Consider the following 55,362-nt stretch of genomic DNA (forward strand, 5'->3'; position numbering starts at 1 on the left):
CATTGCTCGAGCCATGATTGCTAAACCAAAAGTCATTTTGCTCGATGAACCCTCTGAGGGCATCATGCCAGTCTTAGTAGAAGAAATGTTTGAGCTCTTTGCAAAACTGAAGCAGCAAGGCTTAACGATTCTATTGGTTGAGCAAAATGTCCAGCAAGCTTTGAGGATCTCTGACCGCGCTTATATCTTGGATCAGGGAGAAATTGTGTTTCAGGACACTGCTCAGAATCTTCTCAACAACGACGAGATCCAGCAGAAGTATTGCGCTGTTTAGTTCGCTGCTTAGTTCGCTTTTGAGTTAGCCACTTGGTTGATGATTAAATCAAGTGCAACCAATGGCCTAACTGGTGCCAAAAGCTCTCAGGCACCAAGGACAACAACCAAGTTAATATTAAGTAGCGCAGCATCTTGCCGAAAAACATATACATCAGGCACGATTTCCAAGGCAGTCTTAACCACCCTGCTGCAACACACAAGGGGTCACCAAAACCGGGTAACCAAGAAAGCAGCAGCATCTTTGGTCCCCACTCTCCAAGCCAAGCTTTTAGACGACTATCTGTAGTTTCAGCAATGGATTTAATGCGACTGCGAGCGAGCAATCCCAGCCACCAATCCAGCATGCCTCCCAAGGTATTGCCAACCGTAGCCACCAGTATTGCCACCCAATACAAATGGGGATTGAGAGAGATGTAACCAAAGAGAATGGGCTCAGAGCCAACAGGAAGTAGGGTTGCTGAAACAAAGGCGCTAATAAACACTGCTGGAAGACCCACCGAGGGCATGCCAAACCATCCAAAAAAATGCGTGAGTGCGTGCTCCATGAAAAGCATACCCCTTTGAGTAACTTTGTTGGGATTGATTTAATCCCATCTAGGCTATTTTGCCCTGTTTTGTGGATTCTCCATGATTTTCAAATCTTGCTTAAACTAATGCCTTTACAGCAAAAGCAGCACCCATCTTATAAAACGAGAGATTCATGAATCACCCCATTCCCAAGCCTGATCAATATCAAGATATGCGCGAAGCCTTACGCGACCTCTGTAATCGCTTTGATTCGGCTTACTGGCAAAAGATTGATCACGAACGTGGCTATCCAGAGGCATTTGTAACAGCGATGACTGAAGCAGGTTGGTTAGCCGCACTGATTCCAGAAGAATATGGTGGTTCCGGATTGGGCTTGGCAGAAGCCTCTGTCATCATGGAAGAAATTAATTTTTCTGGTGGCAACTCTGGTTCATGCCATGGTCAGATGTACAACATGGGTACGCTACTTCGCCATGGTAGTGAAGCTCAGAAAAAAATGTATCTACCGAAGATTGCCAGTGGTGAGTTGCGCTTACAAAGCATGGCGGTGACTGAACCAACAACAGGTACCGATACCACTAAGCTCAAAACAACTGCAGTCAAAAAAGGTGATAAGTATGTCGTGAATGGTCAGAAGGTTTGGATTTCTCGTATCCAGCACTCAGACCTCATGATTCTCTTGGCGCGCACCACCCCTATTAATGAAGTACAACGTAAATCTGAAGGGATGTCGATTTTTATCGTTAATCTCAAAGATGCTATTGGTAAGGGCATGGAAGTCAGACCTATCGCCAATATGGTGAACCATGAAACCAACGAAGTCTTTTTCGATAACCTAGAAATTCCTGCAGAAAATCTCATCGGTACTGAAGGTCAAGGTTTTAAATACATATTAGATGGCCTCAATGCAGAACGTGTGCTCATTGCTGCTGAATGTATTGGTGATGCCTACTGGTTTATCGATCGTGCACGTCGCTATGCCAATGATCGCGTAGTATTCGATCGCCCGATCGGCAAAAACCAAGGTATTCAATTTCCGATTGCTGATAGCTATATCGAAACAGAAGCAGCCAACTTAATGCGCTTTAAGGCTTGCGAACTCTTTGACAGTCATCAGCCCTGTGGTCCTGAAGCTAATATGTCAAAGTACCTCGCTGCCAAAGCCTCTTGGGAAGCGGCCAACGTTTGCCTCCAAACCCATGGTGGTTTTGGTTTTGCAAATGAATACGATGTAGAGCGTAAATTTAGAGAAACTCGTCTTTATCAAGTAGCCCCGATTTCAACAAACTTGATCTACTCTTATATTGCTGAGCACGTTCTTGGCCTACCAAGATCTTTCTGATTCTGCTAATAGGCCTTTGATATGAGCGTTCGCCCCTTAGACGGAATTACTGTTGTTGCGCTAGAGCATGTGATTGCGGCACCATTCTGCACGCGTCAGCTAGCCGATTTAGGAGCGCGCATCATTAAGATTGAACGCCCTGGTGATGGCGACTTTGCCAGAGGGTATGACACACAAGTCGAGGGACTGTCATCTCACTTTGTATGGGTCAATCGCTCAAAGGAGAGTTTGACGCTCGATCTCAAACAAGAATCAGCAATTGCCGTATTGAAGAATTTATTAAAGACTGCTGATGTCTTCATTCAAAATTTGGCACCTGGTGCAGCAGCCCGCATGGGACTGACTGCAGAAGCCTTGCAAAAAGATAACCCCGGTTTGATTTTGTGCGCCATCTCTGGCTACGGTAACGATGGTCCTTATCGCGATAAAAAAGCCTACGACCTCTTAATTCAGAGTGAGGCTGGCTTTCTATCGATTACTGGTACGCCTGAGACGCCGAGCAAAGCCGGTAACTCCATCGCAGATATTGCTGCCGGCATGTATGCCTACACCAATATTTTGGCCGCGCTATTGCAACGAAGTAAGACTGGTAAAGGTACTGTCATTGATATCTCGATGCTAGAAGCTTTAAGCGAATGGATGAGCTTCCCAATGTATTACGCCTACAAGGGGGCTAATCCACCCTCTAGAAATGGCGCATCGCATGCCACAATTTATCCATACGGCCCCTTTAAAGCGGGCGATGGCAAGACCGTCATGCTGGGTCTTCAAAATGAACGCGAGTGGGCGAAGTTCTGCGAGACCGTACTCGAAAATCCTGCGCTTGCCAAAGATGAGCGCTTCGATAAAAACTTCAAACGTAATGAAAAGCGCGCTGAATTACTAGAAATCATTAACGCCTGTTTTAGCAAACTCAGCTCTGAACAGTTAATTGCTCGCTTAGAGCAGGCGCAGATTGCGAATGCCCATCTAAATGATATGGAAGGCTTGTGGAAGCACGAGCAATTAAAGGCACGCCATCGTTGGACAGAAGTAAACACCCCCAATGGTCAAATCCCCGCACTGCTGCCACCGGGCTTAAATGACAGCTACGAATATCGAATGGACCCCGTGCCATCGGTAGGGCAACATACTGACGCCATCCTCAAAGAGCTGGGTATAGCGGAATCTGAAATCGCTAATATGCGTGCAAGCGGAGCAATTTAAAGTAGCGGCGATGTGAGGTGGGCGGCATTCTCGAGATAGTGATGCCAACGTGGTCGCTTCGCCCAAGTCGTCATGTCTATGAAATCCGATTCGTTTAAATAAGACTGCACTAGTTGGTTCAGCTTGGCGCAGAAATCTTTGTCATAGGCAATCAAGCTAATCTCGAAGTTCAAACGCAAACTGCGTTGGTCAAAATTCACTGATCCAAAGACAGCAATTCTGCTATCCACTAATAAGCTCTTGGTATGTAGCAATCCCCCGCGAAACTCTGCAATCCGCACCCCCGATCGCAATAAATCAGCGTAGTAGCTTTTACTACTCCAGGCAACCAAGGTCGAGTCATTCAACTTGGGAACAATCAGGGTCACTTTCACACCTCGTCTTGCAGAGGCCATGAGGGCCTGCAAGAGACCATCGTCTGGACCAAAGTAAGGAGTCGTAATGGTTAATTCTTCACGGGCATCAATAATGGCCGAGAGCAACACTTGATACAAAATATCATCCCGATATACGGGGCCTGATGCAAGCTCTTGCGCAATGGCAGCCCCCTCAAACGGCGCTGCGGGAGGATTTCTATCATTGAAGTGCGTAATCTTAGGGTTATCAACGCTCCAGTCAAATGAGAAAGTCAGTTCAAACTGTGCTGCTACTGGACCTTCCACTCGAACCATGGCATCAACCCACTCACCCACCCCTGAGTCTTGCTTAAAAGTGCGTGGATCCACCATATTCATACTACCTGTCCACACGATGGAGCCATCAACGACAAATATTTTTCGGTGTAATCTCAGATCTGCCCGTCGAAACTGAAAGCGCCCCACCTGAATTGGTAATGCTTCCGTTACTTGAATACCAGTATTGCGAAAACGCGCTGGCCATTTAGATTTAAACCAAGCAGAGCTACCTAAAGAATCTAATAGCACTTTACATGACACGCCACGTTTGGCAGCAGCGATTAAAGCCTCTCCAACACGGTCTGCATCTCCACCTAAAGCCCAAATATAAAACTCGAGGTGAAGACTTTTCTTAGCTGCATTAATCTCGTCAATAAAGCATTGCAAAATTTCGAGAGAGTTTGTATGCAGCTCAAGCTTGTTACCAGCCACAACCGGAGAGCCATTCTTAGCCTCTGCTAAAAGGCTTAAAGCTCTGTCCTCTAAAGGCATCCCCAGCCTATCCTTGGCGTATTGCTGACGCATGTTCTCAGTGATCTTTTCATATTCACGATTCATGCGAGTAATTTTTCGCGTTAATTTTCGACCTACCGGACGCTCACCAATCAGGACATATAAACCGATTCCTAACACTGGAAAAGTCATCACAATAAAGATCCAGGCAAAGGCAACGCCAACTGGCCTTCTCACCGCAATAATGACGCCAATAAAATAAGTGACCAAGAAAAAATGGGCGAAGAGTAGCCAATTCAAGTTCAGCTCAAATGTATGTTTTAAAAATAAGCTTAGTAGGTCATTCATATCAGTTCCAGTTCTGCTGCAATGCCCAAATGATCAGACAATTTCATCCATTCATGCAAAATTTCTGCTGAATGGATCTTGAGTCCACGAACATAAATGCGATCCATGGGTAATAAGGGCTTCACGCTAGGAAAGGTCTTTGCTGGTGTGCCCGTTAAGACTTCAAACACCTCTTCAAACCCTGCAAGCCGCATAGGGGCACTCACACGGTTACGCCAGTCATTAAAGTCGCCAGCAACAATCGTTGGCGCGTCATTCGTCAATTCTCCAATATAACGAATAATCTCTTCTAATTGACGTTCCCTACCCCGTTCAAATAAAGCGAGGTGCACACAAAAACAATGGATCTCTGAGCTTCCATTACCCAACTGAATCACGCTATGCAATAGTCCACGCCTCTCAAAACGATAGGCAGAGATATCGTAATTTTTACCCTTATGCAAAGGGTGTTTTGACAATATCGCGTTACCGTGATGACCATCTGGATATTCCACATTTTTACCGTAGTGCCAGTCATGCCAAAAATCTTCAGAGAGGAAATGGGTTAACTCAGTAAGAGGCCATTGACCAAATCGCCGAATTCTACCGCGATGCTCTTGCTGCAGCTCTTGAAGAAACAATAAATCCGGATGATGACTTCGCATCTTTTGACGCAACTGATAAATAGTGGAATGGCGATGCAGAGGTGATATACCTTTATGCACATTCATACTCATCACCGTAAAACGACTAACTTTAATTTTGGTCATTCACTCTGCCCTGCTGCGCGCTGGCGACGTACGCGAGCTAAATAGATCTCACCTTCCACCAGCTCTTGGCACTGCATACATTTATTACAAATAGATGCTTGGTCCCTCAACTCATCAATCGAGTCGATAGGATGGGTGTCTAGGTATTCGCGCAGGTCAATATCCAAGACCTCGTTGCAGAGGCAGACTACTTCAGCCATAAGTCACAAATTAGGGGTATGAGTCTCATTAAACTCATTTTGCCATTGCCTTGATAGAATCGACCGCATGTTGAACGCTTTTTCAGATGCCTTTGCACTTCTTGCCCACCTAGACGGTGGAGTGCTAGGGATCGTCCTGGTCTCCCTACAGGTCAGTTTGACTGCCCTCTTCTTTGGGGTTCTGTTTGGACTTCCAATCGGCGCCCTTTTAGCGACCGAAGAATTTACTGGCAAGAAAACCGTGATCGTGACCCTCAATACCCTCATGGGTGTACCCACGGTCATTATTGGGGTGATTGTTTACCTGCTTCTCTCTCGTACAGGGCCTTTAGGGACGTGGGGATGGCTTTTCACACCCAAGGGCATGATTGTGGCCCAAACACTGCTAACAACACCCTTAATTGCAGCCTTAAGCAGGCAAATTCTGGAAGATTCCTGGAAGATTCATCGGGATTCATTTATGAGCTTACGTCTGCCACTACTATCTCGCTATCAGTGGCTCATCTGGGACTGCCGCTTTTCGCTGACCATTGCCGTGCTAGCTGGTCTTGCCAGAGCAATTTCCGAGGTAGGGGCAGTCATGATTGTGGGCGGCAATATTCAAAACTCGACTCGAACCATGACTACTGCAATTGCACTAGAAACCAGTAAAGGCGACTTACCATTGGCACTTGCTTTAGGCATCGTGTTGCTGGGAATCGTATTGATTGCAAACCTATTTACTTTTATTGTTCGTCAAATGGTGGAGCGTCGCTATGGCTGATTTGACAGAGCAATTTGAAAAGTACATTGAACTGAAAGACATTACTGTCCTTAGTAATGGTCGAACCATTCTCAACATACCTCATGCCATCATTCCGGCCGATCGGATTACAGCATGCATAGGGCCAAACGGGGCTGGTAAAACTACGCTCTTAAAACTACTCGATGGCCTAATCAAGCCTGATACCGGAACAATGAACTATTCCTTTAGAAATAAGACCGCATTGGTTTTACATCACACACCCATGATTAAAGCCTCAGCTAGAACCAATATCAGCCTGGTGAGAGATGCAGATTCTGCAATCACTTTGAGTGAGATTGATCAAGTGATTGAGCGGGTGGGGCTCAAGAATTTAAGTGCTAGCCCAGCACACAAGTTATCGGCTGGCGAAAGACAGAAACTGTGCCTTGGTAGAGCTATTTTGCAAAAACCGAATTTGGTGTTGCTAGATGAACCCACTGCAAACCTCGATCCTAGCGCCACCGAGCAAGTTGAAGACATCATTCGAGAATTTAATCAACAAGGATCTGATGTGATTTTTTCCTCGCACCAACTCGCACAAGTACAAAGGCTTGCGCAGTACATCCTCTTTATTGATCAAGGCGAGATAAAAGAAAAGGGACCCGTAGGCCCCTTCTTTTCAAATCCTCAAACATCAGCAGCGAAGCGTTACTTACATCAAGAATTGCTAGCTGATTAGAGGCTAATCAATTACTTTGCTGCAGGTGCGGCGGGCGCAGGTGCAGCTGCTGCAGCAACTGGCGCCACAAACGGTGGCGGCGCTACACAAGCTGCAGGTGCAGCAGTTCCAGATACTTTATAGCGTTCAGCCACTCGATTTTGAGCTTGGCAGAGTTGAAATGCCCCTACTCTATCGCCGTAAGCAGTTTTAGCTTTCGCCAAAGTGGCAGCTTCTTGTGCCTCAGGAGTTAATGGTGGCAATGTTGCCATCACTGATGCACTAGTTAGCGCGCAGAATATTAAAGCAATGATCTTTTTCATGGCTTTGTCCTTATTTATTAACCTTGTTGTACCAAAGCTCATGATGCTCCTTAGCCCAAGTAGCATCAACGTAGCCAGACATCATGCCGTCTGAGGAGCCTTGCATACCAATTGAACCAATATAAATATGACCCATGGCCATCGTAGTCATCAGAACTGCCGCACCGCCGTGAATAATGTTGGCAATCTGCATCGTGCCGCGAATGTATTCAACTTGCATAAATGGCACGATCATGTCTAGCACAAGACCAGATGCAGAGATCACTAAGCCCAAGAAAGTCATACCAAACCAGAACCAAATTTTCTCGCCAAAGTTAAAGAAACCTGCGGGCGGATGCTTTCCACCAAGCATTCCGCCAAATGACATGAGCCAGTTAAGATCACCTTCGCCAGGAATATTTCTGGTAGCAAACAACAGGAAGAAAATAATGATGCTCAGTGTAAACAGCGGGCCAGAATAATTATGGATATTCTTGCAAACCATCAAGAATGACCCAAATGCAGCGCCACCCATTAAAGGCATTGCGAAATACTTTCCGTACAAAATCAACATGCCAGTGAAAGCAAGTCCAACAAAGCTAATCGCCATCACCCAGTGAGTGAAGCGCTCGAAGCCATTAAAACGCTTGATTTTTTGCCCGGATAACGGCGCATGCAATTTGATTGGGCCTTTGATAATAAAGACAGCTGCAATGCCAAAGAAAGCAATCGCCAATAGCCAGCCACCGAAGACGGTAATCACTCCATTGCGAATCACGCGCCACTGCTCACCAGAGCGCTGAATCAGGACACTAGCTTCTTTGTCTGGAATGCTGACATAGTTATATGGGTCGCTATTCGCAGAAGTAAAGATGGATGGGTTAGCTGGCTGAGCTTGCGCTTGCGTACCATTAGCCAAGCTATTCGGATTTGCTGGCACAGACGCAGGTGGAACATCCACCCCGCTAGGCGAAGGCAAGGGTGCCATTGGCCCACGCTCAGCAAAGCTCATGCCGCTCGCCAGAGTGAGTGACAAACCTGCAGCCATCGCCAAAGTGCGTAGAACTTTAGAAAATGATCGTTTCATACACATATCCTTAAACGTTTTCGTTTTATTTATTGTTATTTAGTTGATCACTTAACGCGACTGTATTCGTTTTGACCTTGGTTACGCTTGTCAATCGACTCAGTCCAACTGGCTTGATTTTTTGGGGTCCAGTTTTTGGTCATGAAGCCATTGTCCGCACCCATGTATGGTGCAACATCAGGTCGCTTAGCAGCTTTTGCTGCAATTTCTGGCGGCTCAGAGCAAGCTGCTAACAGCGTTGCTGCTGCAAAACACAAACCGAGAGTTTTGAAATTAAATTTCATTATTTCGCTCCTGGAATTTTTGCAGCAGGCGTTGGAGTTGGCGCTGGTGTGTCTGGACCACCATAAGCAGTAGTCCAACCAAAAGCCTTAGAGCCAGCGTACTTGCCATTCTTCTCACGAGTAGCAACACGATTATTGAAGATGCCAGAAATAATATCGCTATCACCACCAATCAAAGCCTTGGTAGAGCACATTTCAGCGCAGAGAGGTAACTTACCTTCTGCCAAGCGATTACGGCCATATTTCTCAAATTCAGCAACGCTGCCATTCGCTTCTGGACCGCCACTACAGAATGTGCACTTATCCATCTTGCTACGAGTACCGAAAGCACCTTGACTCAAAAATTGTGGGGCGCCAAACGGGCATGCAAAAGAGCAGTAACCGCAACCGATACAAATATCTTTGTCATGAAGCACAACACCTTCATCGGTACGGTAGAAGCAATCGACTGGACACACTGCCATACAAGGAGCATCAGTACAGTGCATACAGGCCACTGAAATTGATTTTTCTTGGCCGATAATGCCATCGTTTACCGTAACTACACGGCGGCGATTTACACCCCAAGGTACTTCGTTGTCGTTCTTACAAGCAGTGACACAACCGTTGCATTCGATGCATCGTTCTGTGTCGCAGATAAATTTCATTCTTGCCATTGTGTTCTCCTGACTTTATTTTTTAACTTAGGCAAATTTTTCGATTTGGCACATGGTGGTTTTAGTTTCTTGCATCATCGTCACCTGGTCATAACCATATGTAGTCGCAGTATTAACCGCCTCGCCTAGCACGATTGGAGCAGCGCCCTCTGGATAATATTTACGCAAGTCTGCGCCCTGCCACCACCCACCAAAGTGGAATGGTACAAAAGCAGTTCCTTGGTCAACGCGCTCAGTAACTAATGCACGTACTTTGATCTTGGCGCCAGTTGGCGACTTGACCCAAACATAATCCCAGTTCTTAATGCCGCGATCTGCTGCAGCCTTAGGATTAATCTCCACAAAGTTTTCTTGCTGGAGTTCTGCCAACCATGGGTTAGAACGGGTCTCATCACCACCACCTTCGTATTCAACCAAGCGACCAGAAGTCAGAATGATTGGGAACTTCTCATATAACTTCTCGTTCAAGTTTTGATCTTGAACAGTCTTATAGAGAGTTGGTAAGCGCCAGAAATTCTTCTTGTCTGCAGAAGTTGGATACTTGCGCATCATCGGTGCGTTGGTACTGTAAAGCGCTTCACGGTGAATTGGAACTGGGTCTGGGAAGTTCCAAACAACTGCCCGCGCTTTGGCATTTCCAAATGGATGGCAACCGTTCTTCATCACAACGCGTTGGATACCACCAGACAAATCGGTCTTCCAGTTTTTACCTTCAGCGAGTTTTTTCTCATCTTCGGTTAACTGATCCCACCAACCTAATTTCTTCACAAAGACGTGGTCAAACTCTGGGTAGCCAGTAGTAATAGCAGCACCCTTGGAATGAGACCCATCCCCGGCTAACAAACTCACTCCTTCACGCTCAACACCGAAGTTCGCGCGGAAGTTACCACCACCCTCCATCACACTCTTGCTGGTGTCATAGAGGTTTGGTGAACCTGGATGTTTAATTGCGGCTGTGCCGTAGCAAGGCCAAGGCAAGCCATAGTAGTCGCCTGTTGTGTCGTACCCAGTCACTGGATCAACTCCACCACGAGACTTCAAGGTCTTCGGATCAAATGTTGCAACCATTCTCATGTGTGCTTTGAGACGCTCAGGCGTTTGACCGGTGTAACCAATCGTCCAGACAGAACGATTAATTTCGCGCAGGATATCTTCAATCTGCGGCTCCTTCCATTGCTTACCAGCAAATTTAGTGCTGAGCATCTTGTAGTTCTTGGATAGCTCTTGACCAAAACCTAAGCGATCAGCAAAAGCTTGCATGATCACATGGTCAGGAACAGATTCAAACAATGGATCGATCACTTTCTCACGCCACTGCAATGAGCGGTTTGATGCAGTAGCAGTGCCACAAGTCTCAAACTGGGTTGCTGCTGGCAACAAATAGACATTGCGATTCTTATTAACGGCTTGACCTTCTGCTGATGGCATTGCAGCCATTGCAGCGGTTGCACTTGGATAAGGATCCACTACCACCAAAAGATCCAACTTATCCATCGCACGCTTCATATCTAAGCCGCGAGTTTGTGAGTTTGGAGCATGGCCCCAAAAGAACAAACCTTTCACATTAGTCTGCTGATCAATCATGTCGTTCTTTTCAAGAACAGCATCAACCCAACGAGAAACAGTAGTACCTGACTTCTCCATCATGTCTGGTGCATAGCGACCTTTAATCCAGTCGTAATCAACACCCCACACTGTTGCGAAGTGCTTCCATGAACCTGCCGCCAAGCCATAGTAACCAGGCAATGAATCTGGGTTAGGACCTACGTCAGTTGCACCTTGAACGTTATCGTGGCCGCGGAAAATATTAGTACCGCCACCAGACTTACCGACGTTACCTAAAGCCAATTGCAAGATACAGGAGGCACGCACCATTGCATTACCAATGGTGTGCTGGGTTTGACCCATACACCAAACAACTGTACTCGGACGATTTGTTGCCATAGTCTTAGCTACTTGATAAACCTGTGCCTCTGGAACACCGCAAGCCTCTTCAACTGCAGCAGGCGTCCACTTTTCCATCACTTCTTTGCGGATCTCATCCATACCGTAAACGCGGTCGTTGATGTACTTCTTATCTTCCCAGCCGTTTTTGAAGATGTGATACAGAACGCCGAACAAGAAAGGAATGTCGCTACCTGAACGAATACGAACATACTGATCTGACTTAGCAGCAGTACGGGTGTAACGTGGATCAACCACAATCACTTTGCAACCATTTTCCTTGGCATGCAAAAGACTCAACATGGATACAGGATGAGCTTCAGCAGCGTTGGAGCCGATATACATGGCTGCCTTGGCATTCATCATGTCGTTATAGCTATTGGTCATCGCGCCATAACCCCAGGTATTGGCTACCCCAGCAACTGTGGTCGAGTGACAGATACGCGCCTGATGGTCTGTATTGTTGGTACCAAAGAAAGAGACCCACTTACGCAGTAAGTAGGCCTGTTCATTGTTGTGCTTTGATGATCCAATAAAGAACATCGCATCTGGAGAATACTTCTCGCGAATACTCTTCATCTGAGCAGTAATTTCTGTGAGCGCTTGATCCCAAGAAATGCGTTGATACTTTCCATCCACCAGCTTCATTGGATAACGCAGGCGATAGTCACCGTGACCATGCTCACGCAATGAAGCCCCTTTTGCGCAGTAGGCGCCCATATTAATTGGGGAATCAAAAACAGAATCTTGACGAACCCAAACACCATTCTCAACAGTAGCATCGGTAGCGCAGCCAACTGAGCAATGGGTACAAATGGTTCTTTTGACTTCGATCTTACCTTTGCCGTCCAGCATCGCTTTACTTTGCTCGGCTGAGACCTTTTGAACCATCGTCAACTGGCTCGCAGCTATACCAGCACCGACACCGACGCCTGAACGCTTTAGGAATGTTCGACGATCCATCGTCGGCACCGCTGCTTTTAGACCGCGCGATAAGCTACCAATCAAGTGTGATGTGGAACGACTGCTTTGGGGGGTATTTGATTTACGAGTCAGACTCATATGTTGTCCCTGGGATAGTTTTTTATTTAATAACGATTAATCAATATCAGCTGAAATCAAGTCTTTAGAGCATGGTGCTTTCGTAATACTTACGCATGTGCGCAGTAATCGTTTGGCCTTTGCTCTGATCTTTTACAGTGCTACCAATTTCTTGAATAACCGCCTTACCAATAGAGGTTTGGGAGGCTACGGCAACTGCACCTACTGCAGCGCCTGCACCAATAAAGAAGTTACGGCGAGATGGCTTATTTTCTTCGCTAGATACAACTTTGGATTTCGTGCTCATGGCATGCTCCTATTTGGTTATTCTTGATATTCGTCAAGTGTAATTCGTATTTGCATTTTTGACACTTATATGACTTGTAGGGCTAACTAGGGCTTTCCCTTTATTGCAATGCAACATTAAATCATGTCAAAACTTTGCCCCTCAATCGCTAGGAATTCTCGGGTTAGCGCGGCGATTGGACGATACAAATGCATCTCGGGAATGTCTTCAATCGCATCACATAAGTCCTCAAACCAAGGGCGAATATGCGCATTGAAAAAAACCCTTTGATTTGTAAGGTTTGATATCTCTACATCGTCACCCGCAATCAAATAACGCATCACCTCACAAAGTGCTGAGACGTGGTCTTCGGTTTCAGTAACCTCTTCGGCCGACTCAAGACCAAATTCCTCCAGTGCTTTACGAATATTGACCAAGGGCTTTTCATTTAAATGACCAGCCATATAGAAAGAGCCATTAAGAACCACATTAGGCTTGCCTACACTAATAAAGTTCAGATCAAACTCATCATGCCAAGCTTTGGCTGGATTGTTCTTGGCTACCTCAACAACATCCATCCAGGCTTTGGCCAAAGGCGCCTCATCGCTTGCATCCTGCTGGTCTGCAGTAGCCACAATTTGATCAAGCAACTCTTGATCTGGTGGCAAATGAAAAAATCTGGCGATCAGACCATAAAGATCCGCTCTCGCCAAATCCTCTGGCAGGCCTACATCACCTACTTCAGTTGATGCATTCTCTTTTTCGCTCATGTTTCTTTTTTCACCATATCCACTACTCGACAATCACCACACATCTTTAATCTATCCATTGCCGCTCCAGCAAAGGCACCATGAGCACCAAGCTTAGTCAGCATGAGATCAACCATCTTCGCCGTACCGAAGGGCTTTCCACAACTGATGCAATGAAACGCAAGCGTTTCATTCAGCACCACCTTCTGTTTCCGTTGCTCAACTGTTTGTAGGCGTGGCATTAAGGTGAGAGCATGCTCGGGACAAGTTTGCGCACAAATGCCACATTGCACACAATGCTTCTCAATAAACGACAATATGGGTTCATCAGGATTATCGAGCAGCGCGCCCTCCGGACAGCTGCTGACACAAGACATGCATAAAGTGCAAGCGTCTTTGTTAATTGCCAGACCACCTAATAAAGAATTGTTTGGCAAAGCCACGCCCAACTCAGGCAATGGTGTCTTTGCTTGCTTTTGTAGATGCTCTAGCGCAGCTTCTAAGGTTTCACGCTTTTGATTGGAGAGGCCATAACTGGCGGGGGTGCACATGACATCCAGAGCGCCCCGTTGACACAGCGTGCCCATGGCTTTTGATAGACCTTGAAGATCGTCTACAGAATCAGCCATTACCAATTGAATGCGCGCTTCAAAGCCATAGGCTTGCAAAATGGCATTCGCTAATTGAGCCTGCTCTTCAAGAGCGGCACGATAAGCCGGATCTTCATCACCACTCAATAGCATGATGACTTCAGCAAAGCCGTAGGTTAAAGCCCCTAACCAGAGATCTAAGCCAGTAGAGGCAATATGTTCTATGCCATAAGGAATAACAAATGATGGCAGTCCTTCATATTGTTTTGGCATCACATGCGCGGAGCGGCCCAAGCCATCAATCATGCGAGTGCCAGCCTTCAAGGTATGTAAGAGCAAGCTTGGGGCGACTGATTGATTGAGCTTTTTGGCTTCAGCATGAAAAACGCTAGCCAAGGTTTTTAATTCTTTACCTTGATGCGGCACGCTTGGATAGTTATAGCGCATCGCCCCCGATGGGCATACAGTCGAGCAAGCACCACAACCCATGCAAAGATTAGGATTGACTTCAACGCTACCTTGCCCATTTTTAAAGATAGAACGGATTGCACCGGTAGAGCAGACATCAATACAGGCACTACAGCCTACTTTACCGTTGCGTCCATGGGCACAAACTTTTTCGTTGTAGGCAAAATATTTAGGCTTCTCAAACTCACCCACCATCTCTAATAATTGATTTACAACTAATGCTTGATCAAGAGGATCTTTACCAGGAGCAAAGTAGCCCTGAGGAGTTTGGCTCATCGGCATTTTTGGATCTGCGCGTAAATCCAAGATCAAATCAAATTCGGCGCTGCGTTTACGTTCCACACGATCAAATGCAATGGCGCCAATACTGGCACAGGCGGTCACACAGTCTCGATGGGATTTACATTTGTCTAAATCAATTTGAAATGAGAGATCAATGGCATTTTCAGGGCAGACTTCAACGCAAGCCCCGCAACGAGTACACATCTCCGGATCAATTGGGTTTTGTAAATCCCAATCTACTGAGAAATTACCCAGATAGCCCTCAAGCTTAGTCACTACGCCGGTATAAATGGGATAGTTGCGCACTAAAGGCAAATCACCCGACTCGGTACACAACACAGAGATATCCAAAGAAGCGCCAAGCTTTTCTGCCCAAGGTAAGACCTGAGATCCAGGGCCTACTAATAACAATCTTCCCTGACTTTCATAATTCACCACAGGCACAGGCTCAGCTTCGGGCATATCAGCCAAAGCCAAAAGTGCCGCAATCTTAGGTCCTGATAATTTTGCTTCTTGCGTCCAACCGGCAACTTCGCGAATATTGACAAAGCGCAATGGCGCCACCAAAGGCTTTTCAGATTGCTCTGCTAATTCAGCAAAGAGTGCTCCCTCTTGCGTGCAAGCTACGACTAGAGAGTCAGAACCATCCAGGGCTTTTAAAAAAGATCCGACTTCCTGTCGACATAAGGAACGATGTACTGAAACACCCAAAGCCTTCGCATCCAAAGGCATCGTGCCATTACAGTTACAGACTAATTTTTGACTCATTGACAACCTTCTTAGGTTTTTTTCTGCTCTGACGCAAGCGGCATTTCATCCAGACTGGCAGATTTTTCCTGCGCTTGGATTTGAGTGGATGTTAAATCACTTTGTGTGGGAGCCCCTAAAGTGGCTTGATCAGGCTCTGCTGCTTTAGTAATCCCAGCGGGCCCTTTCTTTTGATCAGCTTCATCACTACTCTTCTTGAAGAGATTAAGCATATCGCTTTGGACCATTCTTTCTAGCATGCCAGGTGGTAAAGGATCCGGCTTGGAATAGTCATCAATATAGATATCTAGACCATCCATCACATTGAAATGGGGATCAGTAAACATCTTCTTAAGAGCGGCCTGCTGAACAGCAGGATCAACATCCGGTTTCATAAATGCAGAAAAGTCCGGCGCAAAGCGATCGATCTTTTCGACATCATCTAAAGTCGGTGGCGGTGGCACCTCAGGATCTGGCGCATTCATTTCTGCATTTGTCTGAGCTAGTGGCTGAGTAGCTTCTTTTTGTTGCTCCGCTACTTCATCCTCTTTGCCTGCCTTACGGCGTGACCAGCGACTTAGAAAACCATCTGCCATCATTCCTCCGCTGAGCGCTCGGCGCCTTTAAATGATGCTGGCTTGTGCCGTTTTTTGGGCTCAGGTCGATAATTTTCATTGACATACTCTTGCAGCCAAGAGGCATGCTCATCATTCATGGGAACAGTGTCCACTGACTCTCCCCCATCAAGCAATCGCGCTGCTTCGTTATAGCTCACACAGATACGATGAGGAACGGCAATAGTGACTTCCGCTTTAGCCATCTCAAGTGATTGCGCATCAATATAGCGATCAATCTCTTCTTCCAAGCGCCACATCACAAACCATGCGGGTGTTGTTGCAGAAACATTCAGGTAATAGCCTTCAGCCTCATCAGGAAAAAGATTTAATTCAAAGCCGGTGAATAACCAAGATTCACCCTCGGCATCACGACCCAAGAACTGCCCTGAGATAGCGCTATTTTGATTGGCATTGAATTGTCCAAAATCAGGGAGCACTTCCTGAGGAACCCATCGGTATGACACCCATGGGTTATCCATATTTTGTTTACGCATTAGCACTGCAAAGCGCATAAGTACCCAGCGCCTTAGGTGTTCTGAACCACAATGTTCGGAAATTTGCTGCTCATATCTTTTGACAGAGTAGCAACACGAATAGCGACTTGTCTTGCGATGTTCTTATAGATTGCACTAATGGCTCCATCCGGGTCAGCAACCACAGTTGGACGGCCAGCATCTGCCTGTTCACGAATCGATAAATTCAGTGGCAATGAACCCAAGAAATCAACGCCATACTCTTTGCACATTTTTTCACCGCCACCACTACCAAAAACATGCTCTTCATGACCGCACTGAGTGCAAACATAAGTACTCATATTTTCAATAATGCCGATGATCGGCACACCGACTTTCTCAAACATCTTTAAACCTTTGCGAGCATCCAACAGTGCGATGTCCTGCGGCGTAGTCACAATGACCGAGCCGGTAACAGGCACCTTTTGCGATAAGGTCAACTGGATATCACCAGTGCCTGGTGGCATATCAACAATCAAGTAATCTAGATCACGCCAGCGGGTTTGACGCAGCAGTTGCTCCAAAGCAGAAGTCACCATAGGACCACGCCATACCATTGGTGCATCTTCTTCAATTAAGAAACCAATAGAGCTAGCTTGCAAGCCATGACCTTCCATTGGCTCAATCGTATTCTCTTCAACAGATTCTGGTCTACCGGTAATACCTAACATCATGGGCTGACTTGGCCCATAGATATCGGCATCTAATATTCCGACTTGCGCACCTTCAGCTGCTAACGCTAATGCCAAATTCACAGCAGTGGTTGATTTACCAACTCCACCCTTACCACTCGCAACAGCAATAATATTTTTCACGCCCGGCAATAATTTAACGCCCCGTTGCACAGCATGCGCGACAACCTGACTGCTCACATTCACGCTGACGTTTTTAACCCCAGGCAATGCGCGCACAGCATTGATAACGGATTTACGAATCAAATCAAATTGACTTTTAGCGGGATACCCCAAAACAATATCGAACGAAACATCGCCATCTTCAATACGCAAATTTTTGAGGTTTTTAGCTGTTACAAAGTCGATCTTTGTATTGGGATCAAGCAAGCCCTTAAGGGCTCCTTGTACAGCTTCTACAGTAACTGACACTACTTTCTCCTATGCTCAGTAGCTCTGAATACATTTTCAGAACTGCTTTAATTAATTTTTGGAACATCAAGTAGATTAACCGCACCAGCAAAACTTTGCTGAGCAGGTGCTTATGGATCTCTTGGTAATTATTGAATAACCGGAAAACCTGCTTCCGTAATGATCTGACTGGCCTGCGCAGCCGATAAGGAAGTTTCTAGATTGACCATCTGAGATGGCAAATCAGCCTGTACTGTAGCTTGCGGATCCTGAGCTTGAATTGCCCTCGTTACGGCATTAATACAGCCCCCACAGGTCATTCCGGATACTTTAAGACTCAACATATCAACCTTTTTGCATTGAATTTAATTGGCATGAAGTAGATTATCTTCCATATGAACACCCTAAAAGAGATGAGTTCTGAGCTTTTTACCTTAGATATTGGTGGAATGACCTGTGCCTCTTGCGTTGGGCGGGTTGAAAAGGCGCTTCATCAGATCCCTGGAGTAGAAGCTGCCAGCGTCAATTTAGCAACTGAGCAAGCCAGAATTCGCCTCAATACATCATCCCCTAGCAACATTGCTGAGGTTATTGCGGCAGTGAATAAAACCGGTTATGAAGCGCGCTTGAGCAATCCCCACTCAAGTGCAGAGATAAAACCCTCGCATTCATTTTGGGGGTCAGATGGTCTGGGTAGAGTGTTACTGAGTTTTGCTTTATCAGCTCCACTCATCTTGCCAATGCTGTTGATGCCCTTTGGGATTCATTGGGCGCTATCTCCCAAATGGCAACTGCTCTTAGCAAGTCCAGTGCAATTTTGGCTTGGGTGGCGATTTTATAAGTCTGGTTTTAAAGCACTCCTGTCAGGCGTTGGCAATATGGATTTACTAGTTGCCATTGGGACAAGTGCTGCTTATGGTTTGAGCGTATCTCAAATGCTGACTTCACCGCATGCAGTTCATGAGCTCTATTTGGAGGGGTCTGCTGTCATTATTTGTATGGTGCTTCTAGGAAAATGGTTAGAGGCTCGTGCAAAGCAACAAACTAGTGAAGCGATACGAGCACTACAAAAACTTTGGCCAGAGCATGCAAAAGTCCTTGACCCTAGCATTGATATCGCAGAGGGTGTTCCACTCGACCAATATCGCGATCTCCCTCTAGAGCAGGTTTTCCCTAAAGACCGTGTATTGGTTTTACCTGGGGAGCGCATTCCTGTAGATGGCTTCATCTTGCTTGGATCTAGCCATGTAGATGAATCGCTCCTGACCGGAGAAAGTGAGCCAGTTAAAAAAATACTGGGTGCAAAAGTCATTGGTGGATCACTGAATGGCGAAGGCTTACTGGTGGTTGAGGCGCAAGCTGTTGGCGTAGAAAGTGTTCTTTCCCAAATCATTTCATTAGTAGAAGATGCGCAAACCCAAAAAGCGCCCATTCAAAAATTAGTAGATCAAGTCAGTGCAATCTTTGTACCGAGCGTGATTGTGATTGCCATCATCACTGGATTGGTAAATTGGTTTTACCTGGACTCTGCATCGATTGCCATACTGAGAGCAGTCTCTGTCCTAGTGATTGCTTGCCCTTGCGCTCTTGGCTTAGCAACACCTGCAGCCATCATGGCAGGAACTGGTATTGCAGCGCGCTTTGGTATTTTAATTAAAGACCCTCAAGTACTTGAGTTAGCACACCGCTTAAGTATTGTTGCGTTTGATAAAACAGGTACTCTCACGATTGGTAAACCCAGGCTTCTCAATATCATTTCATTTACTGATTCTGTAGATGAAGATGCCATCTTAGCGAGTGCTGCAGGCTTGCAATTGGGCAGCGAGCATCCCTTAGCTAAAGCCTTGCTAGATGCAGCTAAACAAAAAGGGGTCAGCCCAATACCACCCTTGAAAAGTAAGGCGCTAGCAGGTATTGGCATTAGCGGTAAACCGAGTGCTGGTAGTTGGATGGGGCAAAGCCTCTGCTTACAAAGTGTTGCCTCACTAGATGCAAATCCACATCAAGCAGACATTATTCAAAAAGCACAAGTGTGTTTCGATGCAGGGCAGACTGTTTCTGTGCTCATGAATGAAGCTACTTCGTCTCCGATTGCGATCGTTGCCTTTGGTGATGAACTCAAACCGAATGCCAAAGAGGCGATCGCTTCTTTACAGCAACTGCACATTCGTACCGTGATGCTCTCGGGTGATAACACTGCGGCAGCAAATCGCGTGGGTCAGTCCATCGGGATCGATGAAGTCTTTGCGCAGGTGATGCCAAGCAACAAAGCAGATATTATTCAGAAACTGCAATCCTCTCAAAAAGATGGTGATCGTCATTGGGTGGCGATGGTAGGTGATGGCATCAATGATGCTCCCGCTCTCGCAACAGCAGATGTTGGTATGGCCATGTCTACCGGTACTGATGTTGCAATGCAGGCTGCAGGCATTACTTTGATGCGTGGAGATCCCACTTTGGTGGCGGATGCTATTGATATCTCCAAGAGAACCTGGAGAAAGATTCAGCAAAACTTATTCTGGGCTTTTATCTTCAACTCCACCGGAATTCCGTTGGCAGCACTAGGCTATCTCTCACCAATGCTCGCCGGCAGTGCCATGGCACTCTCGAGCTTTTGCGTTCTGAGTAACGCCTTGCTCCTAAAACGCTGGCGTCCCTCTCACGCGTAAGCAATCCTTATTTGGGGATTTTACGAATGAGCTCAATATCGCCATAAATAGCGCGTGTTTCTGACTTTGTATTATCAGTATCGGTTAATAAGGCAATCCCAATGACTTCACCAGGAGCCTCACCATAAGCATGTCTGTAATCAGCAGCAAGATCACGTTGATGTTTGTGCCAATTTCCTAAATTTTCCCAACCAGAATCCACCACAATCATTTTGATACGCGAGGTATGCGCATTGGTAATGACCGTGTCGATAGGAGACTTACCTGACCAGATATACATCAAAGTAGCGTATGGCATTTCTTGACCGCTAATGAGATTGGCCATCTCAAATGTCATTTTTTCTTTTAAAGAAAGTTTTGATTTATTGCCATCAAAGGCGACCAAAATTCTTAAGGGCGCATCATCTTGATAACTCTCAGCATTGTCAGCATCAGGCAAAGCGCCTAAAGCCTTCCATTCCCACTGTAACCATAAATTATTTGCTTGACGTGGGCGCAATTTCACCGCCAACCCTGAAGCAGAGGTTTTGGAGTTGGCACTCAAAACAGTTTTGCCTTGGTAAGTTTCTAGGCGATAAACCGTATTCTTTTTATAAGGAGCAATGCGATAGAAATTCCAGCCATTAGGCATCCCATCGCGCGGAGTCTCCGCCGAAAATTTTGGCAACTCATCTTGTGCAGGAATTTGAGCGACATTAAAAGCCTGCCCTGACTCATTTTGCACTGACCCGCCACCCAGCCCTGCGCAAGCCGTTAGAGCCAGCGCAATGCAGACAATGAAGAAAAGGGAAAGGAGCTTGGGCATGGGCTAATTGTCCCAATTATTGACCTAAGTAAGTCTAAAATCAAAGTATGCGCCGACAATCTCCCTCTAGCTGGGCTGCAATCTGCATCTGTATTGCAGCAGTGGTGCACTTTGCTCTAGGCTTTGCGATTGAATTCTCGGTTGATGAAGCGCATTACGCACTGTATGCACAGCACCTAGCGTGGAGCTATTTTGATCATCCGCCACTCGTTGGCTGGATTCAGTGGCCACTAGTAGCACTCACCTCCTCCGAAGGCATTATTCGATTGATCCCAGAGCTGCTCTGGGTACTTTCCTGTTTCTTGGTTTATCAAGTGACTTTGGAGGTGCATCACTTTATCCAAGGACGTAACGCTGGATATCTGACAAGTGCACTACCTTCGTCTAACACTTGCGGACTCATGGCAGTACTAGCCATTATTGCGGCACCAATGCCACATGTATTAGCAATTGGCTTGTTACCCGACAGCTTACTCATTCCGCTGAGTCTAGGTCTGATGTTGATGGCAATACGCTGGTTAATGAAAGATCACTTCAGCATTGCTGATTGGCTTATCACTGGAGTATTACTTGGATTAGCAGGGCTCAGTAAATATACTGCCGTGTTTACTGCAATGGCATTGCTGCTGATTTTTTTAAGTAGTCCTAGAAAACCTTGGATTAACAAAATTGGTTTTTGGCTTGCTGCAATTGTTGCTCTTCTACTCATTAGTCCTGTTCTATATTGGAATTGGACTCATGACTGGATCTCATTTAAATATCAAGTGGCTCATGGAGCTGGCAGTGTTTGGCTCTGGCGCAGATTTGGTGGCTACCTGGCTATCCAAGTGGTGGTCTATGGACCCCTACTCATTTTAGGTGCCTACCTTTTTATTAAACATTGTATTCACGGCACCAGACTAGCTTTATTAGCCTTACTAGGATTCTTTGTGATTCCTTTTGTAATCTTTACAAGTCTCTCTGGTGGTGGCGGATTACCACACTGGACATCGCCTGCATGGTTTTGTCTGGCGCCATTTGCAGGCATTGGCTTAGCAAAAGCATGGTCCACTCAACGTCATCAGCTCATTCGAATTTTATTCATCGTACAAGTTGTACTCTGTTGTATTGGATTTACCTATGTTCTGTCTGGTGGCATGAATTCAGTAGCTATCAAATCCAACCCGATTGCAGATCTCTATGGCTGGAAACTAGCAGGTCAAAAGGCTGCTGAATTAAGGCAAGCAACAAAAGCGAGTGGGATCGCCGTTCAAAATTGGACTTTAGGTAGTCGCACCGCTTGGTATGCCCAACCGCTTCCAGTGTTTGTTTTGGATGAACGTCAAGACCAGTTTGATCTCTGGTTTGGGCAATTGCCCCGTGGGGCAAACATCATCCTCATAAATTGGTCGGGAATGTCTTTTGCACCCCCGCTTGGTAAGCAGTCTGCCTTTGAACGCTGCGAAGCTTTGGATACTCTAGAAATTGTGCGATTTGGACAAATCTTGTCTAAATTTGACTTTAGCCTTTGCAGCAACTGGCAAGGCACTGGTTTAGCGAAGTAATTCACCCAAATTCAAGACCTTAGGCGCCCAAAGCATTATCCTTACGCCTATGAGTTCACTGCCCCAGTCCACCCCAAAAGCCCAATCTGGGTGGAAATCATTGCTAAAACGCGCCTGGCCGACCATTCGCATTTTGCTATCCATCGCCCTGCTTTGGAAAGCCACCAGCGGAATCGACTGGCATACCCTCCTTGATTCTGAAATCAAGATGCAACCAGCTTGGCTAATAGCTGCAGGAGTGGCGATTTGTTGCGCGTTTATTTGTGGCGGTCTGCGTTGGGGATTTTTAATGCGAAGTGTGGGTTTTCAAGGTGGCTTCAAAACTTATATCGCTCTCTATTTTGCTGGCGGACTCATTAACCAAGGACTACCAAGTACGCTAGGAGGAGATAGTTATCGCGCCATCACCGCAACGCATCTCAACAGCACCGGAAATCTCACTGAAACACAAGAGCTTGATAAAGAGCTTCATCACTCTGTTGATTTAGAGCATGCCCCTGCAAAACTGCGCCTCAGCTTTGCGATGGTTTTAGTGGATCGCTTTTTAGGTTTAGCAGGCAACAATTTACTCGGTGGCTTAGGCTTAATTCTCGGTGGCGCTACGCTTGCTGCCTGGGGACAAGATTTAGGTTACGCCGTTGTTGCCGTCATGGTGTTAGCAGGGCTAATCATCGCCTTGGTATTGGCTTGGGCGCCAACCCGTCAACTACTGCAAAACTTACTTGACCGCCTGCGTATGAACAACGCTATGCCTGGTATTCGTTTGGCCTTTTCCTGGCCGATGAATATTGCACAAGCACTCTTCGCAATCGCCATTCATGGCTTCATTATTTTGGCTTTTGGTTGTTGCCTGAGAGCCTATGGTGCTGAAGCGCCAATCTCTAGCCTGATGATTGGCCTGCCCGCATTAAGTCTTTTGTTAATGCTCCCGATTAGTATTTCTGGCTGGGGCTTGCGTGAAGCAACTCTATCGTCTGTGCTAGCACTATGGGGCGTTAACCCTTCACTTACCGTATTAGCCTCTATAAGCTATGGTGCAATTACTGTGATCTCAGTCCTGCCGGGTGCTTACTTTTTACTAAAACGAAAATAATTCTTTCAGAGCAAAATTATGACTATTAGCGTCAATACCATGCGTGCCATTGATCATTGGGTTGGAGTACCCCTTTGCGCAATTGCCAGCCCATTAGTGGTATTGATAGATGGTGTAAAAAGAATTTTTAGCCGTGGTCCAAAAACTCCCAAGAAATTACTGTTTATCGAACTCTCCGAAATGGGGAGCGCCATCTTGGTTGACCCAGCGATGCGCAATGCACAAGCGCGTGGCGCTGAATTATTTTTCTTAATCTTCAAGAGCAATCGCGCTAGTCTCAACCTTTTAAATACGGTTAAGCCAGAAAACATTTTCACGATTGACTCTTCGAGCTTAGGTGGATTAATTAAAGACACCTTGCGCTTTTTGCTGGTTGCCCGTGCGCATCGCATCGATACCGTGATCGATCTTGAGCTCTTCTCACGCTTTACTGCCCTTCTCACTGGACTATGTGGTGCTCGTCATCGCGTGGGTTATCACATTTTTCACGGGGAAGGTTTATGGCGTGGCTTCATGCTTACCCGCAAGGTGCACTACAACCCGCACATTCACATTACTAAAAACTTTCTCTCTTTAATTCATGCAGCTTTTGCAAAAGAGATTGAAGTGCCTTTTAGCAAAATTCAGATTCCGGATTCTGAAGTCAAACTTGAGCAAGCCATCATCCATCCAGATGTTATGAAAAAAGTGCTTGCTCGGATTGAAAAGAAAGCTGCTGAAGCCGGCGTTCCCTATACCTATGGAAAAAATCGCCTCATTTTGATTAATCCGAATGCTAGCGATCTCTTGCCACAACGTCGCTGGGCGCAACAGCGCTTCTCGGAGCTCATTCAAGCTGTAAACCAGTGCTATCCAAACGATTTAATTCTGATTACGGGCTCCCCTACTGAATTTGTCTATGTCGATAAAGTGCGCTCTGTTGCCAACGTTAAAAATGCTCTGAACTTTGCAGGCCAAGTTACCTTTACTGAATTGCCACCGCTGTACACGCTATCTGATGTGATGGTGACCAATGATTCTGGCCCAGGTCACTTCTCTGCAGTGACACCACTCAGAACAGTGGTTCTGTTTGGACCAGAGACGCCCGCCCTCTACGGCTCTATTGGTAACTCTATTGCAATCACCGCCAATCTTGCTTGCTCACCTTGTGTGAGCGCAGCTAATCATCGCAAAACACCTTGTCAAGATAATGTCTGCATGCAAGCCATTTCGGTTGCGCAAGTATTGGATAAAGTGACTGTTCAATTGCAAGAAGCGGATAGAGCAAAAGGTCGTTCAGCTGGATGAGCAAGACAGTAATCCCCAAACTAGCTTGGTTTGTCCCGCTTGCTCCTATCGCTCTTGCTGCAGCGATTTACTTTGGGGAATTTCAAAGTAGTAGCTTTTTATTCATTAATCATCTTACCCAGTTATTGCCTGACACAGTTTGGGCCTGGCTCACTTTTCTAGGAAATGGCTGGGGCATATTTGCATTGGCATTTCCGCTACTCCTTTTAGCGCCCCGCTTACTCACTGCCGGTTTATTTGCAGGTGCCCTCTCCGCAATTGCCAGCACAATTCTCAAAAACGGGTTTGATCTTCCAAGACCAGCTGGTCTTTTAGAGAATGGTAGTTTTTATCGCATTGGCGAGCCCCTGCTCCATAAAGCATTGCCATCAGGTCACACCCTTACGGCTTTCGCGATTGCCAGTGCTCTGTATTTTGTCTCCAGCAGAGCGAAGCGTAGCCATCTATTGCCGCTGTTCTTGGTTGCGGCATTAGTAGGCTTATCGCGCAGCGCAGTTGGCGCACATTGGCTCACAGACGTATTGGCCGGAGCAGGCGTTGGCATTTGGTGTGGGATGTTGGGCGCCCTACTTGCACAATACGTTCCAGAGAATCAACTATCCCTCAAGAATCTTTGGCCTCGCTTGATTGCCCTTGGCGGTGTTGCAGCCATCTATGCGCATTACACCCAAATTATGGATCTCGAATTAAATCTGCCATTGCAATATGCCTCCATTGCCATCGTAGCTATCACCTTAATATTTTTTGTTAAAGCGCAATTTAACAACTCACCTGGCAACCCAGAATAGTTTTGTATGTTTAGCTATCGACATGCTTTTCATGCTGGCAGCCATGCTGACATTCTCAAGCACCTTACCCTTATTCATCTTGTAGAGTATTTACAAGAAAAACCGGTAGCCTTGACGATGGTCGACACCCATGCTGGTGCTGGTGTCTATAGCCTAGAGGATGGCTTTGCTGCTGTGAGCAAAGAAGCAGAAGGTGGAATATATCGTTTATTGAAATTCAAAGAAGCGGGCAATCCCATTCCGGAAAGCGTTCAAACATATTTGGATTGTATTGAGGCGGAAAATGTTGGGGGAGATCTCAAGACTTATCCTGGGTCCCCATTTATTCTGGCTCGACTGTTGAGACCGCAAGATCGCCTGAAGTTATTTGAACTTCATCCCAAAGAGATTGATATTCTTCGCCATAACATTGGAGAACTGAAGCAATCAAAGCAGATTGATATTTATGCTGAAGATAGTTTCAGCAGACTGAAGGGCTTACTACCGCCTCCTAGTAGGCGCGGTTTAGTACTCATTGATCCTTCTTATGAAGACAAGCAGGATTATCGGTATTTAGAGCTTGCAATCGAAGAAGCATTACAGCGTTTTGCTACTGGCTGCTACGCAGTCTGGTATCCGATTCTTTCCAGAAGAGAATCTATCGCCCTACCTGATCGCATGAAAAAGATTTGCGCCGCTCATCAGCGCTCTTGGCTTCATACTGAGTTGCGCGTTGAAAATGCACCTGGTGAACGGCGCCTTCAAGCGAGTGGCATGTTCATTATTAATCCACCGTGGACACTAGAAAAGCATCTCGCTGATGCACTACCCACTTTAACCAAGGCTCTAGGTATTGATGGTGGAGCGCAATTCTTACTCAAGAGTTTTGAGGCATAAAACGAATCTTAGATTTACTCAGTCGCGCACATCAATCATGATCTCGTTGCGACGCATGAACGGTAGTGTCCAAGGCGGGTTATAGCGGGCGAATTTTGGTGAGCCATTCGCTGATAGATTGTGTGTCTTCATCCACTCTTCTAACTCTAAGACTCTCTCGGCGACTTTTTGACTGTTATAAAAACCTGAGAAGGTAATCACCGCTCTTTTGACTGCAGGAATTTGCCTGATCTGCACCTTTGAATTGAGGGGCTTCGGTAGCGTTTCCATAGTGTATTCAGAGGGCATGACAAATGAAACCACCCATTGCCCAGCCTTACTCTCAATATTGACTGGAGTGGTCATGGCTATCTTGGCACTTTTAGCAGGCTGCTCCTCTACCGCAACTGGAGTAGTCATCGCAATTTTTTCACTAACTTGGTTTTGGCCAAAGATATAAGCAGCAATGAGCCGAAAGCCTTGACCTGATGCTTCATCGAGATCGCCCTCAACCTGAACCTCAGCCAAAATCATCGGCGCATAAGATCGAAGTTCAAATGGGGGCGCCTTTTCAAGCACGGAATATTTTGGTTCTTCAATTGCCATGACTACCCCCGTGAAAGTCAGCGCTAAAAAAAGAATACTTTGCGTAATAAATCTTTTAAAAGACATCTTTACCAGCTTGCCTTAAGATTAAAGCCTGCAGCACTGTACTCAAGAGTGGCACTTGCTCCAACGGGTAGAGTAAGTTTATTGGCTTGATGGCCAAATGGTAGATCAGTCAAAATAGGAATGTATTTTGCTAGGCGATGACGAATAGCCTCAACCGCACGCTCAAGGGTGTAGCCTTTATCGTTGTCGTATAAACGATATGCCGAGAAACCCCCTAGTAATACTGCTGCCTGATTACCCAGTACACCAGCATCCAATAACTGCATCAAGGTTCTTTCCAGCCGATAGGGATGCTCATTCACATCCTCTAAAAATAAAATACCGCCCTTTGTTTGGGTGCTTGATGGTAGGTAAGATGTTCCGATAAGACTGGCTAGCACCGTGAGATTTCCACCCCAAAGCATTCCAGTAATTGAACCTGAATCTACTTGCCCCAAGAATGCTTGAGATGCATTAATAGTGCAATCGAGTTTTCTTTCTTGTATAGCAGATAAGAAATGCTTCCACATGAATTCATCTGGAGGAATTGGCTTGCCATTCTCATCGATTCTGCCAAAGTCATAATTGAGCATAGGGCCAGATAAAGTAATCGCGCCCGTCTTAGCCAAGAGACCCAGCTCAAAACTGGTGAAGTCGCTATGCCCACAAATCTGGAGCCCACCCTTCACTGCTTGAGCAATTGCATTCCATTGAATATCCGACAGCAAACGATGAATACCATAACCACCACGCATTGCCATCACAATTTGCTTCGTATCTAATGTGGCTAAGTGATTGAGCTCATTTAATCGCTCGGCATCACTTCCAGCAAAACGCTCGTGTACACGATGAACACAATCAGGATTATGAATCGCCATACCCTGGCTTTTTAACCAAGCCATCCCCGCTAAGGGGCTCTTCTCATCCAGACTAGCGCCTGATGGAGCAACGAGATGGATGGAGTTCAACGTCGCTCCTTAAAGAAGCTGCGCAGTAATTGACCACACTCTTCACTCATGACGCCACCCTCAACGCTGGTTTGATGATTAATTTCTTTTGCAGAGAATACATCCAAAACACTTCCAGCGGCACCTGTTTTAGGATCTAGTGCGCCAAAGACAAGCCGCTCTACCCTGGCATGCAGGATGGCGCCTGAGCACATTGCACAAGGCTCTAGGGTTACATATAAGGTAGTGCCTGGAAGGCGATAATTTGCTTCTACCCTTGCCGCTTCTCTCAGAGCCAGCATCTCGGCATGCGCACTAGGATCATGATGCGAGATAGGTTGATTAAATCCCCTAGAAATGACCTTACCGTCGCGTACTAAAACTGCACCAACCGGCACCTCATTTGCAGTAGCAGCTAATTGAGCTTGCTCAATCGCTTGCTCCATAAACTGATGATCAAGTTCAGCTTGATTCATTTAAGTAGGGTGAACGTCAGCCCAACAATTTGGAGTTTCATATAGACGAATTGCTGAGAGCTCAAGACGACCACTAAATGCTTTAGCAAAGACAGGTTGCAAAATAGTGAATGCAGCATTTGCCAGATTCTCGACAGTGGGAACATGCTCCATGATGACGGTTTTATGATTTGGCAATGTCGCCAAGAATGCCACCAAACCTTGGTCTTCTTTAGCGACTAAAAATGCATGATCCCATGGTTCAACAACATGTTGATTAGTGAGCTTTTTGATATCACCAAAATCTAAGACCATGCCATCATCGGCTTTGCCAGGATGATCTGCCACCTCACCAGTCAAGGTCACCTCGATTGCATAGCGATGCCCATGCAAATGCTTGCATTGCCCATCATGATTTGGAATGCGATGACCTGAGTCAAACTCAAGACGGCGGGTAATGGAGATAGCAGCTTGTTTACTAGTCATTTGGTAATTTAAAGAATTGGGCGCAGCCCTTTTATCGGATTCCAATCAGTTTATGCGATTGAATACTCAGTCTCCACAAGGGACGTTTTTGGCACAAACCCACTGCCAGCTCTGTATTGCTTTTAAGATTTGGTCCATCCATGGGTTGCAAGAAGCGATTGCGGTAATCCATCTTCTCAAAACGGGCCATTAGATTTTCTACAGAATCGTGCCCAGCTTGTGGAACCACCAACTTGAGTTCGTTTGCCTGCAACACAATCAGATCAGAACCTGCCTTTGGACTAACGCAAACCCAGTCAACTCCTTTTGGAACCTTGATGGTGCCGTTAGTTTCAATCGCCACCTCAAAACCTTTTTGATGAAGCACGGTGATGAGCTCTTCATCTAACTGCAAGAGTGGTTCACCACCAGTAAACACCACATAACGTTGCTGCGGGCCTGCCGAAGTACTTCTCCAAGCAGTCTCTATAGCCTTTGCTAAATTATTGGCAGTCTCAAATTTTCCACCACCAACACCATCACTACCGACAAAATCGGTATCGCAAAATTGACAGACTGCTGAAGCACGATCCTCTTCGCGACCACTCCATAGATTGCACCCGGAAAAACGGCAAAAAATAGCAGCACGTCCAGCGTGAGCGCCCTCACCTTGTAAGGTTGGAAATAGTTCTTTAACGGTATACATAGCAATAGGCTATTTTAAGCGCTTTGCTTACTTCCAGGAGACTAACTCCCATTGCCAATAGTCTTCCCAGTAGGCGTTTGACCAAAACACTCCGGGCGTAATGTAGCGCCCACTGCCCCTGCGGATCACCCAGCGGCCGATTTCTGGAGAGAACCAAACATCTTCCTCGCGGATATTTTGAACTCTCAAGAGGTCATTACTCTCAAAATAAGGTATCTCATTGTGGAGGTGAAGAGTCAGAAACTTTCCTAATGGAGACTGGATTTGCTCCCAAGCAAGTGCCGACATATTGAGCCCCCAGTAATAACTTCCATCTGGATAAGCGGGAACTTGATAGTGGATTTTATAAAACCGATACCAGCCCACCTGAAGTTGTTCAGGCCAAAGAGGAATTGCCTGCTGAAATTTTTGTGAAGGGCTCCAATGCGGATCCTGCAAGACAAAGCCCCAGGGCGCTTGGATTTCATCGGGCAATGGACCCGACTTGACTCCCGAGCGTGCAATACGAATTTCACTACCTACCGAGACAACTCTTTCGGTGACGGTATCAATGATTTCTTGGTTAAATACATTACGGACTTGGTAAACCCATTCTTGCCCTACCTTGGGCGCCCGAACGATTGGCGTTGGTATGGGTTGACCTACATTGACACCTTGAGGAAATGGCTGCGAAGAAATGCACCCTAGCAAAAAAATTGGCAGGGCTACTAAAAAGAATCTGCGCCAGTGTTTTACTTGTATGAAGTGAGTTGCCATTGAAGACTATCTTCCAAATTAGGCATGCCTAACTGACCCTGAATCATATAAGAGCCAGAGGATTCGCGGGCAACCCAACGACCAATACTGGGAGCAAACCAGACAGTTTCTTTACGGATGCAATTGACTTTGTTGTCATCATCGCTCACATAATTAATCAGATTTTGGTAACGCAAAGTCAGAAAACTGCCTGCAGGTACAGTCATTTGTTCCCAACCGTGGGCGCTCATATATTCTTGCCAGCCATAAGCATTATCTGGGTAGCCTGCCAAGCTATATTTGGTAATCAATTGCTTACTCCAGCTTGAAGCTAACTCTTGAGGCCATAAAGGGATGGCTGGGTTAAAGCTAATGACCCTAGACCAATGCGGATCTCGAATCACTGTACCCCAAGGTCCTTGAATTTCATTGGGTAGTTTTTCGCCGCTTTCGTTCGATCGATCAATCACAATCGTTGAACCAATGCTGGCTACACGCTCAGTAATCAGCCCTAAATTTTTACCGTCAAATACATTGCGTTTAACGTAGGTCCATTCCTGACCAACTTGGGGCGCACGAATAGCGGGTGCCGGGTTAGGCTGCGCAACTGGAATGCCGCGCTCATATGAAAGCGGCACGCCACAAGCTACCGGCGCTAACGCAGCCGATGTGATGAATGTGCGACGAGATAAATTCATATACTCTCCTAATCAATATTTATTGTGACTATACCCCAAGCAAACTGAGCTCTTCAGCAGTAAATCCTGCTTGCTTACGAGCCTCGAAATTAAATGGCCCCCGTAATTTGGGTGCGGAATATTTTTTTGCTAGATCTCTATAGGCGGTAATTGGCGAGAGATTGTCTTTCTCACATAAGAAATTGAACCAATGATTACCAATGGCTACATGCCCGATCTCATCTCGGAGAATGATCTCTAGAATATCTACTGCGCCGAGCTCTTTAATTTGCTTGAAACGATCTCGAATCATGGGTACGGCATCTAGGCCCCTAGCTTCCATGGTGCGCGGAACAAGCGCCATCCGAGCAATGACTGAGTCTTGCGTTCTCTCTACCATTTCCCACAAACTATTGTGTGCAGAAAAATCACCATAAGAAAATCCAAAAGATTGGATGTATTCGTTCACTAGTGTGAAGTGGTAAGCCTCTTCTTTGGCAACTCTGAGCCAATCTTCATAGTATTGCTGAGGCATGTTAGGAAAACGCCAAATCGCGTCTAAGGCAAGATTAATCGCATTAAATTCGATATGGGCTAGTGAGTGCAATAAAGCTACCCTTCCCTCGACGCTATCCATTTTTCTTTTGGGAACCTGAAGAGGCGGAATCAATTCAGGCCGTTGCGGGCGCCCAGGCAAAGCCAGATCTTGACTATTTAATAGTGCAGCAGGATTCATATCGATAAGTTGCTTGTGATATTCGTCAAATAATTGAAAAACTCGGCTTACCTTTATTTGCGCATCGGTAATGGCCAGTATTTCAAGAGTGGCTTGGCGTAACTCAGTCATTTATCAACAATATATAGGGTTCTCAAAGCCTACAAGAAAGATTGCATCGTCATATTTTCCACGATGAAAACTCATTGCCATTATAGGAACAGGTCTTGTATGATCAACAGAGTCTAGAACAAACGCTATTGCTTAGGGAGCAATGAAATGTCCAGAGATAAATTGGGATTATTTGCATTTGGCTTAGTACTAATAGGCTTTGTGGTGTTTGTAAAAACCGGCTCTTTTTTTCTCTTTTCCATAGGCATCGTATCTGTCGCCCTGTTAGTGTTTTCAAAAAGCAAATTCATTAAATAGATGACTGGTGAAAAACTAGAGCTAATCTTTGAGTTTGGTGTGATATTGATCTCACCCATCATCTATCATCTCTATCTTTTGAAATACAAAAAAATTGCGCGAGAAATTGTTTTTAAGGATATCAAGATTTACTTGTTCCTTTACATTCTGATTGCCATCACCGGCTTATTCGCTCTATTGAGATAGCCCAATCATGAAGGCTGAGTTGGTTTAAATCCTAACGGTCGTATTCGCTAGCAAACTCATGATTCACGTCGCGATGCTTTGCTTCATCCTCTCGGACTGCAATCACCACATCACGCAATGTAGCGTCTGCAGATAAGTTCCAATAGTCAATGGCAATTTTTGGCGCAGGGATATTGGGTAAGCTTCCATTATCAATTTCACGTAAATATTCTGTATAGGAATAAACTGCTTCCTCCTCGAAATATCCAACAATGCGATGAGCTGTTCTTGGAAAAAAAACGTAGATAACAAAAAACATATTCCAAAATACTGCTTGCGCAGTCAGGACTAAAAAGCGCTCAAATCCGTTGGGCTTAGCAATCTCAATGAAAGTCATTAAGTGCATTCTTTCATTTTCCGCCTCATCCAACAAAGTACGAATCTTCGGACCATATCCCGTTTTCATCTTGCGCAAACTGGTCAGATGGGTCCACATCCCAGAAACCATGCCAGGAACACCTGCAACGGTCTCAAGAACGACTGCGCGGTGACCATATCTTTTTTGGAAAAAAGTATCTGCAAAAAAACGCATACTTTTTGTAAAGAAAAGGGCCACCCGGTCGGAGAAATTAATAGGTTGGTAGTGACTCATTTGATACTCTTAAGCTAGTTATTTATATAAATATTACTCGCTTAAGAAAATATCTGCTTGGCTCAGTGAAGCTTGACGATAGAATGCGTTCTACGGTGGATTAAACGGCTGATGGTGTCTAAAGCCACCTTAACCCAGCCATGCAGGGCCAGTTGATGAAGTTTGTATAAGCTGATGTACATCAGCTTTGCAAACAAACCTTCCACCATCAGACTGCCGCCAATCAAACCTCCCATCATGCTACCCACACTACTGTATTCACCCAAGGATACGAGCGAGCCAAAATCGCGATATTGATAAGGTCGCAGCGGCTTGCCATCCATGATTTGATTGATCTGAGAAAAGAGATGTGAGGCTTGTTGATGGGCTGCCTGAGCTCTAGGAGGAACAATGCCGCCCTTGCCATTATTCGCCTCTGGCCATGGACATGCAGCACAGTCTCCCATTGCAAAAATATGAGGGTCAAGGGTAGTTTGTAAGGTTGGTAATACCAACAGTTGATTAGCACGATTACTTTCTAAGCCGCCAATCCCATTCAAAAAGTCTGGCGCCTTAACCCCAGCCGCCCACACAATTAATTCAGCTGGAATTTCTACGCCACTAGATAAACATACTCGATCAGACTGGATTTCTTTCACCTTGGCATTAGTCATGACTTCAACGCCAAGATCGGTGAGTAATTTTTCAGCCGCGCTGGAGATTCTTGCAGAGAGTGCAGGCAATATCTTAGGAGCAGCCTCAATCAAAATGACTTTGAGATCTTTCTCGGGATCCACGCGATCCATGCCAAATGAAATAATCGCACGCGTAGTGCGATGCAATTCTGCGGCTAACTCTACTCCAGTAGCACCAGCCCCAATAATGACAACCTGTAATTGATGGGCTTCCAAAGGCTTGGTTTGAGCTTGAGCCCTAAGACAAGCATTGATCAAACGTAAGTGAAAGCGCTTTGCATCTACAAGAGACTCAAGCCTTTGAGCATATTGTTCAACGCCCGGGGTACCAAAATCATTCGTTAAGCTACCAATAGAAATAATTAGGGTGTCGTATTGAATCGTTTGCTCAGGCGTAATCAATACACCCGCGTCATCATAAAAAGGGGCCACCTGAATTTGTCGGTTGACTCTATCTATACCGGTTAACTCACCTAAGCGAAAACTAAAATGATGCCAGTGTGCTTGCGCAATGTAGTCTAGCTCTTGATCGGCAAGATCCATAGAGCCTGCAGCAACCTCATGCAGTTTTGGCTTCCATAGATGGGTACGATTCTTATCCACCAAAATAACGGATACTTTTTTAGAGCCACTGTTACGGGAGCGAAAACGATCGCCGAGTTTGGTTGCGAGCTCTAGACCGCCAGCACCACCTCCCACAATCACGATTCGATGTTCTTTAGTCATGGACTTCTCTTAATTTGTTTTACCTGCATCCCAGTCGCACTTTTAGGCGAAGGGGCCATTCAGTCGAACTGTATCCCAATTTAAAACAATCGCAATACTGACCCATACTAAATACGGCAAGATATATAAGCTATATTTAGTAGAAATTTTTCTGATTGTCAGAAAAATAGCTAGCACTGAAAGCCATAAAAACACGGCTTCATATAAAGACCAATCAGGTCTTTGAAAACGAAAATACAAAATGCTCCACAGTAAATTCAGAAGTGCATTGAGCCAAAAGAAAATATTCAGGCGACTGAGAATCAAAGTATCCGAGGTCAAGTGTTTTACCCCTACCCAAGCGATACCTGAAAGAATAAAAATAGTAGACCAAATGGGACCAAATAAAAAATCGGGGGGTTTCCAAAAAGGCTCTTTTAAAGCGTGATACCAAGGCCCCAAATCCGTTGCCAGGCCGCCCAAAATCGCTATGGATAGGCCCCACACAAATGGCACGACCATTTTCTTATTCAACATGGGTTAATCAGCCTTTGGTTCAGTATTTAAGCGTAATAGTTGATTAAGAAAAAAATCAGAATGAATAGATTCAGAGTGCCAAAGATGATGGCAACAGGTTTACCAATGTATTGCCACTTTTGTTCTTTTGATAAACCTTGAGTGTCTTTTTTTTCTTTCTTAAACATGAAATAGATCGTTAGATTTGAAAATGCTCACGCACCTTAGTCAGAATTTTTTTCGGGGATAGGCCATAAAAATCTAGCAGCACATTAATATCACCATGCTCGACATACTCATCGGGTAGGCCAATTTGTAAAGTCGGTATTTGAATCTTGTGTGCTGATAAGGCTTCTAAACAGGCGCTACCAGCCCCTCCTTGGATAGCGCTATCTTCAACAAAGACCAAAGCATCATGATTTTTTGCTAGATCTAATAATAATTTTTCATCTAGAGGTTTCACAAAGCGCATATCGGCAACCGTAGCATCAAGCTCCTCTGCAGCCTCTAACGCACTGTAAAGCAAAGGACCAAAACAAGCGAAAGCAATCTTTTTACCGACGGCTACAGTATTTTTGATTTTGCGAACGATCAATCCCTCGCCAACGGTAATAACCTCAAGTTTCTGAGAGGCTTCAGGACCCAATCCAGAACCCCGTGGATAACGCACCACTGAGGGACCATTTAAGCTAAAAGCTGTGGTCAACATATTTCTGCAATCTGCTTGATTAGATGGCGTCATGAGCACCACATTCGGCAAGCATCTTAAAAAGGCCACATCAAATGCACCTGCATGTGTTGCACCATCTGCACCAACCATACCAGCTCGATCTACGGCAAAGACAATCGGTAAATTTTGTAAGGTCACATCGTGGATTAGTTGATCGTAGCCCCTTTGTAAAAAGGTGGAATAGATAGCGACTACTGGCTTGAGACCTTCACAAGCAATACCTGCCGCAAAAGTCACCGCATGTTGTTCTGCAATGCCTACGTCAAAGTAACGCTCAGGAAACTGTTTTTCAAACTGAACTAGACCAGAACCCTCACGCATCGCTGGCGTAATACCAATCAGACGCTGATCTTGCTTTGCCATGTCGCAAAGCCATTCACCAAACACTTCGGTATAGGTTTTTTTACCTGGCGCGGAAGGCTTTAGACCTTCGCTGGGATTAAATTTTCCTGGCCCATGATAAGCAATCGGATTTAACTCTGCCCTCTCGTATCCTTTACCTTTTTTGGTAACGATATGCAGAAATTGTGGGCCATCAGTTTGAGCAATCTTTTTTAAATTACTCAATGTGACAATCAAATCTTCCAAGTTATGACCATCGATTGGGCCATAGTAATCAAAACCAAATTCTTCAAAAATGGTAGCTGGACCAATCATCCCCTTAGCATGACCCTCCAGTCTTTTTGCAAACTCTCGCAAGGGAGGGCTATAGGAAAGCACCTTATCTAAGCCTTTTTTAGTGGCCCCATAAATTGAACCGCTAATGAGTTTTGCTAAATATCGATTGAGAGCTCCGACGGCTGGCGAAATCGACATTTCGTTATCGTTCAAAATCACGATCAAGGGAATGGATTTATCAACCCCGGCATTATTTAAACCTTCATAGGCCATGCCCGCGCTCATAGAGCCATCTCCAATCACGGCAACCACATTGCGCTTTTCGCCCTTTACTTTACTGGCGACCGCCATACCTAAAGCAGCTGAAATACTGGTGGAAGAATGTGCTGTGCCAAAAGCATCGTATTCGCTTTCCGAACGCTTAGGGAATCCAGACAAGCCTCCAAACTGGCGCAACTGAGGCATTCCCTCTCTGCGCCCAGTCAGAATTTTGTGAGCATAGCTTTGATGGCCTACGTCCCAAACGATTCTGTCATCAGGCGTATTGAAAACGTAGTGCAAGGCGACTGCTAACTCTACCGTTCCAAGATTAGAAGATAGATGCCCACCCGTACTAGCAACAGATTGAAGGATAAATTCACGCAATTCATCGGCCAATTGTGGAAGCTCAGACTGTTCGAGTTGCTTTAAGTCCTGCGAAGAATTAATCGTATGGAGTAGTTTGGTGACCTGGAGCATATTCAACGCCGTCATTATTTTGGAGGATAAATACTAGTGAGAATTCGCTTGAAATCTTCGATCTCATTATTGGGTGAATTTTGTAATGCATTGATAGGAGCATGCATAAATTTATTCGCTAGGGCATCTGCCATGATCGATAAAACCTCAACCGGATCTTCGCCCCTTTTAATACGCCGCACTGCTTTTTCCAATTCAATTTCTTTGAGTCGGCCTGCAGTATTTTGCAAGGACTGAATGATTGGTACTAGTGTTCTTTTTTGTAGCGTCTGGAAAAATTCACTCACGCCATTGTCAATAATAATTTCAGCATCAGCCATTGAGAGCTCGCGGATATTGCGACCTTCATTAACCAGGCTGCCCAAATCATCAACCGAATACAGGTAGGCATCCTTGAGAGAGCGAATCTCTGGCTCTATATCACGTGGCACAGCTAAGTCGATTAATACAATCGGCCTACTATTTCTAGTCTTCAAAGCTGTTTTAACAAGCCCCATACCTATGATGGGCAAGGAACTAGCCGTGCATGAAACAACGACATCAAACTCATGCAAACGGGTTGGTAGCGATTGCAAAGGAAAGGAGTCGGTTTTTAAACCCTTCTCGGCAAAAACTTTGGCCATTTCGTCGCCACGGTCAACGGTACGATTCGTGATCGCAATCTGCTTTGGTTTTTTACCAGCAAAGTGTGAGGCGCATAACTGAATCATTTCGCCTGCACCAATAAATAAGACTTTTGAGTTATTTAAATCACCAAAGATTCTTTCGGCTAAGCGAACTGATGCGCTAGCCATAGAAACTGAATGTTTACCAATATCCGTTGTTGCGCGTACTGCCTTAGCAACTGAAAAAGTTTTATTAAATAGTGGCTTTAAATAGGACCCTAATGTGCCTGCTTGGTCCGCGAATTCAACCGCTTTCTTCATTTGACCCAGAATCTGAGTCTCACCCAAAACCATTGAGTCCATTCCGCAGCTCACTCTAAATACATGCTTTACAGCATCAGTCTCTTTTGCAGAATAAATATATGGCTTTAATGCATCACTGTGCAGACGCTTTTGTGCAGTCAGCCAATCAAAAGCACGCTCTTCTAAATGATGACTCGGTTGAGTCACGTCATTAGCAGCACAGTAAATCTCCATGCGATTGCAGGTCGATAAAATGGCGACTTCAGGCATTAACTCGCGATGGGTGCCTCGCAAATAATCACGAAGATCTAATAATGAGTCTTGCAAATCCTCTGGAGAAATAGCGACACTCTCTCGAATATCAATTGGAGCCGTGTGATGATTCACACCAAGATTGAGTAATTGCATACGAGAGGCTATCTAAAAATAGCTTGAAGTGGGCGTAGAAAAATCATGAAAATGATTCTTCCCCGTGATTCACAAGATGTCAATCAAGATTGACACCTATTTCAGTTTCCCACCTAGGGAAAACCCACATATGAACCCATTATTGCTGGCTCTTAGCAGCAGCCTCGTAAGTTTTGAATTTTTTGTATGAATTCACTGTGGAATACAAGGCCAAGGCCGTGATCAGCACAAAAAGTAAATTGGTAAATGAATACTCCTGATAGAGAATCCAGATCTGCCCGAGCAAGGCGATGGGGAAGACAACGATGGCAAATTTGAGCCAAAGCATGGTTCTTTTAAACTTCGCATCAATTGGGCTCGATGTAGATTGCTTATTCATAACCTATCCTTATCAAACAAGAGGCTGGACCTCACATTAATCTCAACGCAGTATACGAAAAATGAAGCTTGTGAGGCCCTGCGCAAGAATGAAGGTGAAAATTGCCCCCATGAGGCCCATAAAAACACCAGGGACGTCTCCTAAATCGAGCTGCTTGGCAAATAGGAGGGACATGGCAAACCCGCCTGCAGCACAAGCGATCTCAAAAATGATTTTGATAGTGCTAAAACGCTCACTAGATTGACTCATATGACACCTCAATTAGACCGTGTTCGGAGCCCATTTTATCCCCCAAAAGCCCTAAAACAGCTCAAAAATAGCTGTTTTGCCATGTATTCTGCAGTGCAACACGTTGACTTATAAGGGAAATTCCTTAGAAAAGTGTCTAGATTTTTTTACACATTAGGACTAAATTCACCTTGTGGCAAAGAAGGTTAATTAGTACCCTCGTGTGGGTTTGCACGACGCAGTTAGATTTGAGAGGAAAACACTATGACAAATAACACTCTTACAGGTCTGAGTGTTGAGGAAGCGGAAGAGCTACATCGCAACCTCATTCAAGGTACGCAATTTTTTGGGATGATCGCAGCACTTGCCCATTTACTTGCTTACATCTATTCACCTTGGTTGAAGTAATTTAAGGAGCTTAAGATGATCTACGGAAAAATGTGGACAGTAGTAAGACCAACAGTTGGCATCCCATTGTTTTTGGGTGCAGTAGCAGTTGGTTCCTTTTCAGTTCATTTGGCATTACTTAACAACACAACTTGGGTGAAGGCTTTTTTAGAAGGCGGTAAGTCTGCGAAGGCTGGCGCTACTTCTGGAGCGCCCGCGGCACCAGCAGCACAAAAATAAATTTTATTTTGTCTCATAAGACCTAGATCGTTAGATCTGGGTCTTATTTTTTTGTTTTGCATACTCGTCAGTTAAACTCAGTTTTAGATGAATCGCTTTAGTCAAAAATTAATCAGTACCTGGGCTAATTTAGGCCCCCGTTTTTTGCCCTTCGCAGACGCCGCTTCTGCTGAACTACCACTAGGTAGATTACTCAGACTATCCCTCTTCCAAGTATCAGTTGGCATGGCCTTAGTGCTCTTAGTGGGCACACTGAATCGAGTAATGATTGTGGAGTTACATGTACCAGCATCATTGGTATCGATCATGGTTTCCTTGCCCATTATTTTTGCTCCTATTAGAGCGCTGATTGGTTTTCGCTCCGACACTCATAAATCTGCTCTCGGTTGGCGTCGCGTTCCTTATATTTGGATGGGAACCATGGTGCAATTCGGCGGACTAGCCATCATGCCTTTTGCTTTGCTAGTATTAGCTGGTGCAGGCAATGCGAGCGAAGCGCCAGCATGGATTGGACTAGCAGCTGCTGGACTGTCATTTTTATTTGTTGGCGCCGGCATTCACACAACGCAAACCGTTGGTCTTGCCTTGGCTTGTGATCTTGCACCACCTAAGGCGCAGCCTAATATTGTTGGCCTGATGTTTGTGATGTTACTCATTGGTATGATTGGCAGCGCTTTGATTTTTGGTCAGCTATTAGAAGAGTACAGCCCTGGACGCTTAATCCAAGTCATTCAAGGAAGTGCTGTCGTCACGATTTTGTTGAATGCTATTGCACTTTGGAAACAAGAAAGCCGCGAAGAAGCGCGTGCTAGAGCGCAAGTCGCTAGAGAACAAAACTTTAAAGAGTCTTGGGAAACCTTCAAGGAGGGTGGTCAAGCAATTCGTCGCTTAATTGCAGTAGGTTTTGGCACCATGGCATTTAGCATGAATGATGTTTTACTAGAGCCTTATGGTGGTGAATTATTAAACATGAGTGTGAGTGCTACCACTGTGTTAACTGCTACTTTGGCCGTTGGCTGTTTGTTTGGCTTTAGCATTGCCTCCAAGGTATTAAGTGCTGGTTACGATCCTTTTAAGATGGCTAGTAATGGCGCCAAAATTGGTATTCCTGCATTCATGTTGGTCATCATCGCTGCGCCATTTAATAGCACTCTCATTTTTATTCTCGGGGTGGTATTAATTGGCTTTGGTAACGGGCTATTTAGTCATGGAACCTTAACTGCCACCATGAGATATGCTCCAGAAAATCAAAGTGGCTTGGCATTGGGTGCATGGGGAGCGGTGCAAGCAACTGCTGCAGGGATTGCAGTTGGCTTTGGAGGCATTTTTCGGGATATTTTGGCTGGCATGGCTTCCAGAAATTATTTTGGCGAAGAGCTCAATAGCCCAGCTACCGGTTACTGCGGTGTCTATCTAATAGAAATCATCTTGCTGCTCATCACTATCGCAGCAATGACCAATTTCATATGGCCAGCCAAGCCAGTAGAGTCGGTTGCTTAATTGAAGCTGCCTGCTAGGCTCCTAAGCTACTAGTCGTCATCAACCCAATGACCAACTTACCGCAATTAGCTGAAAAGACCTTCATCCTTTCGGGCTTCTTCATTAGCTCGGTTAGCTTTATCTTGATTAGCTTGAGTCTGTGGGACTTCATTTCTGCCGATATGTTTTCTTTTGGTCTTTCTTCAGGCATTCGTGTATTGGGTGGCTGCGCTATCATTGGATGCCTTCTGAGCGCAATTGGCTACGGAATTGGGGATTATTTTAATAACGAAGCGAAGGAGTGAATATGTTTAAAAAATCAGATTACTTCATTCTCATGGCGGTGGTGATTTCATTCTTTACCTCAGCCTATTTATGGTTTGTAGTCCAAGATCGTGAGCAGTCGATCTTTACAGCGCTTTGGGTGCCCTCAATATTTTGCTTTGGGATTTATTTCAAATTATCTGCATTATTGAATCGTAAAAAATGAGTAACACTACCCTACTCCTTCTATCGATCTTTGTTTTTTGTCTCTTAATTGCTGGCCTGTATTACATGGTTCGTGAATTTATGGGTGAAGTTCAAGATGCCTTCCCAGATATCAACGAATGGTTAGACTCCGATAAGAAGAAAAAGAAGTAACTACTTCTCTAGGCAGCATCTCATTTAGAGTAGTTTTTGAAGCGCTTCTTCCATCTTGCTAGCGCCATCGGCCGATGCAAGTCGTGTGATGGATTGACCATCTTTGCTCACGAGAAATTTAGTGAAGTTCCACTTAATCCCAGTGGTTCCTAAGATACCAGGCGCCTGATCTTTCAAATAAAGATACAAGGGATGAGTCCCATCACCATTGACCTCAATTTTCTCAAACATCGGAAAAGTCACACCATAGTTAGTGCTGCAAAAGCTTTGAATCTGCTCTGCAGAGCCCGGCTCTTGAGCGCCAAATTGATTGCATGGGAAGCCCAATATCTCCAGGCCTTTGGCTTGATTTGCAGTGTAAAGATTTTGTAAATCACGATATTGAGAAGTAAAGCCGCAGTTACTGGCGACATTGACTATTAAGAGTGTCTTGCCAGCATAATCCTGTAAATTTTCTGCACTTCCATCAAGTCTTTTGAGGGGGATATTCGGTAGCATGATGACTCTCCATATTCATAAAATTGGTCTGCAAGTATTTCTTATTCAGGTCATAATAAATGCATTATCTTTACCTTGCTTTTTGCCCCATTACCCTAAAATGATAGTGACCAAAGGACTGTGTGAACCCTTCTAATGCACCTTATCGGAGCCTCTGCACTGACTGTGGTATTTCTCGCACTGATAATCCAAAACGTTGCGGCGAAGCTTGTCAATTTATCAAGCCCAATTACCCAGAATTAGAAACACAGGTTCATGGCAGAGCAAGAGATTTGAGTCGTCCTGATGAACTGCATTTTGGTCCCTTCATCAAAATGCTGAGGGCTGCACTCAATCTTCCTAGTGCAGGCGCGCAATGGACTGGAATTACCACGCGGATCGGAGAGCGCCTACTTGAAACAGGCGCAGTCGATGCTATTTTGACGATGACCGAGGACCCCCAGGATCGCTGGAAACCATTGCCGATCATTATTGATAAAGCATCAGATATGGCTAAGTGTCGTGGCATGAGAATGGGCTATGCGCCACTTCTCTCGCTATTAGAGCCGGCGATTGCTAAAGGCTATAAAAAGATGGCTGTGATTGGCATCCCTTGTCAGGTATACGCTTTAAGGGCTCTAGAAAAAGAATTGGGCCTCGAAAAACTTTACGTGATTGGAACGCCGTGTTCTGACAACACCACCACTGAGAACTTTCATCACTTTCTGTCCTTAGTTAGCTCAGAGCCGGATGAGATTAACTATCTTGAATTTAGAGCAGATTATCACGTTGAAGTGCGCTTTAAAAATGGCAAAAAGAAAGAGGTTCCGTTTCTGCAATTGCCGCTCTCTACTTTGCCAAATGACTTTTTTCCCTTAACCTGCCGAACCTGTGTTGATTACACCAATGTGCTGTCTGACATCACAGTTGGCTATATGGGCGGTCAGGGTGAGCAATGGCTGATCGTTCGCAATCAACGTGGTGAAGAATTACTAGCGCTCTTGGGTGATGAAGTGCACACCTCTGTACCAGGAAGTGCTGGCAAACGTCACTCAGCCGTGGTGGGCTTTATGAAAAATGTTGAGCGCGCTGCTGGTGGCCTTCCTTTAAGAAAAATGCCGAACTGGTTAAGACCGATTGTGGGTTGGCTGATGCCTAAGGTTGGACCTCGTGGCCTTGAATTTGCTCGCACTCGCGTAGAAATGAAAGCCATTGAAACTGTGATTCATCTAAGAAGAGAGCAGCCTGCAAAAATGGCTTCGATGATTCCTAAACACATCTGGCCTCTAGTAGAACCCTATGGCATTAAGCCCAGCGAATCAGAAATTCACAAACCTTAAAACCTATTTTCCCTTTGGAGCATTCCATGGCTTTATTTCTATTCGGTCTCTTTATTTTTCTCGCCAGTCACTCTTGTCGCATCTTTGCTGAGTCATGGCGCAACCAAATCATTGATCAAATCGGTGAAGTGAAATGGAAAGGCTTGTACACCATCATTTCCTTAATTGGATTCATCATCATGGTAGTTGGCTATGGACAAGCAAGACAAGATACCTTGGTTTTATGGCAGCCCAATGCATTTCTCATTTATATAGCCTTGGTATTAAACCTCATCGCCTTTATCTTCTTAGCTGGAAGCTCGCCTTCGAATAATGCGATCCGCCTCAAGCTAAAACATCCAATGATTCTCGGCGTCAAAGTATGGGCCCTAGCGCATTTACTATCTAACGGCACCCTAGTAGATCTCATCCTATTTGGCAGCTTTCTCATCTGGGCTGTTTTGGATTTTCGTTCTGCCAGAAAACGACCAGTTCATATCCCTGAGCAAGCTCAAATCAGCACTAAGGCTACTGTGATTACTATCGCCTCTGGCGTGATTCTCTGGGTGGTTTTCATATTCGGATTGCACCAATACTTGATTGGGGTTTCTCCTCTCGCTCAACTCTCTTAAGCGCTAGTTTTGGCGTCTGCCCCGATGAGTCTAAAGAACGCTTTAGCGTCGCTATTATTGGCTTTGGCTTTATGGGGTTGCGACTCTCATGCACCCAAAATAGACGCGATTGATCGTAAAGCAAAGACACTGGCATGCGTTCTCAATGGTAGTCCTATGCAGATAGCCATTCATAAAGACTCGCTGGTTGCAAGCTTGCTCTATGAAGGCAAAGAGATTAGGATTGACCTATTAGAGGTAAAAGATTTCTACCAAATATTAATGCGCTTTGACCCACAAATTGGGCAACTTAAAATCAATAAGATGGGTAACGAATTAATTCAACTCAAAAGCGGTAATGAACAAATCACTACTTGCAGCATTCAACTCACTGAAAAATACTGAGGCAAATATCATGAGAAAACATCACTACATTTTTGGCTTACTTTTTTTCTTGTGCGCACAAACTGGGGTGATGGCCCAAGCTGAACCAAAGCCAAATGCTCCTGTTAAAACAATCCCCTCACTAGACGTTGCCCGCTATCAAGGGACTTGGTACGAGATTGCTAAGTTTCCAAATTGGTTTCAAAGAAAATGCATTGCTGATACCAATGCCACCTACAAGATCAAAGACGATGGCAATGTGAGTGTGACGAATCGCTGCACATTTGAAAACAATGAAAAAGGTGAGGCCTTAGGTACCGCAAGGCAAATTGGTGACTCTACTTCACCCAAGCTAGAGGTCCGTTTTGCACCAGCTTGGTTAGGGTTCCTGCCCTTAGTCTGGGGTGACTACTGGGTCATTGATATTGACCCAGAGTACCAGTTGGCCGCCGTCAGCGATCCTAGAAGAGAATATCTCTGGATACTCTCACGCACTAAAACAGTGGATTCCAATCGCTACCAAGCGCTATTAAGCCGCCTGGTGAACGACAATGGCTTCAGTCTCGAAAAACTGAGCCTGACCCCACAAAATTAAACTGAGAACAAGAACTTAATAAAGACAATTCCAGTAATCAAACCGGAAAAGGCAATAATCCCAATCAGATACATTTTGCCGGACTTCATTTTTAAGGTTGCTGCGCTGTTATCTTTCATGATGCCACTTCCTTTCAGTAGTCAAAACTGATTAAAAACTGCTGTCAAACAAACACCCTACTCTTTAAACCTTTGCAAAACCCAATAAATGGGCGGTATCTTTTAAGAAAATCTTGAAGTGCGCCAAAGGATCACGGCGAACAAGTTTCTTATTCATATACGATTCAAATGTTAAGCGCTGAACGTCTTTATCTTCACACATCTTGACAAAGCGCTCGCGACGCTTATCGTTGTTGTACCAAAAACGCTGCATGATTCCGAGTACCAAAAATACAGTACCGTGTTCTTTCATGAAACGCTTGCGAGCTTTTGCTAACACCTTGCCATTGCCAGTTACCAGTAGCTCTTCAACAGCCTCAGCAGCGACTCTGCCGCCATACATTCCGTAATAGATGCCTTCGCCTGAGGCTGGCGCAACCACGCCAGCAGCATCTCCTGCCAAGACAACATCTCTGCCGTTATCCCATTTTTTTAATGGCTTCATTGGTAGCGGTGCGCCTTCATGTCTGAGCATTTCAGCATCCTCAAGACCAGTTTGTTTCTTGAGTGCACCTACTGCACTTCTCAAAGAGAAGCCTTTATCAGCAGTTCCAGTTCCAATACTCATGGTTTTGCCATGAGGAAAGATCCAGCCATAAAAGTCTGGGGATAAAGCGCCTTGATAAAAAACATCGCAGCGAGAACCATCAAAGTCAGCTGGTGGATTATCAGGAACCTTCACTATCTCATGATAGGCAAAGACATATTCCACATCCTTAGCGCCTGGAATCGCTTGGCGTCCAACTCCAGATTTAGCTCCATCTGCACCAATCACTGCCTTAGCACGAACAGCTATGGTTTCATCAGGCGCACCATGCTTGCCGCGCACAACATAGTGAATGACTGAGACTCCATCTTGATCTCGAGTGATTTTCTCAAAGATGCCCGTTCTTCTCTCGGCACCATCATTGGCGGCACGCACGCGCAAAAATTCATCAAACTTATCGCGATCGACCATCCCGACAAAGCCGCCCTCAATATGCATATCTACTGCCTTATCTGACGGCGCAATCATTCTGGCGCAATTGGCCTTGGCTACAAGGAGCTCATCAGGGATTTCAAAATCCTTAATTAGGCGTGGAGGTATGGCGCCGCCGCAAGGCTTGATTCGGCCCATGCGATCCAAGAGGAGCACTTTGCGACCTTTCTTGGCTAGATCACTTGCCGCTGTGGCTCCAGTTGGGCCACCACCAACTACTACGACATCAAAAGTTTCTAAAGTACCCATTCTGATCTCCATATATTGAGCACATCATTTAATCTTGAAAAACTTACGCACCTACTAAATGCTTTGACAACTCGTTTGTTTGTTTGTGCGGACGTGTCTGAAATGATAAGTACGCAGCCACAACAAATAAAACAGCTTCTAATAAAAAGACAAACGCATAGGCAGTCGCTGGGTTTCCTAAAACAATCCGAGCTATATCGCTCAGACCAGTCCCGACGATGCCACCTAAACCAAAAGCAAGGGCCTGCGAAGCGCCCCAAATACCCATGCGAACCCCTTCACGCTTTTCACTGCCTAAGCTGGCAAATTGCATCATTGAGCCAATGGCTGCAATTGAAAAAGCGCCATTAAAGATGCCTAAGAAAAAGACAGCGGTCTTGAAAAAGAGACTGCTGGCAACCGGTCCAGATAAGACCAAGCCCATCATGGCAATCGCTGAAGCAAGACACCCACCAATAGTCCAATTGCGCAGAGAAGTTAAATTCTTGGACTTTGCTCTGCTGGTAATAAACGCTAACGCGAGCATCCCTACCAAGACACCACCATTTTGAAGACCTGATAAAGCCGTGGTTTCAGCAGGGGTGTAGCCAAACGCGACTGCAGCAAATGGCTCTAAGATCAAATCTTGTGAGCTATAGGCCAACATGGAAATGAAGACAAACCAGGTAAATGAGCGTACGGCTCCCTCTTGCCAAACTTCAGCAAGTGCCTCACGGAAATTAACCTTGGTATTCTGTTTTTGTAAATCCTCGTGGGCTAGATTGATCGCTTGTTTTTCAACTGACTCTGCTGGTGTCTCCATACCCCAAATAGCCAAAAAGGTAACGATAACTGCTATTACAGAAACGGTAGAAGAGATCATCAATAAACGCTCAAAAGAAAATGGCGTCAAAAATTTTCCGCTGATGCTGGCAGTCATTGCAAAGCCAAAAATCATCATGAGCCAAACACAGGTTGCTGCAGCTGCTTTGCGTTTGGGGTCAACACGTTTGGCAAGTAAAACCAATAAGGCAGTACCGCTAGCACTCACACCAACACCAATCATGGCAAAGGCAACGATCGCTAGCGCAATACCCAAAATAATAGATTGCTCCAAGAGAATGATTGAAGTTGCAGCCAATATGCCGCCACTTGCTAAAACCAATATGCCGCCTCGTATCCAAGGTGAAGCACTACGAGTCTGATCTGAGCCAAAACCCATGCGGGGACGAACCAATTGAACCAAGTAATGCAGAGCAACTAGTGCTCCAGGCAAAATAGCTAGAAGTGCTAGTTCAATTACCATCACTCGGTTTAAGAGAGAGGTGGTTAAGACCACGATGGAGCCTAAAGAGGCTTGCACCAATCCTAGCCTCGCAATTTGCAGCCAACTGAGATAAGAAATGTTTGCGGTGCTCATAGGTTCAATGAATTAACTGATAGCGAATCGCCCTGCTACTGCAAATGCACTGACCATCATTCCTGCAACAAATAATGGCACCCCAAAACCACTCAAAAATAATGCGCGCTTAACTGGATCCTGCAAGAAATAATGCATCATCTTGATTTGACCGGCGATGAGCAGCAAGATCACGAATGCTTGCCAAAAGGCACCCCAAATCAAAAGCAGCCCAAGCACACCGAACTGTGGAACCAGCATCATCAAACAGGCATTTTCAGCGGCGCCTGCGATACCTAGTTGCACTGGCAGAGATAGAACGCCCATTCGACGATCGCCCTCTACTGCCTTGAAATCATTCAAAGTCATAATGCCATGAGCGCCAATGCTATATAGAATGGCAAGTAAAATCGAAGGGGTCGATGGAAATACATCACCCATCATGACAGCCGAACCGGTAAACCAAGCTAAGCCTTCATAAGATATTCCGCAAGCGGCATTACCCAACCAACCGTTTTGTTTAAAACGTAATGGCGGCATGCTGTAGAGCCACGCTAATAAAAGACCAAGCAGTGTCGCAACAAATGCCCAAGGACTAATAAACCAGCCCAATGCCAGTGATAGCAATGTCCAAATGAAAGCGACATAAAGCCCCCAAGTTCCGGGCATGCGACCTGAAGGAATGGGACGCTGAGGCTCATTGATGGCATCTACTTCACGGTCAAACCAATCATTCACTGCTTGGCTAGCCGCACATACCATAGGGCCTGCCAAGATCACGCCAGCGATTAATAAATGCCAGCGACCCTGAAAAGAAACACCAGTCGCTATCACACCGCAGGCAAAAGCCCACATTGGCGGAAACCAAGTAATCGGCTTCAGTAATTCGAGAATGGCCGAGGGCGCAGGATACCTCTGCACCGGAAGAGTATTTATGATCGCATTCCCCATTTCCACAAGCCTTCACTAGAAAAAGGAACAACCATCAAAATATGCTCCAACACAGCCAAAGATAAAATCGCGCCGGTGAGAGACATGGAAGCTACTTCAAAATCAGTACTACTGGGATGAATTGCAACCTCCCAGAGTGGAATGGCGCACAGCACACCACCAATTACTGAGAGGGGCAACAAGGGATTCATCGGCTTGCAGGTGAAATAAGTAAAGATGTATTTCAGGTGATTCGGTAAAAACCGTTCATTCAGATTCAGTACACCCAAGAAGATATTGAGCTTCGCACTCTGTCTCATGAGCCAAAGAATCATGAAGGTCCAAAAGCCTGTTTGGTTGGCGCCACCCCAAGTCATGATGGTTACTAACATTGCTAAAACTACCAAAGCAATTTCATGGTGCTGAATAGTCTGAAAGGCATAATGCATCTTTTTTAAGCCACGACAATCTTCAGGACAAGGCTCTCTACGAGGGCCAGTGACATAACCGAATAAGAAACCGATTTCTTGCCAACCCCAAACTAAAATTGCGCAGGTGAAACCACAATAAGCTCCCGCTACCGTACCTAAGTTGGCACTTGTTTTCAGCCCTACCAATGCCATAGCTAGCACCATACCGCTTACCCAAAAAGCATTTCTATAGGTGGAGGGATGGCGCTGATTTAAGAGCAGAATGATCCCGGTGCTAAACCACCATATAAAAATCGAGTAGAGGATAGGCCAAACGATGCTCATAAAATTACCAGGTAGGGACCATCCGAACGTTGGCAGGTAAGGTGTTATCTTGGACTGGAATGAAGTAAAGCTTCGCAAACACTAAACCAGCGCGAGCACCCAGAATGGCTGTCTTCACTTTATTCATGAAGCCACCCTCTTTCTTGTATGCGTCCATCTTCTCAAACAAGGCTCGCATCTCCTCAAGATAGTGATAGAAACGCGGATCATCTAAATTCACAGAAATTGGGAAGACCTGCTTAATAATTTCGTTTGTGATGAAAAGTACTTTCTTGTCGTAATCCGTTGGAGAAATTTTCATCGCCTTGTATAGCTCAATGCGGGTATGGTCGCGCACATACATCGTTGCATAGACTGCCAAGATGAAAAAGCGAATCCATAATTTATTTACACCTTGCAGCAACTTAGGATTAGCACGCATGATCAACGCAAAGGATTCGCCATGACGGAACTCGTCATTACACCAACGTTCAAACCATAAAAAGATCGGATGAAAACGAACCTCAGGGCGACTCTCAATTTCCCTAAAGATCGTGATGTAACGGGCATAACCAATCTTTTCTGAGAGATAGGTTGCGTAGAAAATAAACTTCGGCTTGAAGTAAGTATATTTCTTAGCTTTTGCCAAAAAGCCTAAGTCAATACCAATATTAAAGTCCTTCAGCCACTGATTAATAAAACCAGCGTGGCGGCTTTCATCCCTGGCCATATAGCCGAACAAGTTACGCATATCTGGATTGCTGACCTTACGCTTGATCTCAGCGTACAAAATACATCCAGAGAACTCAGAGGTAATCGAGCTGATTAAGAAATCAACAAACTCATCATATAAGGCGGGATGCAGATTGGAATAATTCTTATCCATATCTGCAGGACGCTGGAAGTGATCCGCATTATTGTCGCCCTCATACTCTGCCATCAATGCATCCCACTCTGGGCGCAAGGAGTCAATGCTAATGCGATCCATCTCTTTAAAGTCAGTCGTATAAAAGCGCGGGCTTAATACCGCATCTTCTAATGCCATCTTGGTGGAGTCATTGATTGATCCCTTTGCAGGGATCTGACTTTGCAACATGCTTTCTGCGCTATCTAAATTCATTTCCAACTCCAATAAATATTTATGACTTACTTACTGCTACTACATTTGATGCATTAAATAACCTAAAAAATGTTCCAGCATTGGTAGGGCCAAAAGACTCTAGGTCTACCATACGACCAGTTGCGGTATCGGCTAGAGTTAAGCGACCATCTGCGCGATAAATTAATTCAAATGGAGGTCCACTATCCAAGCCTCTGCGTTTTCTTTCTTGTGCAAGACCACGCAATGTGCCTCTGACAAAACCGGCTTCACCTTGCACAGCCTCAATTTGCTTACCAGTTTTGTAATCGATGACAGCGATAGAGCCATCAGGACGATCCTCAAAACGCAGTTGCAAAACTTGTACAGGCGATGCATCAGGTTCACGCACCTGACTCAAGTCGCGACTATTAATAAATACCAACAATAAAACAATGATGATCACATCAGCGATCAGCATTTTCGCAACGGGTGATAAAAAATCTTTTCCTTGGGTAACACTCATGCTGTTTGTGCTCTCGCTTGTTCAACTGCAATATCTTGAGGCTCTATCTTGCTAAGACCAGTGGATGCCTTCCAGGCTTCAGTAAGTAATTTTGCAACCTGCTGTGCCTCGGGAATACAACGCATCATCGGTTCTGGTTTTGCTAAACGCCAAGGCCGCACGTGAGGCCATAGGTGGAAGAAGGCAATCTTATCTTCGGTAGCAATTTGCATTGGGATATCACCAGTACCATCTGCATATAACTTTAAATCAGCACTTCTCAGCGTTTTATAAGGGAGGTTAAAGGTCACCGTCAACACAATACCCACTCGCATCACAATCCGACGATTGGTTAAGGTATACATCGTGGTAGTTGCTGACCAGTAAGCCAAAAGACCTATTAGCAGCAGACCAATCAGCGCTAAAAATACTGCGAGCGCAACACTACTCCAACCTTCTGACAAACCACCTTCACTACCTGCTACTGAGAAAACCTGCAAAACCACGATGACTGCAAAATAAACTGCGAGCCATGGCAGACGAAATACATGTTTAGCCATAGCAGTCCAACTAGGAGCGCCTTGCCAAAGAATCGTTTCGCCAGCAGGTAATGGTTCGGGCAACCCTAAGGCTGCCTCGAACTCATGCTCTGCTGATTCATATGGTTTTTGATTCACAAAATACTTTCAATTGAATGGGATTTAAATAAGGGGTTCTTGGCGCTCTGGGGTCGCATACAGAGTACCGCCGCCAAAGTAAGCCATGATCTTTTCTTCTTCTAAGAGCGTAATCTGATCTTGACTCTTTAAGCCTGGTACTAAAGCAAACTGATTGCCCAAGATCGATTCCACCTTGATAGCGTCTTTACCAATACGAGAAAAATTCATTGGTAGTAATACTCGTCTGCCACCAAACTCTGGCAAAGTTTCAATTTCAAAATAGCGAATCACGACTTCAGCCTGATCAATCCAGAGCTCTTTCACGGTGCCAGCTACCACACCATCATCACCCTTAACTTGCATACCAATCGGATTTCTATCCTGCTTGGCTACGCTAAATTGACCGAGTAAGCGCCCTGGCAAAATACGTTTTTGACCTTCTGATGTCATGTCAGGAATATCCGCACGCTTCGTAAAGGCGCCCGGCCCTACACCGTCTAACATCGGATTACCAGTTGGTACTAGAGGCGCACCATTTAAATAGCTTGAAGGTCTAGCAGCCACTTTTTCCAGAGGCTCATCTTTGGGAACAGTGACATCGCCCCAGTACTCTGTATGAAAAGTCTTCGGTGCCGGCATACCGGCTATTCCAGCCGCTCGTCTGGTCTCGCCACGAACGTCGTACTCTAGCGGAAAACCTTCACGCTTACTTTCTATAGTCAGGTAATAAACGAGGCCTGCAAAAAATACCCAAAATGCATATAGAACCAATTGTGCAACATCTACATATTCTGTAATTGCTCCGGTTGCCATCTTGCTCTCCCTTTTAACAATAATGCTTATTGTGAAAAAACATACTGTGCCACTATTTAACTTGGTAATTCATCTAAACCGAACTTCTGAGAAACATTCATCACAGGTTCCTTGTTCATAATGACCAAAGGTCCAATTGCAATCAATGTAGCAAACAACAAATAAAACTCAATGTGATATACAAAACTATAGCCTGTAGCGGTAGAAATCAAACCCTCACCTAGGAAGCCATTTGTCGCCAGGCTAGAAATCACATCCCGTATGACGCCGCCAGCTGCAATAGCAATACCAGATGCGCTAGCGTGTACCGCGCCCCAAGCACCTAAAACCAAACCATTCATCCCGCCTGATTCGAAACTCATGGCGGCAGTCAAAGTGCTCACAGAAAATAATCCGCCACCAAAGCCAATTAAAAATGCACCGCAACGAAATAAGGTGGGCGAAAGCAATGGTTCGGAAAAAATGACGCAACTAAATGCCGCAATACCAAACAAAGCGCCAATGGAAGCCAGGCGATAGGGATCAATTGAGCGATTTAGATAACGCGCAGCCACACCAAAAGCAACGAGAGCGCCTAAAGAAGTCAGACTGGTTAATACAGTGGTAGCACTAACCGATAAACCTAATACTTCAGCACCATAGGGTTCTAAGATAATGTCTTGCATACTAAATGCGGCTGTACCTAAACCTAAAGCTACCAAGAAACGCATCACTTTGCCCTGCTGTGAAAAAGTGGCCCAAGTTTCTTTAAAGCTTGGAGTTTCGATAGAGTGCGCTGTTAAATGGGGCTGACGAGGCTCTTGCTTCCAGGCTGCGATCAAGTTGAGCACCAAGGTAGTTGCTGCAACACCCTGTACCACCCGAATCAACAGAATAGGGGTGATATCAATCAGCAAATAGCCAAAGATGGCACTACTGACTGCCATACCAACCAACAGCATCATATACATTAGCGCGACCACTCTAGGTCTAGCTTGAGGCTCAGCTAGATCAGATGCTAAAGCGAGACCAGCGGTTTGAGTGGTCTGCATACCAGCGCCTACCAATAGAAAAGCAAGCCCGGTAGCGCCTTGCGCAAACCAAGCGGGCCAAGTGGTATCGCCAGACAAGAGAATGAGTGCGAAAGGCATGATTGCAAAGCCGCCAAATTGCAACCAGGAACCAATCCAAATATAAGGCACTCTGCGCCAACCCAGAAAAGACTTATGGCTGTCACTCTTAAAGCCAACCAGTGCTCTGAATGGAGCAAATAGCAGAGGCAAGGCAACCATAATCGAAACTAAAGCCGCACTCACTTTCAACTCAATAATCATGACTCGATTCAGAGTGCCAATCAACATGACCATTGCCATGCCTACAGAAACCTGAAACAGAGCCAGCCTCAAGAGACGACTGATTGGCAACTCTTTGGTGGCGATATCAGCAAAAGGTAAGAACTTTGGACTCACTCTCTTCCAAGTTTCAAATAACTCTTTGCCACGCCAGGTCAGAGTAAACATTTTCATTGTTATCGCGCTTTATTCTGATCAGTTGGCTTTTTGCTTAAGCGCATCGCCTGTGAAAAATAAAAAGCGCGTTGCACTTTTTGCGTACTGACTGGCGCCCAATCTGCTAAACCATCATGCTGACTGAAGGTTCTGGTGAGAGAGTCAATCGAAATGGGCTGAATAAACGGTGATCGATCACTTCTCGGAAATACACTACCAATCGTTAACAAGGTACTCAGAGCGGCATTATTGGGGGCAAATGTAAAAGCAATATTGGCACGCGTACGATTGGCAAGCTTCGCCATCGCATCAGCAATATCCAAGTGGTGATAGTGAATCATGGAATCCATACAAACCACATGATCAAACTCACCCAAGGCGGGCTCTAACATATCTCCAGAACGGAACTCAATAGATCCAGAGCCAACATCACGACCAATTCTCTCGCGCGCTAAATCAACTAAGGTAGGCGATAAATCAATAGCGACTACATGCGCACCCCGCTTTGCTAAATCAGCTGCTAAGATTCCAGTACCGCAGCCAGCATCCAAAACACGCTGTCCAGACAAATCAGTCGGTAAATAGCTTAGCAGGACATGACGCATCTCTTCACGACCAGCTCGTACCTTAGCGCGTATACCGCTGACTTTGGCCGTCGACGTTAGCTTTGCCCAAGCATCTACCGCAGTGCGGTCGAAATACTCCTGAAGCTGAGTACGTTTTTGAGTATAAGAATTTTCAAGCATGGCTAACGATCGCCTTTAATTATTTCAACCATGGGGAATAGATATAAGCTAAGAGATGCGCTATTACCGCTATGAATCCAAAAAATTGTGTTCCTTGCACAAGGT

At 45.4% G+C, this 55,362-nt stretch carries 67 protein-coding genes (2 of these 67 only partly in view); 21 read left to right on the forward strand and 46 right to left on the reverse strand.

Features of this window, described 5'->3' with window-relative positions:
• A protein-coding gene (locus ICN21_RS03755) for an ABC transporter ATP-binding protein (RefSeq protein ID WP_216176832.1) crosses the window boundary here: on the forward strand, positions 1–274 show its final stretch. 431 nt of this gene lie to the left of the window's left edge; the window shows 274 of its 705 coding nt (coding positions 432–705); the start codon falls outside the window, past its left edge; it ends in the stop codon at positions 272–274.
• A 43-nt stretch (positions 275–317) separates the two neighbouring features.
• Here ICN21_RS03755 and ICN21_RS03760 read toward each other — a convergent pair whose 3' ends face one another.
• Positions 318–821, reverse strand: a complete 504-nt coding sequence (locus ICN21_RS03760) for a YqaA family protein (RefSeq protein ID WP_215295194.1) — start codon at positions 819–821, stop codon at positions 318–320.
• A gap of 155 nt (positions 822–976) precedes the next feature.
• Between ICN21_RS03760 and ICN21_RS03765 the strand changes: the two genes are divergently transcribed.
• Both ICN21_RS03765 and ICN21_RS03770 read left to right on the forward strand, forming a co-directional pair.
• The gene (locus ICN21_RS03765; protein ID WP_215295195.1) at positions 977–2,146 is read left to right on the forward strand and encodes an acyl-CoA dehydrogenase family protein; all 1,170 of its coding nucleotides are present in this window, start codon (positions 977–979) and stop codon (positions 2,144–2,146) included.
• Positions 2,147–2,167: 21 nt separating this feature from the next.
• A complete protein-coding gene (locus ICN21_RS03770) occupies positions 2,168–3,352 on the forward strand; it encodes a CaiB/BaiF CoA-transferase family protein (RefSeq protein ID WP_216176834.1) in 1,185 nt (394 codons plus the stop codon).
• Here the strand turns inward: ICN21_RS03770 and cls are convergent.
• The 3 genes from cls to ICN21_RS03785 are packed head-to-tail and all read right to left on the reverse strand — an operon-like array spanning position 3,349 to position 5,776.
• On the reverse strand, positions 3,349–4,827 hold the full coding sequence (gene cls / locus ICN21_RS03775) for a cardiolipin synthase (RefSeq protein WP_216176836.1): 1,479 nt from the start codon (positions 4,825–4,827) through the stop codon (positions 3,349–3,351). The two genes, ICN21_RS03770 and cls, sit on opposite strands and share 4 nt — an antisense overlap.
• Positions 4,824–5,576, reverse strand: a complete 753-nt coding sequence (locus tag ICN21_RS03780) for an endonuclease/exonuclease/phosphatase family protein (RefSeq protein ID WP_216176838.1) — start codon at positions 5,574–5,576, stop codon at positions 4,824–4,826. Before ICN21_RS03780 ends, cls begins: the two co-directional genes overlap by 4 nt.
• The gene (locus ICN21_RS03785; RefSeq protein WP_215318347.1) at positions 5,573–5,776 is read right to left on the reverse strand and encodes a hypothetical protein; all 204 of its coding nucleotides are present in this window, start codon (positions 5,774–5,776) and stop codon (positions 5,573–5,575) included. The genes ICN21_RS03780 and ICN21_RS03785 overlap by 4 nt, the downstream gene beginning before the upstream one ends.
• Positions 5,777–5,843: 67 nt before the next feature.
• Here ICN21_RS03785 and ICN21_RS03790 point away from each other — a divergent pair, with 67 nt between their 5' ends.
• Both ICN21_RS03790 and ICN21_RS03795 read left to right on the forward strand, forming a co-directional pair.
• Positions 5,844–6,539, forward strand: a complete 696-nt coding sequence (locus tag ICN21_RS03790) for an ABC transporter permease (protein ID WP_215295205.1) — start codon at positions 5,844–5,846, stop codon at positions 6,537–6,539.
• The gene (locus tag ICN21_RS03795) at positions 6,532–7,239 is read left to right on the forward strand and encodes an ATP-binding cassette domain-containing protein (RefSeq protein ID WP_216125228.1); all 708 of its coding nucleotides are present in this window, start codon (positions 6,532–6,534) and stop codon (positions 7,237–7,239) included. The genes ICN21_RS03790 and ICN21_RS03795 overlap by 8 nt, the downstream gene beginning before the upstream one ends.
• 11 nt (positions 7,240–7,250) lie before the next feature.
• Here the strand turns inward: ICN21_RS03795 and ICN21_RS03800 are convergent, their stop codons facing one another.
• The 12 genes from ICN21_RS03800 to ICN21_RS03855 all read right to left on the reverse strand — a co-directional run bounded on the left by ICN21_RS03800 (position 7,251) and on the right by ICN21_RS03855 (position 18,209).
• The gene (locus ICN21_RS03800; RefSeq protein ID WP_216176840.1) at positions 7,251–7,541 is read right to left on the reverse strand and encodes a hypothetical protein; all 291 of its coding nucleotides are present in this window, start codon (positions 7,539–7,541) and stop codon (positions 7,251–7,253) included.
• 10 nt (positions 7,542–7,551) lie between these two features.
• On the reverse strand, positions 7,552–8,607 hold the full coding sequence (locus tag ICN21_RS03805; RefSeq protein ID WP_216176842.1) for a formate dehydrogenase subunit gamma: 1,056 nt from the start codon (positions 8,605–8,607) through the stop codon (positions 7,552–7,554).
• A gap of 47 nt (positions 8,608–8,654) precedes the next feature.
• A complete protein-coding gene (locus tag ICN21_RS03810; RefSeq protein ID WP_216176844.1) occupies positions 8,655–8,891 on the reverse strand; it encodes a hypothetical protein in 237 nt (78 codons plus the stop codon).
• Complete coding sequence (gene fdh3B, locus ICN21_RS03815; RefSeq protein ID WP_216176846.1) at positions 8,891–9,547, reverse strand: formate dehydrogenase FDH3 subunit beta; 657 nt, start codon at positions 9,545–9,547, stop codon at positions 8,891–8,893. Before fdh3B ends, ICN21_RS03810 begins: the two co-directional genes overlap by 1 nt.
• Positions 9,548–9,574: 27 nt before the next feature.
• Entirely contained in the window at positions 9,575–12,553 is a 2,979-nt protein-coding gene (locus tag ICN21_RS03820; protein ID WP_216176847.1) for a formate dehydrogenase subunit alpha, read from the reverse strand.
• Between the two features lie 64 nt (positions 12,554–12,617).
• Positions 12,618–12,839, reverse strand: a complete 222-nt coding sequence (locus ICN21_RS03825) for a hypothetical protein (RefSeq protein ID WP_215295218.1) — start codon at positions 12,837–12,839, stop codon at positions 12,618–12,620.
• 116 nt (positions 12,840–12,955) lie between these two features.
• Positions 12,956–13,588: a molecular chaperone gene (locus ICN21_RS03830; RefSeq protein WP_216176848.1), complete on the reverse strand. Its 633-nt coding sequence runs from the start codon at positions 13,586–13,588 to the stop codon at positions 12,956–12,958.
• Entirely contained in the window at positions 13,585–15,675 is a 2,091-nt protein-coding gene (locus tag ICN21_RS03835) for a 4Fe-4S binding protein (protein ID WP_216176849.1), read from the reverse strand. The genes ICN21_RS03830 and ICN21_RS03835 overlap by 4 nt, the downstream gene beginning before the upstream one ends.
• Positions 15,676–15,686: 11 nt before the next feature.
• Positions 15,687–16,250, reverse strand: coding sequence for a DUF3306 domain-containing protein (locus tag ICN21_RS03840; RefSeq protein ID WP_255534194.1), 564 nt, complete (start codon positions 16,248–16,250; stop codon positions 15,687–15,689).
• Complete coding sequence (locus tag ICN21_RS03845; protein WP_251369958.1) at positions 16,250–16,765, reverse strand: DUF3305 domain-containing protein; 516 nt, start codon at positions 16,763–16,765, stop codon at positions 16,250–16,252. The genes ICN21_RS03840 and ICN21_RS03845 overlap by 1 nt, the downstream gene beginning before the upstream one ends.
• A gap of 32 nt (positions 16,766–16,797) precedes the next feature.
• Positions 16,798–17,886 carry an iron-sulfur cluster carrier protein ApbC gene (gene apbC, locus ICN21_RS03850; RefSeq protein WP_216176852.1) on the reverse strand — a complete coding sequence of 363 codons (1,089 nt, stop codon included), beginning with the start codon at positions 17,884–17,886 and terminating at the stop codon, positions 16,798–16,800.
• Positions 17,887–18,014: 128 nt separating this feature from the next.
• A complete protein-coding gene (locus ICN21_RS03855) occupies positions 18,015–18,209 on the reverse strand; it encodes a heavy-metal-associated domain-containing protein (RefSeq protein ID WP_216176854.1) in 195 nt (64 codons plus the stop codon).
• Between the two features lie 51 nt (positions 18,210–18,260).
• Here ICN21_RS03855 and ICN21_RS03860 point away from each other — a divergent pair, with 51 nt between their 5' ends.
• Entirely contained in the window at positions 18,261–20,534 is a 2,274-nt protein-coding gene (locus tag ICN21_RS03860; protein WP_216176856.1) for a cation-translocating P-type ATPase, read from the forward strand.
• A gap of 7 nt (positions 20,535–20,541) precedes the next feature.
• Here the strand turns inward: ICN21_RS03860 and ICN21_RS03865 are convergent, their stop codons facing one another.
• Complete coding sequence (locus tag ICN21_RS03865; RefSeq protein WP_215295235.1) at positions 20,542–21,339, reverse strand: DUF3047 domain-containing protein; 798 nt, start codon at positions 21,337–21,339, stop codon at positions 20,542–20,544.
• Between the two features lie 47 nt (positions 21,340–21,386).
• Between ICN21_RS03865 and ICN21_RS03870 the strand changes: the two genes are divergently transcribed.
• Genes ICN21_RS03870 through ICN21_RS03890 form a run of 5 tightly spaced genes read left to right on the forward strand, consistent with a single transcriptional unit; the run spans position 21,387 to position 26,927 of the window.
• On the forward strand, positions 21,387–22,883 hold the full coding sequence (locus ICN21_RS03870) for a glycosyltransferase family 39 protein (protein WP_216176858.1): 1,497 nt from the start codon (positions 21,387–21,389) through the stop codon (positions 22,881–22,883).
• A 49-nt stretch (positions 22,884–22,932) separates the two neighbouring features.
• A complete protein-coding gene (locus ICN21_RS03875) occupies positions 22,933–23,976 on the forward strand; it encodes a lysylphosphatidylglycerol synthase transmembrane domain-containing protein (protein ID WP_216176859.1) in 1,044 nt (347 codons plus the stop codon).
• 18 nt (positions 23,977–23,994) lie between these two features.
• Positions 23,995–25,263: a glycosyltransferase family 9 protein gene (locus ICN21_RS03880; protein ID WP_216176861.1), complete on the forward strand. Its 1,269-nt coding sequence runs from the start codon at positions 23,995–23,997 to the stop codon at positions 25,261–25,263.
• Positions 25,260–26,051 carry a phosphatase PAP2 family protein gene (locus ICN21_RS03885; RefSeq protein WP_216176863.1) on the forward strand — a complete coding sequence of 264 codons (792 nt, stop codon included), beginning with the start codon at positions 25,260–25,262 and terminating at the stop codon, positions 26,049–26,051. Before ICN21_RS03880 ends, ICN21_RS03885 begins: the two co-directional genes overlap by 4 nt.
• 6 nt (positions 26,052–26,057) lie before the next feature.
• Positions 26,058–26,927 carry a 23S rRNA (adenine(2030)-N(6))-methyltransferase RlmJ gene (locus ICN21_RS03890; protein ID WP_216176865.1) on the forward strand — a complete coding sequence of 290 codons (870 nt, stop codon included), beginning with the start codon at positions 26,058–26,060 and terminating at the stop codon, positions 26,925–26,927.
• An 18-nt stretch (positions 26,928–26,945) separates the two neighbouring features.
• On the opposite strand, the gene ICN21_RS03895 is transcribed toward ICN21_RS03890, so the two are convergent.
• The 16 genes from ICN21_RS03895 to ICN21_RS03970 form a co-directional block, all read right to left on the reverse strand.
• Positions 26,946–27,512, reverse strand: a complete 567-nt coding sequence (locus ICN21_RS03895) for a heme-binding protein (protein ID WP_215295247.1) — start codon at positions 27,510–27,512, stop codon at positions 26,946–26,948.
• Between the two features lie 68 nt (positions 27,513–27,580).
• Positions 27,581–28,525, reverse strand: coding sequence for an LD-carboxypeptidase (locus tag ICN21_RS03900; RefSeq protein ID WP_216176867.1), 945 nt, complete (start codon positions 28,523–28,525; stop codon positions 27,581–27,583).
• Entirely contained in the window at positions 28,522–28,980 is a 459-nt protein-coding gene (gene tadA, locus ICN21_RS03905) for a tRNA adenosine(34) deaminase TadA (protein ID WP_216176868.1), read from the reverse strand. The genes ICN21_RS03900 and tadA overlap by 4 nt, the downstream gene beginning before the upstream one ends.
• Positions 28,981–29,445, reverse strand: coding sequence for a 6-carboxytetrahydropterin synthase QueD (gene queD / locus ICN21_RS03910; protein ID WP_216176869.1), 465 nt, complete (start codon positions 29,443–29,445; stop codon positions 28,981–28,983). It lies immediately after the preceding gene.
• Between the two features lie 31 nt (positions 29,446–29,476).
• The gene (gene queE, locus ICN21_RS03915; protein ID WP_215318404.1) at positions 29,477–30,130 is read right to left on the reverse strand and encodes a 7-carboxy-7-deazaguanine synthase; all 654 of its coding nucleotides are present in this window, start codon (positions 30,128–30,130) and stop codon (positions 29,477–29,479) included.
• Between the two features lie 27 nt (positions 30,131–30,157).
• Complete coding sequence (locus ICN21_RS03920; protein WP_216176870.1) at positions 30,158–30,886, reverse strand: hypothetical protein; 729 nt, start codon at positions 30,884–30,886, stop codon at positions 30,158–30,160.
• On the reverse strand, positions 30,862–31,563 hold the full coding sequence (locus ICN21_RS03925; protein WP_216176871.1) for a hypothetical protein: 702 nt from the start codon (positions 31,561–31,563) through the stop codon (positions 30,862–30,864). The genes ICN21_RS03920 and ICN21_RS03925 overlap by 25 nt, the downstream gene beginning before the upstream one ends.
• Positions 31,564–31,591: 28 nt before the next feature.
• Complete coding sequence (locus ICN21_RS03930) at positions 31,592–32,389, reverse strand: ferritin-like domain-containing protein (protein ID WP_216176872.1); 798 nt, start codon at positions 32,387–32,389, stop codon at positions 31,592–31,594.
• Positions 32,390–32,903: 514 nt separating this feature from the next.
• Positions 32,904–33,503 carry an alternative oxidase gene (locus ICN21_RS03935; protein WP_216176874.1) on the reverse strand — a complete coding sequence of 200 codons (600 nt, stop codon included), beginning with the start codon at positions 33,501–33,503 and terminating at the stop codon, positions 32,904–32,906.
• A 62-nt stretch (positions 33,504–33,565) separates the two neighbouring features.
• Positions 33,566–34,903, reverse strand: a complete 1,338-nt coding sequence (locus tag ICN21_RS03940) for an NAD(P)/FAD-dependent oxidoreductase (RefSeq protein ID WP_215318412.1) — start codon at positions 34,901–34,903, stop codon at positions 33,566–33,568.
• A gap of 42 nt (positions 34,904–34,945) precedes the next feature.
• Complete coding sequence (locus ICN21_RS03945; protein WP_215295266.1) at positions 34,946–35,419, reverse strand: TspO/MBR family protein; 474 nt, start codon at positions 35,417–35,419, stop codon at positions 34,946–34,948.
• Positions 35,420–35,445: 26 nt separating this feature from the next.
• Positions 35,446–35,586 (reverse strand): hypothetical protein, encoded by a 141-nt coding sequence (locus tag ICN21_RS03950; protein ID WP_215295268.1) that lies wholly within the window; start codon positions 35,584–35,586, stop codon positions 35,446–35,448.
• A gap of 11 nt (positions 35,587–35,597) precedes the next feature.
• On the reverse strand, positions 35,598–37,484 hold the full coding sequence (dxs, locus tag ICN21_RS03955) for a 1-deoxy-D-xylulose-5-phosphate synthase (RefSeq protein WP_216176876.1): 1,887 nt from the start codon (positions 37,482–37,484) through the stop codon (positions 35,598–35,600).
• A gap of 14 nt (positions 37,485–37,498) precedes the next feature.
• Entirely contained in the window at positions 37,499–38,800 is a 1,302-nt protein-coding gene (hemA, locus tag ICN21_RS03960; protein WP_215295272.1) for a glutamyl-tRNA reductase, read from the reverse strand.
• Positions 38,801–38,939: 139 nt separating this feature from the next.
• Positions 38,940–39,179 carry a hypothetical protein gene (locus ICN21_RS03965; protein ID WP_215295274.1) on the reverse strand — a complete coding sequence of 80 codons (240 nt, stop codon included), beginning with the start codon at positions 39,177–39,179 and terminating at the stop codon, positions 38,940–38,942.
• A 42-nt stretch (positions 39,180–39,221) separates the two neighbouring features.
• Entirely contained in the window at positions 39,222–39,428 is a 207-nt protein-coding gene (locus ICN21_RS03970; RefSeq protein ID WP_215318422.1) for a hypothetical protein, read from the reverse strand.
• A 243-nt stretch (positions 39,429–39,671) separates the two neighbouring features.
• Between ICN21_RS03970 and pufB the strand changes: the two genes are divergently transcribed.
• The 6 genes from pufB (at position 39,672) to ICN21_RS04000 (ending at position 42,155) form a co-directional block, all read left to right on the forward strand.
• Entirely contained in the window at positions 39,672–39,815 is a 144-nt protein-coding gene (gene pufB / locus ICN21_RS03975; RefSeq protein ID WP_112294365.1) for a light-harvesting antenna LH1, beta subunit, read from the forward strand.
• Between the two features lie 15 nt (positions 39,816–39,830).
• On the forward strand, positions 39,831–40,034 hold the full coding sequence (locus ICN21_RS03980; RefSeq protein WP_216125127.1) for a light-harvesting protein: 204 nt from the start codon (positions 39,831–39,833) through the stop codon (positions 40,032–40,034).
• Positions 40,035–40,121: 87 nt separating this feature from the next.
• Positions 40,122–41,534: a PucC family protein gene (locus tag ICN21_RS03985; RefSeq protein ID WP_215318423.1), complete on the forward strand. Its 1,413-nt coding sequence runs from the start codon at positions 40,122–40,124 to the stop codon at positions 41,532–41,534.
• 47 nt (positions 41,535–41,581) lie between these two features.
• Entirely contained in the window at positions 41,582–41,818 is a 237-nt protein-coding gene (locus tag ICN21_RS03990; protein ID WP_216176878.1) for a hypothetical protein, read from the forward strand.
• A 2-nt stretch (positions 41,819–41,820) separates the two neighbouring features.
• Positions 41,821–42,003 (forward strand): hypothetical protein, encoded by a 183-nt coding sequence (locus tag ICN21_RS03995; RefSeq protein WP_215295283.1) that lies wholly within the window; start codon positions 41,821–41,823, stop codon positions 42,001–42,003.
• Positions 42,000–42,155, forward strand: coding sequence for a hypothetical protein (locus tag ICN21_RS04000; protein WP_216176880.1), 156 nt, complete (start codon positions 42,000–42,002; stop codon positions 42,153–42,155). The genes ICN21_RS03995 and ICN21_RS04000 overlap by 4 nt, the downstream gene beginning before the upstream one ends.
• Positions 42,156–42,179: 24 nt before the next feature.
• Here the strand turns inward: ICN21_RS04000 and ICN21_RS04005 are convergent, their stop codons facing one another.
• The gene (locus tag ICN21_RS04005; RefSeq protein WP_370624049.1) at positions 42,180–42,656 is read right to left on the reverse strand and encodes a glutathione peroxidase; all 477 of its coding nucleotides are present in this window, start codon (positions 42,654–42,656) and stop codon (positions 42,180–42,182) included.
• A 119-nt stretch (positions 42,657–42,775) separates the two neighbouring features.
• Here ICN21_RS04005 and ICN21_RS04010 point away from each other — a divergent pair, with 119 nt between their 5' ends.
• Genes ICN21_RS04010 through ICN21_RS04025 form a run of 4 tightly spaced genes read left to right on the forward strand, consistent with a single transcriptional unit; the run spans position 42,776 to position 45,541 of the window.
• Positions 42,776–43,972, forward strand: coding sequence for a Coenzyme F420 hydrogenase/dehydrogenase, beta subunit C-terminal domain (locus tag ICN21_RS04010; protein WP_216176883.1), 1,197 nt, complete (start codon positions 42,776–42,778; stop codon positions 43,970–43,972).
• 26 nt (positions 43,973–43,998) lie between these two features.
• Entirely contained in the window at positions 43,999–44,583 is a 585-nt protein-coding gene (locus ICN21_RS04015) for an NnrU family protein (protein ID WP_215295291.1), read from the forward strand.
• Between the two features lie 24 nt (positions 44,584–44,607).
• The gene (locus ICN21_RS04020) at positions 44,608–44,967 is read left to right on the forward strand and encodes a hypothetical protein (protein ID WP_216176884.1); all 360 of its coding nucleotides are present in this window, start codon (positions 44,608–44,610) and stop codon (positions 44,965–44,967) included.
• Positions 44,968–44,977: 10 nt separating this feature from the next.
• A complete protein-coding gene (locus ICN21_RS04025; protein WP_215295294.1) occupies positions 44,978–45,541 on the forward strand; it encodes a lipocalin family protein in 564 nt (187 codons plus the stop codon).
• Here the strand turns inward: ICN21_RS04025 and ICN21_RS11075 are convergent.
• The 12 genes from ICN21_RS11075 to bchF all read right to left on the reverse strand — a co-directional run.
• Positions 45,538–45,660, reverse strand: a complete 123-nt coding sequence (locus ICN21_RS11075) for a hypothetical protein (RefSeq protein WP_255534195.1) — start codon at positions 45,658–45,660, stop codon at positions 45,538–45,540. The two genes, ICN21_RS04025 and ICN21_RS11075, sit on opposite strands and share 4 nt — an antisense overlap.
• A gap of 64 nt (positions 45,661–45,724) precedes the next feature.
• Complete coding sequence (locus tag ICN21_RS04030; protein WP_216176885.1) at positions 45,725–46,927, reverse strand: geranylgeranyl diphosphate reductase; 1,203 nt, start codon at positions 46,925–46,927, stop codon at positions 45,725–45,727.
• Between the two features lie 43 nt (positions 46,928–46,970).
• Positions 46,971–48,326, reverse strand: a complete 1,356-nt coding sequence (locus ICN21_RS04035) for a BCD family MFS transporter (protein ID WP_216176886.1) — start codon at positions 48,324–48,326, stop codon at positions 46,971–46,973.
• A 12-nt stretch (positions 48,327–48,338) separates the two neighbouring features.
• Positions 48,339–49,256: a chlorophyll synthase ChlG gene (gene chlG, locus ICN21_RS04040; protein ID WP_215295300.1), complete on the reverse strand. Its 918-nt coding sequence runs from the start codon at positions 49,254–49,256 to the stop codon at positions 48,339–48,341.
• Positions 49,238–49,990, reverse strand: coding sequence for a putative photosynthetic complex assembly protein PuhE (gene puhE / locus ICN21_RS04045; RefSeq protein WP_216176887.1), 753 nt, complete (start codon positions 49,988–49,990; stop codon positions 49,238–49,240). Before puhE ends, chlG begins: the two co-directional genes overlap by 19 nt.
• Positions 49,991–49,994: 4 nt before the next feature.
• Positions 49,995–51,089: a magnesium-protoporphyrin IX monomethyl ester (oxidative) cyclase gene (gene acsF / locus ICN21_RS04050; RefSeq protein WP_255534196.1), complete on the reverse strand. Its 1,095-nt coding sequence runs from the start codon at positions 51,087–51,089 to the stop codon at positions 49,995–49,997.
• 19 nt (positions 51,090–51,108) lie between these two features.
• Complete coding sequence (puhC, locus tag ICN21_RS04055; RefSeq protein ID WP_216176888.1) at positions 51,109–51,573, reverse strand: photosynthetic complex assembly protein PuhC; 465 nt, start codon at positions 51,571–51,573, stop codon at positions 51,109–51,111.
• A complete protein-coding gene (gene puhB / locus ICN21_RS04060; RefSeq protein ID WP_216176889.1) occupies positions 51,570–52,229 on the reverse strand; it encodes a photosynthetic complex putative assembly protein PuhB in 660 nt (219 codons plus the stop codon). Before puhB ends, puhC begins: the two co-directional genes overlap by 4 nt.
• 24 nt (positions 52,230–52,253) lie before the next feature.
• Positions 52,254–53,024, reverse strand: coding sequence for a photosynthetic reaction center subunit H (puhA, locus tag ICN21_RS04065; RefSeq protein ID WP_215295307.1), 771 nt, complete (start codon positions 53,022–53,024; stop codon positions 52,254–52,256).
• Between the two features lie 56 nt (positions 53,025–53,080).
• Entirely contained in the window at positions 53,081–54,529 is a 1,449-nt protein-coding gene (locus ICN21_RS04070; RefSeq protein WP_251369960.1) for a BCD family MFS transporter, read from the reverse strand.
• Positions 54,530–54,531: 2 nt separating this feature from the next.
• Complete coding sequence (gene bchM / locus ICN21_RS04075; protein WP_216176891.1) at positions 54,532–55,257, reverse strand: magnesium protoporphyrin IX methyltransferase; 726 nt, start codon at positions 55,255–55,257, stop codon at positions 54,532–54,534.
• A 19-nt stretch (positions 55,258–55,276) separates the two neighbouring features.
• Positions 55,277–55,362, reverse strand: the 3' portion of a protein-coding gene (bchF, locus tag ICN21_RS04085) for a 2-vinyl bacteriochlorophyllide hydratase (RefSeq protein WP_255534197.1). Its footprint extends 589 nt past the window's final position; the window shows 86 of its 675 coding nt (coding positions 590–675); its start codon lies beyond the right edge, outside the window; its stop codon occupies positions 55,277–55,279.

The sequence above is a fragment of the Polynucleobacter sp. AP-Feld-500C-C5 genome (genome assembly GCF_018882265.1).
Taxonomy (GTDB): domain Bacteria; phylum Pseudomonadota; class Gammaproteobacteria; order Burkholderiales; family Burkholderiaceae; genus Polynucleobacter.

What these genes read in the sequence shown, in the direction of transcription:
- ICN21_RS03760 (WP_215295194.1), bottom strand. Translation starts at nt 821, where the DNA reads ATGGAGCACGCACTCACGCATTTTTTTGGATGGTTTGGCATGCCCTCG.
- ICN21_RS03765 (WP_215295195.1), top strand. Translation starts at nt 977, where the DNA reads ATGAATCACCCCATTCCCAAGCCTGATCAATATCAAGATATGCGCGAA.
- ICN21_RS03770 (WP_216176834.1), top strand. Translation starts at nt 2,168, where the DNA reads ATGAGCGTTCGCCCCTTAGACGGAATTACTGTTGTTGCGCTAGAGCAT.
- cls (WP_216176836.1), bottom strand. Translation starts at nt 4,827, where the DNA reads ATGAATGACCTACTAAGCTTATTTTTAAAACATACATTTGAGCTGAAC.
- ICN21_RS03780 (WP_216176838.1), bottom strand. Translation starts at nt 5,576, where the DNA reads ATGACCAAAATTAAAGTTAGTCGTTTTACGGTGATGAGTATGAATGTG.
- ICN21_RS03785 (WP_215318347.1), bottom strand. Translation starts at nt 5,776, where the DNA reads ATGGCTGAAGTAGTCTGCCTCTGCAACGAGGTCTTGGATATTGACCTG.
- ICN21_RS03790 (WP_215295205.1), top strand. Translation starts at nt 5,844, where the DNA reads ATGTTGAACGCTTTTTCAGATGCCTTTGCACTTCTTGCCCACCTAGAC.
- ICN21_RS03795 (WP_216125228.1), top strand. Translation starts at nt 6,532, where the DNA reads ATGGCTGATTTGACAGAGCAATTTGAAAAGTACATTGAACTGAAAGAC.
- ICN21_RS03800 (WP_216176840.1), bottom strand. Translation starts at nt 7,541, where the DNA reads ATGAAAAAGATCATTGCTTTAATATTCTGCGCGCTAACTAGTGCATCA.
- ICN21_RS03805 (WP_216176842.1), bottom strand. Translation starts at nt 8,607, where the DNA reads ATGAAACGATCATTTTCTAAAGTTCTACGCACTTTGGCGATGGCTGCA.
- ICN21_RS03810 (WP_216176844.1), bottom strand. Translation starts at nt 8,891, where the DNA reads ATGAAATTTAATTTCAAAACTCTCGGTTTGTGTTTTGCAGCAGCAACG.
- fdh3B (WP_216176846.1), bottom strand. Translation starts at nt 9,547, where the DNA reads ATGGCAAGAATGAAATTTATCTGCGACACAGAACGATGCATCGAATGC.
- ICN21_RS03820 (WP_216176847.1), bottom strand. Translation starts at nt 12,553, where the DNA reads ATGAGTCTGACTCGTAAATCAAATACCCCCCAAAGCAGTCGTTCCACA.
- ICN21_RS03825 (WP_215295218.1), bottom strand. Translation starts at nt 12,839, where the DNA reads ATGAGCACGAAATCCAAAGTTGTATCTAGCGAAGAAAATAAGCCATCT.
- ICN21_RS03830 (WP_216176848.1), bottom strand. Translation starts at nt 13,588, where the DNA reads ATGAGCGAAAAAGAGAATGCATCAACTGAAGTAGGTGATGTAGGCCTG.
- ICN21_RS03835 (WP_216176849.1), bottom strand. Translation starts at nt 15,675, where the DNA reads ATGAGTCAAAAATTAGTCTGTAACTGTAATGGCACGATGCCTTTGGAT.
- ICN21_RS03840 (WP_255534194.1), bottom strand. Translation starts at nt 16,250, where the DNA reads ATGGCAGATGGTTTTCTAAGTCGCTGGTCACGCCGTAAGGCAGGCAAA.
- ICN21_RS03845 (WP_251369958.1), bottom strand. Translation starts at nt 16,765, where the DNA reads ATGCGTAAACAAAATATGGATAACCCATGGGTGTCATACCGATGGGTT.
- ICN21_RS03855 (WP_216176854.1), bottom strand. Translation starts at nt 18,209, where the DNA reads ATGTTGAGTCTTAAAGTATCCGGAATGACCTGTGGGGGCTGTATTAAT.
- ICN21_RS03860 (WP_216176856.1), top strand. Translation starts at nt 18,261, where the DNA reads ATGAACACCCTAAAAGAGATGAGTTCTGAGCTTTTTACCTTAGATATT.
- ICN21_RS03865 (WP_215295235.1), bottom strand. Translation starts at nt 21,339, where the DNA reads ATGCCCAAGCTCCTTTCCCTTTTCTTCATTGTCTGCATTGCGCTGGCT.
- ICN21_RS03870 (WP_216176858.1), top strand. Translation starts at nt 21,387, where the DNA reads ATGCGCCGACAATCTCCCTCTAGCTGGGCTGCAATCTGCATCTGTATT.
- ICN21_RS03875 (WP_216176859.1), top strand. Translation starts at nt 22,933, where the DNA reads ATGAGTTCACTGCCCCAGTCCACCCCAAAAGCCCAATCTGGGTGGAAA.
- ICN21_RS03880 (WP_216176861.1), top strand. Translation starts at nt 23,995, where the DNA reads ATGACTATTAGCGTCAATACCATGCGTGCCATTGATCATTGGGTTGGA.
- ICN21_RS03885 (WP_216176863.1), top strand. Translation starts at nt 25,260, where the DNA reads ATGAGCAAGACAGTAATCCCCAAACTAGCTTGGTTTGTCCCGCTTGCT.
- ICN21_RS03890 (WP_216176865.1), top strand. Translation starts at nt 26,058, where the DNA reads ATGTTTAGCTATCGACATGCTTTTCATGCTGGCAGCCATGCTGACATT.
- ICN21_RS03895 (WP_215295247.1), bottom strand. Translation starts at nt 27,512, where the DNA reads ATGGCAATTGAAGAACCAAAATATTCCGTGCTTGAAAAGGCGCCCCCA.
- tadA (WP_216176868.1), bottom strand. Translation starts at nt 28,980, where the DNA reads ATGAATCAAGCTGAACTTGATCATCAGTTTATGGAGCAAGCGATTGAG.
- queD (WP_216176869.1), bottom strand. Translation starts at nt 29,445, where the DNA reads ATGACTAGTAAACAAGCTGCTATCTCCATTACCCGCCGTCTTGAGTTT.
- queE (WP_215318404.1), bottom strand. Translation starts at nt 30,130, where the DNA reads ATGTATACCGTTAAAGAACTATTTCCAACCTTACAAGGTGAGGGCGCT.
- ICN21_RS03920 (WP_216176870.1), bottom strand. Translation starts at nt 30,886, where the DNA reads ATGGCAACTCACTTCATACAAGTAAAACACTGGCGCAGATTCTTTTTA.
- ICN21_RS03925 (WP_216176871.1), bottom strand. Translation starts at nt 31,563, where the DNA reads ATGAATTTATCTCGTCGCACATTCATCACATCGGCTGCGTTAGCGCCG.
- ICN21_RS03930 (WP_216176872.1), bottom strand. Translation starts at nt 32,389, where the DNA reads ATGACTGAGTTACGCCAAGCCACTCTTGAAATACTGGCCATTACCGAT.
- ICN21_RS03935 (WP_216176874.1), bottom strand. Translation starts at nt 33,503, where the DNA reads ATGAGTCACTACCAACCTATTAATTTCTCCGACCGGGTGGCCCTTTTC.
- ICN21_RS03940 (WP_215318412.1), bottom strand. Translation starts at nt 34,903, where the DNA reads ATGACTAAAGAACATCGAATCGTGATTGTGGGAGGTGGTGCTGGCGGT.
- ICN21_RS03945 (WP_215295266.1), bottom strand. Translation starts at nt 35,419, where the DNA reads ATGTTGAATAAGAAAATGGTCGTGCCATTTGTGTGGGGCCTATCCATA.
- ICN21_RS03950 (WP_215295268.1), bottom strand. Translation starts at nt 35,586, where the DNA reads ATGTTTAAGAAAGAAAAAAAAGACACTCAAGGTTTATCAAAAGAACAA.
- dxs (WP_216176876.1), bottom strand. Translation starts at nt 37,484, where the DNA reads ATGCTCCAGGTCACCAAACTACTCCATACGATTAATTCTTCGCAGGAC.
- hemA (WP_215295272.1), bottom strand. Translation starts at nt 38,800, where the DNA reads ATGCAATTACTCAATCTTGGTGTGAATCATCACACGGCTCCAATTGAT.
- ICN21_RS03965 (WP_215295274.1), bottom strand. Translation starts at nt 39,179, where the DNA reads ATGAATAAGCAATCTACATCGAGCCCAATTGATGCGAAGTTTAAAAGA.
- ICN21_RS03970 (WP_215318422.1), bottom strand. Translation starts at nt 39,428, where the DNA reads ATGAGTCAATCTAGTGAGCGTTTTAGCACTATCAAAATCATTTTTGAG.
- pufB (WP_112294365.1), top strand. Translation starts at nt 39,672, where the DNA reads ATGACAAATAACACTCTTACAGGTCTGAGTGTTGAGGAAGCGGAAGAG.
- ICN21_RS03980 (WP_216125127.1), top strand. Translation starts at nt 39,831, where the DNA reads ATGATCTACGGAAAAATGTGGACAGTAGTAAGACCAACAGTTGGCATC.
- ICN21_RS03985 (WP_215318423.1), top strand. Translation starts at nt 40,122, where the DNA reads ATGAATCGCTTTAGTCAAAAATTAATCAGTACCTGGGCTAATTTAGGC.
- ICN21_RS03990 (WP_216176878.1), top strand. Translation starts at nt 41,582, where the DNA reads ATGACCAACTTACCGCAATTAGCTGAAAAGACCTTCATCCTTTCGGGC.
- ICN21_RS03995 (WP_215295283.1), top strand. Translation starts at nt 41,821, where the DNA reads ATGTTTAAAAAATCAGATTACTTCATTCTCATGGCGGTGGTGATTTCA.
- ICN21_RS04000 (WP_216176880.1), top strand. Translation starts at nt 42,000, where the DNA reads ATGAGTAACACTACCCTACTCCTTCTATCGATCTTTGTTTTTTGTCTC.
- ICN21_RS04015 (WP_215295291.1), top strand. Translation starts at nt 43,999, where the DNA reads ATGGCTTTATTTCTATTCGGTCTCTTTATTTTTCTCGCCAGTCACTCT.
- ICN21_RS04020 (WP_216176884.1), top strand. Translation starts at nt 44,608, where the DNA reads ATGAGTCTAAAGAACGCTTTAGCGTCGCTATTATTGGCTTTGGCTTTA.
- ICN21_RS04025 (WP_215295294.1), top strand. Translation starts at nt 44,978, where the DNA reads ATGAGAAAACATCACTACATTTTTGGCTTACTTTTTTTCTTGTGCGCA.
- ICN21_RS11075 (WP_255534195.1), bottom strand. Translation starts at nt 45,660, where the DNA reads ATGAAAGATAACAGCGCAGCAACCTTAAAAATGAAGTCCGGCAAAATG.
- ICN21_RS04030 (WP_216176885.1), bottom strand. Translation starts at nt 46,927, where the DNA reads ATGGGTACTTTAGAAACTTTTGATGTCGTAGTAGTTGGTGGTGGCCCA.
- ICN21_RS04035 (WP_216176886.1), bottom strand. Translation starts at nt 48,326, where the DNA reads ATGAGCACCGCAAACATTTCTTATCTCAGTTGGCTGCAAATTGCGAGG.
- chlG (WP_215295300.1), bottom strand. Translation starts at nt 49,256, where the DNA reads ATGGGGAATGCGATCATAAATACTCTTCCGGTGCAGAGGTATCCTGCG.
- puhE (WP_216176887.1), bottom strand. Translation starts at nt 49,990, where the DNA reads ATGAGCATCGTTTGGCCTATCCTCTACTCGATTTTTATATGGTGGTTT.
- acsF (WP_255534196.1), bottom strand. Translation starts at nt 51,089, where the DNA reads ATGAATTTAGATAGCGCAGAAAGCATGTTGCAAAGTCAGATCCCTGCA.
- puhC (WP_216176888.1), bottom strand. Translation starts at nt 51,573, where the DNA reads ATGAGTGTTACCCAAGGAAAAGATTTTTTATCACCCGTTGCGAAAATG.
- puhA (WP_215295307.1), bottom strand. Translation starts at nt 53,024, where the DNA reads ATGGCAACCGGAGCAATTACAGAATATGTAGATGTTGCACAATTGGTT.
- ICN21_RS04070 (WP_251369960.1), bottom strand. Translation starts at nt 54,529, where the DNA reads ATGAAAATGTTTACTCTGACCTGGCGTGGCAAAGAGTTATTTGAAACT.
- bchM (WP_216176891.1), bottom strand. Translation starts at nt 55,257, where the DNA reads ATGCTTGAAAATTCTTATACTCAAAAACGTACTCAGCTTCAGGAGTAT.